Source organism: Caballeronia sp. LZ033 (genome assembly GCF_031451265.1).
In the GTDB taxonomy this organism is placed as follows: domain Bacteria; phylum Pseudomonadota; class Gammaproteobacteria; order Burkholderiales; family Burkholderiaceae; genus Caballeronia.
Window position 1 is genome coordinate 2,121,455 of the sequence record NZ_JARUXQ010000001.1, and the last position, 56,557, is coordinate 2,178,011.

The 56,557-nt window shown below is 66.1% G+C and carries 55 protein-coding genes (2 of these 55 cut by a window edge); 25 read left to right on the top strand and 30 right to left on the bottom strand.

Going from position 1 to position 56,557, the window contains the following annotated elements; genetic code table 11:
• The 9 genes from QCE62_RS09885 to QCE62_RS09925 form a co-directional block, all read left to right on the top strand.
• Positions 1–293, top strand: the 3' portion of a protein-coding gene (locus QCE62_RS09885) for a DUF3619 family protein (protein ID WP_309917123.1). Its footprint begins 160 nt before the window's first position; the window shows 293 of its 453 coding nt (coding positions 161–453); the start codon falls outside the window, past its left edge; its stop codon occupies positions 291–293.
• A gap of 42 nt (positions 294–335) precedes the next feature.
• The gene (locus QCE62_RS09890; protein WP_309917127.1) at positions 336–1,094 is read left to right on the top strand and encodes a DUF3106 domain-containing protein; all 759 of its coding nucleotides are present in this window, start codon (positions 336–338) and stop codon (positions 1,092–1,094) included.
• A 7-nt stretch (positions 1,095–1,101) separates the two neighbouring features.
• Positions 1,102–1,623 (top strand): RDD family protein, encoded by a 522-nt coding sequence (locus QCE62_RS09895; RefSeq protein ID WP_309917130.1) that lies wholly within the window; start codon positions 1,102–1,104, stop codon positions 1,621–1,623.
• A 67-nt stretch (positions 1,624–1,690) separates the two neighbouring features.
• A complete protein-coding gene (locus tag QCE62_RS09900) occupies positions 1,691–2,701 on the top strand; it encodes a UDP-2,3-diacylglucosamine diphosphatase (RefSeq protein WP_309917133.1) in 1,011 nt (336 codons plus the stop codon).
• A 46-nt stretch (positions 2,702–2,747) separates the two neighbouring features.
• A complete protein-coding gene (locus QCE62_RS09905; protein WP_309917137.1) occupies positions 2,748–3,776 on the top strand; it encodes a glycosyltransferase family 1 protein in 1,029 nt (342 codons plus the stop codon).
• Entirely contained in the window at positions 3,773–4,345 is a 573-nt protein-coding gene (locus QCE62_RS09910; RefSeq protein WP_309917141.1) for a diacylglycerol kinase, read from the top strand. The genes QCE62_RS09905 and QCE62_RS09910 overlap by 4 nt, the downstream gene beginning before the upstream one ends.
• Before the next feature lie 139 nt (positions 4,346–4,484).
• A complete protein-coding gene (locus tag QCE62_RS09915) occupies positions 4,485–5,231 on the top strand; it encodes a TetR/AcrR family transcriptional regulator (RefSeq protein WP_309808901.1) in 747 nt (248 codons plus the stop codon).
• The gene (locus tag QCE62_RS09920) at positions 5,228–5,812 is read left to right on the top strand and encodes a TIGR00730 family Rossman fold protein (RefSeq protein ID WP_309808903.1); all 585 of its coding nucleotides are present in this window, start codon (positions 5,228–5,230) and stop codon (positions 5,810–5,812) included. The genes QCE62_RS09915 and QCE62_RS09920 overlap by 4 nt, the downstream gene beginning before the upstream one ends.
• A gap of 28 nt (positions 5,813–5,840) precedes the next feature.
• The gene (locus QCE62_RS09925; protein ID WP_309917143.1) at positions 5,841–6,587 is read left to right on the top strand and encodes an SDR family oxidoreductase; all 747 of its coding nucleotides are present in this window, start codon (positions 5,841–5,843) and stop codon (positions 6,585–6,587) included.
• 10 nt (positions 6,588–6,597) lie between these two features.
• On the opposite strand, the gene QCE62_RS09930 is transcribed toward QCE62_RS09925, so the two are convergent.
• The 7 genes from QCE62_RS09930 to sugE all read right to left on the bottom strand — a co-directional run bounded on the left by QCE62_RS09930 (position 6,598) and on the right by sugE (position 12,322).
• Entirely contained in the window at positions 6,598–7,146 is a 549-nt protein-coding gene (locus tag QCE62_RS09930; protein WP_309919768.1) for a DUF924 family protein, read from the bottom strand.
• Positions 7,147–7,190: 44 nt separating this feature from the next.
• Positions 7,191–7,922 carry an alanyl-tRNA editing protein gene (locus tag QCE62_RS09935; protein ID WP_309917145.1) on the bottom strand — a complete coding sequence of 244 codons (732 nt, stop codon included), beginning with the start codon at positions 7,920–7,922 and terminating at the stop codon, positions 7,191–7,193.
• A gap of 104 nt (positions 7,923–8,026) precedes the next feature.
• Positions 8,027–8,458: a group II truncated hemoglobin gene (locus tag QCE62_RS09940; protein ID WP_309917149.1), complete on the bottom strand. Its 432-nt coding sequence runs from the start codon at positions 8,456–8,458 to the stop codon at positions 8,027–8,029.
• Between the two features lie 21 nt (positions 8,459–8,479).
• Positions 8,480–10,987, bottom strand: coding sequence for an ABC transporter permease (locus QCE62_RS09945; protein ID WP_409017849.1), 2,508 nt, complete (start codon positions 10,985–10,987; stop codon positions 8,480–8,482).
• Positions 10,988–11,079: 92 nt separating this feature from the next.
• Entirely contained in the window at positions 11,080–11,709 is a 630-nt protein-coding gene (locus tag QCE62_RS09950) for a DUF4126 domain-containing protein (RefSeq protein ID WP_309917151.1), read from the bottom strand.
• Complete coding sequence (locus tag QCE62_RS09955; RefSeq protein ID WP_309917154.1) at positions 11,702–11,947, bottom strand: hypothetical protein; 246 nt, start codon at positions 11,945–11,947, stop codon at positions 11,702–11,704. Before QCE62_RS09955 ends, QCE62_RS09950 begins: the two co-directional genes overlap by 8 nt.
• Before the next feature lie 54 nt (positions 11,948–12,001).
• Positions 12,002–12,322 (bottom strand): quaternary ammonium compound efflux SMR transporter SugE, encoded by a 321-nt coding sequence (sugE, locus tag QCE62_RS09960; protein ID WP_309808913.1) that lies wholly within the window; start codon positions 12,320–12,322, stop codon positions 12,002–12,004.
• Positions 12,323–12,590: 268 nt separating this feature from the next.
• Here sugE and QCE62_RS09965 point away from each other — a divergent pair, with 268 nt between their 5' ends.
• A complete protein-coding gene (locus QCE62_RS09965) occupies positions 12,591–14,048 on the top strand; it encodes a cytochrome ubiquinol oxidase subunit I (protein WP_309917157.1) in 1,458 nt (485 codons plus the stop codon).
• Between the two features lie 43 nt (positions 14,049–14,091).
• The gene (cydB, locus tag QCE62_RS09970) at positions 14,092–15,099 is read left to right on the top strand and encodes a cytochrome d ubiquinol oxidase subunit II (RefSeq protein WP_309917160.1); all 1,008 of its coding nucleotides are present in this window, start codon (positions 14,092–14,094) and stop codon (positions 15,097–15,099) included.
• On the opposite strand, the gene QCE62_RS09975 is transcribed toward cydB, so the two are convergent.
• From QCE62_RS09975 to QCE62_RS09985, 3 genes are all read right to left on the bottom strand, one after another.
• A complete protein-coding gene (locus tag QCE62_RS09975) occupies positions 15,100–15,579 on the bottom strand; it encodes a hypothetical protein (RefSeq protein WP_309917163.1) in 480 nt (159 codons plus the stop codon).
• A gap of 39 nt (positions 15,580–15,618) precedes the next feature.
• The gene (locus tag QCE62_RS09980; protein ID WP_309919774.1) at positions 15,619–16,158 is read right to left on the bottom strand and encodes a peroxiredoxin; all 540 of its coding nucleotides are present in this window, start codon (positions 16,156–16,158) and stop codon (positions 15,619–15,621) included.
• Positions 16,159–16,251: 93 nt separating this feature from the next.
• Complete coding sequence (locus tag QCE62_RS09985) at positions 16,252–17,550, bottom strand: EAL domain-containing protein (protein ID WP_309917167.1); 1,299 nt, start codon at positions 17,548–17,550, stop codon at positions 16,252–16,254.
• 455 nt (positions 17,551–18,005) lie between these two features.
• On the opposite strand from QCE62_RS09985, the gene QCE62_RS09990 reads away from it, so the two are divergent.
• Entirely contained in the window at positions 18,006–19,910 is a 1,905-nt protein-coding gene (locus tag QCE62_RS09990; protein WP_309919777.1) for an EAL domain-containing protein, read from the top strand.
• A 145-nt stretch (positions 19,911–20,055) separates the two neighbouring features.
• The gene (locus QCE62_RS09995) at positions 20,056–21,528 is read left to right on the top strand and encodes an HDOD domain-containing protein (protein WP_309808928.1); all 1,473 of its coding nucleotides are present in this window, start codon (positions 20,056–20,058) and stop codon (positions 21,526–21,528) included.
• Between the two features lie 25 nt (positions 21,529–21,553).
• Here QCE62_RS09995 and QCE62_RS10000 read toward each other — a convergent pair whose 3' ends face one another.
• Together QCE62_RS10000 and QCE62_RS10005 are read right to left on the bottom strand one after the other, a co-directional pair.
• On the bottom strand, positions 21,554–21,997 hold the full coding sequence (locus QCE62_RS10000) for a hypothetical protein (protein ID WP_309917169.1): 444 nt from the start codon (positions 21,995–21,997) through the stop codon (positions 21,554–21,556).
• Positions 21,998–22,166: 169 nt separating this feature from the next.
• Complete coding sequence (locus tag QCE62_RS10005) at positions 22,167–23,819, bottom strand: methyl-accepting chemotaxis protein (RefSeq protein ID WP_309917173.1); 1,653 nt, start codon at positions 23,817–23,819, stop codon at positions 22,167–22,169.
• 340 nt (positions 23,820–24,159) lie between these two features.
• Between QCE62_RS10005 and QCE62_RS10010 the strand changes: the two genes are divergently transcribed.
• The gene (locus QCE62_RS10010) at positions 24,160–25,422 is read left to right on the top strand and encodes an MFS transporter (protein ID WP_309917176.1); all 1,263 of its coding nucleotides are present in this window, start codon (positions 24,160–24,162) and stop codon (positions 25,420–25,422) included.
• Between the two features lie 62 nt (positions 25,423–25,484).
• Here QCE62_RS10010 and QCE62_RS10015 read toward each other — a convergent pair whose 3' ends face one another.
• From QCE62_RS10015 to QCE62_RS10035, 5 genes are all read right to left on the bottom strand, one after another.
• Positions 25,485–27,395 (bottom strand): propionate--CoA ligase, encoded by a 1,911-nt coding sequence (locus tag QCE62_RS10015; RefSeq protein WP_309917180.1) that lies wholly within the window; start codon positions 27,393–27,395, stop codon positions 25,485–25,487.
• A gap of 87 nt (positions 27,396–27,482) precedes the next feature.
• Positions 27,483–27,950, bottom strand: a complete 468-nt coding sequence (locus QCE62_RS10020; protein ID WP_309917183.1) for a hypothetical protein — start codon at positions 27,948–27,950, stop codon at positions 27,483–27,485.
• Between the two features lie 14 nt (positions 27,951–27,964).
• On the bottom strand, positions 27,965–28,252 hold the full coding sequence (locus QCE62_RS10025; protein ID WP_309917187.1) for a hypothetical protein: 288 nt from the start codon (positions 28,250–28,252) through the stop codon (positions 27,965–27,967).
• Between the two features lie 136 nt (positions 28,253–28,388).
• Positions 28,389–29,141: a 5'-methylthioadenosine/adenosylhomocysteine nucleosidase gene (locus tag QCE62_RS10030; RefSeq protein ID WP_309917190.1), complete on the bottom strand. Its 753-nt coding sequence runs from the start codon at positions 29,139–29,141 to the stop codon at positions 28,389–28,391.
• The gene (locus tag QCE62_RS10035) at positions 29,138–31,510 is read right to left on the bottom strand and encodes a UvrD-helicase domain-containing protein (RefSeq protein ID WP_309917193.1); all 2,373 of its coding nucleotides are present in this window, start codon (positions 31,508–31,510) and stop codon (positions 29,138–29,140) included. The genes QCE62_RS10030 and QCE62_RS10035 overlap by 4 nt, the downstream gene beginning before the upstream one ends.
• A 173-nt stretch (positions 31,511–31,683) precedes the next feature.
• On the opposite strand from QCE62_RS10035, the gene QCE62_RS10040 reads away from it, so the two are divergent.
• Positions 31,684–34,551, top strand: a complete 2,868-nt coding sequence (locus tag QCE62_RS10040; RefSeq protein WP_309917196.1) for a valine--tRNA ligase — start codon at positions 31,684–31,686, stop codon at positions 34,549–34,551.
• Between the two features lie 73 nt (positions 34,552–34,624).
• The gene (gene galU / locus QCE62_RS10045) at positions 34,625–35,506 is read left to right on the top strand and encodes a UTP--glucose-1-phosphate uridylyltransferase GalU (RefSeq protein ID WP_309917199.1); all 882 of its coding nucleotides are present in this window, start codon (positions 34,625–34,627) and stop codon (positions 35,504–35,506) included.
• Positions 35,507–35,602: 96 nt separating this feature from the next.
• Here the strand turns inward: galU and QCE62_RS10050 are convergent, their stop codons facing one another.
• The gene (locus tag QCE62_RS10050) at positions 35,603–35,830 is read right to left on the bottom strand and encodes a sulfurtransferase TusA family protein (protein ID WP_309808949.1); all 228 of its coding nucleotides are present in this window, start codon (positions 35,828–35,830) and stop codon (positions 35,603–35,605) included.
• 323 nt (positions 35,831–36,153) lie between these two features.
• Between QCE62_RS10050 and QCE62_RS10055 the strand changes: the two genes are divergently transcribed.
• Together QCE62_RS10055 and QCE62_RS10060 are read left to right on the top strand one after the other, a co-directional pair.
• The gene (locus QCE62_RS10055; RefSeq protein ID WP_309917201.1) at positions 36,154–36,534 is read left to right on the top strand and encodes a type II toxin-antitoxin system RelE/ParE family toxin; all 381 of its coding nucleotides are present in this window, start codon (positions 36,154–36,156) and stop codon (positions 36,532–36,534) included.
• Positions 36,531–36,866 (top strand): XRE family transcriptional regulator, encoded by a 336-nt coding sequence (locus tag QCE62_RS10060; protein ID WP_309917204.1) that lies wholly within the window; start codon positions 36,531–36,533, stop codon positions 36,864–36,866. The genes QCE62_RS10055 and QCE62_RS10060 overlap by 4 nt, the downstream gene beginning before the upstream one ends.
• A gap of 14 nt (positions 36,867–36,880) precedes the next feature.
• On the opposite strand, the gene QCE62_RS10065 is transcribed toward QCE62_RS10060, so the two are convergent.
• Genes QCE62_RS10065 through QCE62_RS10075 form a run of 3 tightly spaced genes read right to left on the bottom strand, consistent with a single transcriptional unit; the run spans position 36,881 to position 39,763 of the window.
• The gene (locus QCE62_RS10065; protein WP_309917207.1) at positions 36,881–37,897 is read right to left on the bottom strand and encodes a Gfo/Idh/MocA family oxidoreductase; all 1,017 of its coding nucleotides are present in this window, start codon (positions 37,895–37,897) and stop codon (positions 36,881–36,883) included.
• Entirely contained in the window at positions 37,894–38,898 is a 1,005-nt protein-coding gene (gene iolG / locus QCE62_RS10070) for an inositol 2-dehydrogenase (protein WP_309917210.1), read from the bottom strand. The genes QCE62_RS10065 and iolG overlap by 4 nt, the downstream gene beginning before the upstream one ends.
• Positions 38,888–39,763, bottom strand: coding sequence for a MurR/RpiR family transcriptional regulator (locus tag QCE62_RS10075; protein WP_309917213.1), 876 nt, complete (start codon positions 39,761–39,763; stop codon positions 38,888–38,890). The genes iolG and QCE62_RS10075 overlap by 11 nt, the downstream gene beginning before the upstream one ends.
• 230 nt (positions 39,764–39,993) lie before the next feature.
• Between QCE62_RS10075 and QCE62_RS10080 the strand changes: the two genes are divergently transcribed.
• The 7 genes from QCE62_RS10080 (at position 39,994) to iolB (ending at position 48,790) form a co-directional block, all read left to right on the top strand.
• Positions 39,994–41,046, top strand: coding sequence for a sugar ABC transporter substrate-binding protein (locus QCE62_RS10080; protein ID WP_309808963.1), 1,053 nt, complete (start codon positions 39,994–39,996; stop codon positions 41,044–41,046).
• Positions 41,047–41,210: 164 nt separating this feature from the next.
• Positions 41,211–42,377, top strand: a complete 1,167-nt coding sequence (locus tag QCE62_RS10085) for an ABC transporter permease (RefSeq protein ID WP_309917216.1) — start codon at positions 41,211–41,213, stop codon at positions 42,375–42,377.
• A 10-nt stretch (positions 42,378–42,387) separates the two neighbouring features.
• Positions 42,388–43,176 (top strand): ATP-binding cassette domain-containing protein, encoded by a 789-nt coding sequence (locus tag QCE62_RS10090; protein ID WP_309917219.1) that lies wholly within the window; start codon positions 42,388–42,390, stop codon positions 43,174–43,176.
• A gap of 10 nt (positions 43,177–43,186) precedes the next feature.
• Complete coding sequence (iolC, locus tag QCE62_RS10095; protein ID WP_309917221.1) at positions 43,187–45,178, top strand: bifunctional 5-dehydro-2-deoxygluconokinase/5-dehydro-2-deoxyphosphogluconate aldolase; 1,992 nt, start codon at positions 43,187–43,189, stop codon at positions 45,176–45,178.
• Positions 45,175–47,094: a 3D-(3,5/4)-trihydroxycyclohexane-1,2-dione acylhydrolase (decyclizing) gene (gene iolD, locus QCE62_RS10100; protein ID WP_309917224.1), complete on the top strand. Its 1,920-nt coding sequence runs from the start codon at positions 45,175–45,177 to the stop codon at positions 47,092–47,094. The genes iolC and iolD overlap by 4 nt, the downstream gene beginning before the upstream one ends.
• On the top strand, positions 47,085–47,987 hold the full coding sequence (iolE, locus tag QCE62_RS10105; protein WP_309917226.1) for a myo-inosose-2 dehydratase: 903 nt from the start codon (positions 47,085–47,087) through the stop codon (positions 47,985–47,987). The genes iolD and iolE overlap by 10 nt, the downstream gene beginning before the upstream one ends.
• Positions 47,984–48,790, top strand: a complete 807-nt coding sequence (iolB, locus tag QCE62_RS10110) for a 5-deoxy-glucuronate isomerase (RefSeq protein WP_309917227.1) — start codon at positions 47,984–47,986, stop codon at positions 48,788–48,790. Before iolE ends, iolB begins: the two co-directional genes overlap by 4 nt.
• Before the next feature lie 153 nt (positions 48,791–48,943).
• Here iolB and QCE62_RS35265 read toward each other — a convergent pair whose 3' ends face one another.
• From QCE62_RS35265 to alaS, 9 genes are all read right to left on the bottom strand, one after another.
• Positions 48,944–49,324 (bottom strand): FitA-like ribbon-helix-helix domain-containing protein, encoded by a 381-nt coding sequence (locus QCE62_RS35265; RefSeq protein ID WP_409017816.1) that lies wholly within the window; start codon positions 49,322–49,324, stop codon positions 48,944–48,946.
• Complete coding sequence (locus QCE62_RS10120) at positions 49,230–49,940, bottom strand: ABC transporter ATP-binding protein (RefSeq protein WP_309917233.1); 711 nt, start codon at positions 49,938–49,940, stop codon at positions 49,230–49,232. Before QCE62_RS10120 ends, QCE62_RS35265 begins: the two co-directional genes overlap by 95 nt.
• Positions 49,937–50,677: an ABC transporter ATP-binding protein gene (locus QCE62_RS10125; protein WP_309919780.1), complete on the bottom strand. Its 741-nt coding sequence runs from the start codon at positions 50,675–50,677 to the stop codon at positions 49,937–49,939. Before QCE62_RS10125 ends, QCE62_RS10120 begins: the two co-directional genes overlap by 4 nt.
• Positions 50,678–50,682: 5 nt before the next feature.
• Entirely contained in the window at positions 50,683–51,801 is a 1,119-nt protein-coding gene (locus QCE62_RS10130) for a branched-chain amino acid ABC transporter permease (protein ID WP_309917235.1), read from the bottom strand.
• Positions 51,794–52,675 carry a branched-chain amino acid ABC transporter permease gene (locus QCE62_RS10135; RefSeq protein WP_309919783.1) on the bottom strand — a complete coding sequence of 294 codons (882 nt, stop codon included), beginning with the start codon at positions 52,673–52,675 and terminating at the stop codon, positions 51,794–51,796. The genes QCE62_RS10130 and QCE62_RS10135 overlap by 8 nt, the downstream gene beginning before the upstream one ends.
• A gap of 69 nt (positions 52,676–52,744) precedes the next feature.
• Positions 52,745–53,182, bottom strand: a complete 438-nt coding sequence (locus QCE62_RS10140) for a thioesterase family protein (RefSeq protein WP_309808984.1) — start codon at positions 53,180–53,182, stop codon at positions 52,745–52,747.
• Between the two features lie 97 nt (positions 53,183–53,279).
• Positions 53,280–54,320, bottom strand: a complete 1,041-nt coding sequence (locus tag QCE62_RS10145) for a low specificity L-threonine aldolase (protein WP_309919786.1) — start codon at positions 54,318–54,320, stop codon at positions 53,280–53,282.
• A 157-nt stretch (positions 54,321–54,477) separates the two neighbouring features.
• On the bottom strand, positions 54,478–54,714 hold the full coding sequence (locus QCE62_RS10150; RefSeq protein WP_309917238.1) for a hypothetical protein: 237 nt from the start codon (positions 54,712–54,714) through the stop codon (positions 54,478–54,480).
• A gap of 124 nt (positions 54,715–54,838) precedes the next feature.
• Positions 54,839–56,557 carry the 3' portion of an alanine--tRNA ligase gene (gene alaS / locus QCE62_RS10155; RefSeq protein ID WP_309917241.1) on the bottom strand. It continues 906 nt past the right edge of the window, so the window shows 1,719 of its 2,625 coding nt (coding positions 907–2,625); its start codon lies beyond the right edge, outside the window; its stop codon occupies positions 54,839–54,841.

A 56,557-nucleotide genomic window follows, 5' to 3' on the forward strand; every position in this document is an offset into this window, starting at 1 on the left:
CCATCAGCGCACCCGCGTTCACGCCGGCCTTGGCCGGCGCGGGCGCCACGCTGACCAGCGGCGGCTCCGGCGAGGAACGCCGCACGCGCGGCCTGTTCGCGCGGCTGGGCGGCCTGGGTCTTGCGTGGCCGCTGGCGGCCCTGATCATCGGCATGGCCGGCATCGCGTACTGGGAAGACCAGCAGCGGCGCGCGGAACTGGCCGAGATCGACGCCGCCATGATGAGCGACAGCCTGCCCATCGACGCCTATCTGGACCACGGCTTCAACGCATACCTGACGCGCAATCACTAAGCACTGAACCAGCAGCACTGAACCAAGCGGGGGAATTTTCGGGTGAGTTACAAGCGCGGTCTCGCGATTGTCTTTGGTTGCGCGATTGCGGGACTGGTCGCGTTCGCCGCAACCTATCCGCGCTTCTACTCCGCTACTCCCGCCGCGCCCTCGGCCGCCGCCACGCCGGTAGGCGGTTCGGCCACGTCGCCGGACGGCAGCGCCGCGGCGCCCGCCTCCACCAGCCCGCTTTCCTGGAATCATCTCACCGACGCGCAACGCGTCGCGCTCGCGCCGTTCGCCACGCAGTGGGACTCCTTCTCCGACGAACGCAAGCAGAAGTGGCTCAAGATCGCCTCGCGGTTTCATCGCATGTCGCCGGAGGCGCAGAAGCATCTGCATCAGCGCATGGAAGAATGGGTGCGCCTCACGCCCGACCAGCGCAAGGTCGCACGCGAAAACTACCAGGTGTCGAAATCGGTGCCGCTGGAAAAGCGCGAGAAGGCCTGGGACGCCTACCAGAAGTTGTCCGAGGAGCAGAAGAAGAAGCTGGCGGCGAGCGAGCGCACGCGCCGCGGCAATGTCGTTTCCGCGCCGCCCACCGGCAAGACCGAAGTGAAGGACATCAACCGGATCGTCACCGCGCGCGAACAGGGTCACGCCGGCGCTCATCCGGAAGGCGGTCCGGCGGCGTCAGGCACCGCGGCGGCCGCGTCTGGCGCACTCGCCCAGCCGGCCATTCCGAATGCCGCGAGCATCGCGCCGGCCACGCCCATTCCCGTGTCGCCGCAACAGGCGCCTTCGATGTACAACGGCTCGTGAGCGGCTCGTGAGCGCCCCGCCCGTAAGCCCCGCCGCCGACCCGCTGCGCGCGCCCACGCTGCGCCGGCGGCTCGCCACGATGCTCTACGAGAGCGTCATCCTGTTCGGCGTGGTGTTCATCGCCGGTTATCTGTTCAGCACGCTCACGCAGCAACGCAACGGCCTCACGCATCACAACTGGCTGATGGCGTGGATCGGCATCGTGCTCGCCGCGTATTTCGTGTACTTCTGGACTCACGGCGGCCAGACCCTGCCGATGAAAACCTGGCGCCTCAAGCTCGTCGATACGCGCGGTCAGCCCCTTCGGCCCGGCCGTGCCTTCGCGCGCTACGTGCTCGCTTGGCTCTGGTTCCTGCCGCCGCTCGCGCTGCATCCGCTCTTCTCCCTCGCCGTGCCCCAGACGCTCGCGGTCTTCGCCGCGTGGATCGTCCTGTGGGCCGCCGCCGTGCGCCTCGATCCGGCGCGGCAGTTCCTGCATGACCGGCTCGCCGGCACGCGCATCGTCACAGCCCAGGCTGTTGTCAAGTAATAAGAACTTCTCGTGACTGTCACGGCTCGGTAATGGCCGCATGGCGCAATGCGCATACCGAAACCCGATGCGCGAGCCAATGGCCTACCACTCGTCTGTCCGCCCGGCAATCGAGCCGCCTGTTGAACTGACGTCGTTCCCTCTTCGCTTCGGCAACGGCGAGTTTCGCGCCGGACCCACCCTGCGTTCCGAATCCACCGACTCACCGCCCTCCGCCTCGGCCGGCGCGTCGTCGGGCCATGTCGATCCGCGTCTCGCATCGTCCCGCCACGAGGACGATAGCGACGACTCCACCGACGCGCCCCAGCGCTATCGCACCATCTGGCTGTCGGACATCCATCTCGGCTCCGGCGGCTGCCAGGCGCCTTATCTGCTCGACTTCCTGCGCCATCACGAGTCCGAGTACCTGTACCTGGTCGGCGACATCATCGACGGCTGGCAGTTGCGCAAGGGCTGGTTCTGGCCGCAGGCGCACAACGATGTCGTGCAGAAGATCCTGCGCAAGGCGCGCAAGGGCACCCAGGTCATCTACATTCCCGGCAATCACGACGAAGCCGCGCGCCAGTTCTGCGACCTCGCGTTCGGCGACATCCACGTGCGCGGCGAAGCGTTCCACACGACGCTCGCCGGCAAGCGCCTGTGGATCGTGCACGGCGATCTCTTCGACGGCGTAATCCAGCATGCAAAGTGGCTCGCCTATCTCGGCGACACCGCCTACACGATGATCCTGCTGCTGAACCGCTGGTTCAATCGCGTGCGCACGAAGTTCGGCTTCAATTACTGGTCGCTGTCGCAATACCTGAAGCACCAGGTGAAGAACGCCGTCAACTTCATCTCCCAGTTCGAGAAGGTGATGACCGACGAAGCGCGTCGCCGCGGCTGCGACGGCGTCGTCTGCGGACACATCCACAAGGCCGAGATCCGCGACATCGACGGCGTTCTCTACTGCAACGACGGCGACTGGGTCGAGAGCCTGTCGGCGCTCGTCGAGACTTACGACGGTGAACTGAAGATCGTCTACTGGACCGTCATGCGCTCGCCTTCGCAGCGCGCCACGCGGGCGCGCGCGACGGTCTGAACTCCGCGCCGAAACCTTCAAGCGACACCAACTCAGGGCCGAACCGATGAAAATCATGATCGTTACCGACGCATGGCAGCCGCAGGTCAACGGCGTCGTGCGCACGCTCACGCAGACGACGAAGGAACTCACCGCGCTCGGACATCGCGTGGAGTTGCTCACGCCGCTCGAATTCCGGACGATTCCCTGCCCCACGTACCCTGAAATCCGCCTCTCGCTGATGCCGGGCCGCCGCGTCGCGGAGCGCATCGACGCGTTCGAGCCGGATGCGCTGCACATCGCAACGGAAGGCCCGCTCGGTCTCGCCGCACGCGCTTATGCGAAGCGTCACAAGCTGCCTTTCACGACGGCCTATCACACGCGATTCCCCGAATACGTGAAGGCGCGCTTCGGCATTCCGCTGGCGCTGACGTATCGCTTCCTGCACTGGTTCCACAAGCCGTCGCAGGCGGTCATGGCGCCCACGCCGGTGGTGCGCAGCGACCTCGAACGCTACGGCTTCACGAACGTCGTGCTGTGGACGCGCGGCGTCGATCTCGAGATCTTCCAGCCGATGGACTCGAAGGTCCTCAACACCGCGCGGCCGATCTTCCTGTATGTAGGACGCGTGGCGGTGGAGAAGAACGTCGAGGCGTTCCTCAAGCTCGACCTGCCCGGTTCGAAGTGGGTGGCGGGCGAAGGTCCGGCGCTCGCGGAGCTGAAGTCGAAATACACCAACGTGAACTACCTCGGCGTGCTGTCGCAGCCGGAACTGGCGAAGGTCTACGCCGCCGCCGACGTCTTCGTGTTCCCGAGCCGCACTGACACCTTCGGCCTCGTGCTGCTCGAAGCGATGGCCTGCGGCACGCCGGTCGCGGCCTATCCGGTGACGGGTCCGATCGACGTGCTCGGCACCGAAGGTCCGGGCGCGCTGAACGACGACCTGCGCGAAGCCTGCTTGCAGGCGCTGAAGATCGAGCGCAGCGATGCACGCGCATGGGCCGAGCGCTTCTCGTGGCGCGCGGCGTCGGAACAGTTCGCCTCGCATCTGCGTCATTTCGGACCGCGCGCGACCTCCGAGCAGGCGGCCGCATGACGCGACGCGCGGCGCCGCGGGAACACGCCGAAGCGAACGCGTCCGTACGCGATCCGTTCGACGACGAAATCGACGACGACCGGGACGACACGTCGAACCCGCTCAACGGCGCGAACGGCGCAAATGGCGCAAGTCCACCGACCCGCGAACCCCTGAGCCCCGACGACCTGCCCTTCAATCCGTACAAGGGCAATCGCGGCGTGACGCGCGCGTGGCACGCGATGAAGAACTCGCTGTACGGTTTCCAGGTCGCGATTCGCGAGGAAAGCGCGTTTCGCCAGGAACTGACGCTCGCCGCGATCCTGCTGCCGTGCAGCCTGTTCGTGCCGGTCGCGCCGGTGGAACGCGCGGCGCTGATCGCTTCGGTGCTGCTCGTGCTGATCGTCGAGCTGCTCAATTCGAGCGTCGAGGCGGCCATCGACCGCATCTCGCTCGAACGTCACGAACTCTCGAAGCGCGCGAAGGATCTCGGCAGCGCGGCCGTGATGGTCGCGCTCGGCACTTGCCTGATCACGTGGGGACTGATTCTCTGGCCGCTTGCATCCGCGTGGTTCGCGCGTATCGTGTAACGGAGGGACTGCCGCGCGGCGTACGTCCGGTGTGGCCGAACGGCCGGTTTATAATCGTCCGACATTCTCAGTAACAGCAACGGAAGCCGCGCGCGAATGCTCATTCCGAGCCGCAGGCCCGCTGCCAAGGTCGGACGACATGGAAGCCAAACCACCCCGCCGCACGCGCGAACGGATACTCGAGCTGTCGCTGAAACTGTTCAACGATATCGGCGAGCCGAACGTCACCACGACGACGATCGCCGAGGAGATGGAAATCAGTCCGGGCAACCTGTACTACCATTTCCGCAACAAAGACGACATCATCAACAGCATCTTCGCGCAGTTCGAGCAGCAGATTCAAAAGCGGCTGCGCTTTCCGGACGACCATCGTCCGACCATCGACGAGATGTGGTCGTATCTGCAATACATGGCGGACTTCCTCTGGACGTACCGTTTCCTGTATCGCGATCTCAACGACCTGCTGGCGCGCAACCGCACGCTCGAAACGCACTTCAAGCAGATCATCACGCACAAGGTGCGCTTCGCGAGCCGTCTGTGCGAAGCGCTGGTCGCCGATCAGGAAATGGTCGCGACGCCCGAGGAAATCCAGGTGATCGCGACCAACATGGGCGTCATCGCCACCTACTGGCTGTCGTACCAGTACGTGATGAACCCGCGCAAGTACAACGACCAGGAAGCGATCCGCGCGGAGCTGCATCAGGCGAGCCAGCACATCATCTCGATCATGGCGCCGTATCTGCGCGGCCGCTCGCGCCAGCTGTTCGACGACCTCGTTTCGGGCAAGCTGCCGAAGCGCGAGTTCGCCGACTTCCGCGCGCCGCGCGACGAAACACCCGCGCCGCTCCCTGCGGCGAAGAACGAAACCAAGGATTCCAGGCAATGAAAGCAGTATGTGTCTATTGCGGCTCCGCGAGCGGCGCCCGCCCCGTCTATGCCGAAGCAGCCAAGGCCTTCGGCCGGGCACTCGTGAAGAACGATCTCGCGCTCGTCTATGGCGGCGGACGCGTCGGCCTGATGGGCCTGATCGCGGATGAAGTGCTCGCCGCCGGCGGCCGTGCGGTCGGCGTGATTCCCGAACTGCTGCTCGCGAAGGAAGTGGGCCACACCGACCTGACGGAACTGCACGTCGTGCCCGACATGCACGAGCGCAAGAAGATGATGGCGGATCTCTCGGACGCGTTCGTCGCGATGCCCGGTGGCGTCGGCACCTTCGAGGAGTTCTTCGAGGTCTATACGTGGGCGCAACTCGGTTATCACCAGAAGCCGGTCGGCCTGCTCGACGTGAACGGCTACTACGATCCGCTGATGGCGATGCTGCGTCATACCGTCGAGGAAGGCTTCATGCGCGCGCCCTATCTCGACATCATCCAGGTCGCGGCCGGGCCGGACGAAATGATCGCGAAGCTCGCGGCCTACACGCCGCCCGTGCACGACAAGTGGGCCCAGAAGCGCGACGCCGTCTGAACGTTCCAACTCAAGGGGAAGCCGTCCGATGTCCAAAGTCATCCTGATTACCGGCGGCAGCCGCGGCATCGGCCGCGCGGCGGCGGTGCTCGCCGGCCGGCGCGGCTGGTCCGTCGGCGTGAACTATGCGTCCAACGCCGCTGCTGCCGAAGAGACCGTCGCGGCGGTCATCGCGGCGGGCGGCAAGGCGCTCGCGATTGCGGGCGATGTCAGCGACGAAGCCTCCGTCATCGCCATGTTCGACGCCACCGAGCAAGCCTTCGGCCCGCTCGACGGCGTGGTGAACAACGCGGGCATCGTCGCGCCCGGCTCCGCGCTCGCCGACATGGACGTGGCGCGCATGAAGCGCATCTTCGACATCAACGTGCTCGGCGCGTACCTGTGCGCGCGCGAAGCGGCGCGGCGCCTGTCCACCTCGCGCGGCGGCCGGGGCGGCTCGCTGGTGAATGTGTCGTCGGCGGCGGCAAGGCTCGGCGGACCGAACGAGTATGTCGATTACGCGGGCTCCAAAGGCGCCATCGATACCCTGACGCTCGGGCTCGCGAAGGAACTTGGCCGCGAAGGCGTGCGCGTGAACGCGATCCGCCCCGGTCTCATCGACACCGAGATCCACGCGAGCGGCGGCAAGCCGGATCGTGCGCACGTGCTGGGCGTGCAGACGCCGATCGGACGCGCGGGCACGGCGGAGGAAGTGGGTGAATCGATTGTCTGGCTGCTGTCGGACGAGTCGTCGTACGTGACCGGCGCGATTCTCGATGTCACCGGCGGCCGCTAAGCCGCGGCGTTCAGAAGCCGCCGTGCGCGGCGAGCCAGGCTTCTTCCTCGGGCAGCGTCGCGCGTCCGAGAATGCGGTTGCGATGCGGAAAGCGCCCGAAGCGCGCGATCACGTCCGCATGCCGTTGCGCCGCTTCATGAAAGGACGAGATGCCGGTCTCGTCCATCAGCTGCTTGAAGAGGCGCAGCGCTTCGTGCTGGCTCGGCATCGATTCGTCGTGCTCGAAAGGCATGTAGGCGAACGCGCGGTGCCAGGCGCTCGGCAGCCGCATGTCGTCGCCGTTTGCCACCAAAGTCCGCGCCAGTGACAGCGCGCGGGCATCGCCGGCGAACGCGCGCGGCGTGTTGCGAAAGCAGTTGCGCGAGAACTGGTCGAGCAGCACGATCAGCGCGAGCATCGAAAGCGGCGCGCGCTCCCATTCACGCAGGCCTTCTTCATGCGCACTCGCCAGCAGTGCGCCGAAGCGCTCGGTGAGTTGCGCGTCGAACGCGCGCTTTTTTTTCCACCACAGCTTGCGATCGGTGCCGAACTCGGCCGAACCCGGCGCGCCGAACCACATGTCGAGCACCGACTGCGCGCGCGGATCGATTTCGTCCGCCACGTTCAGGCGAGGTCCAGCACGAGTCGCCGCGTGCGCGCGCTCTTCTTCTCCAGCCTCGCGATACGCAATGCGCCGATCTCGTTCGTGTTGCGCACATGCGTGCCGCCGCACGGCTGCAAGTCCACCTCGTCGATGCGCAGCAGCCGCACGCGGCCGAGGCCCATCGGCGGCTTCACGCTCATCGTGCGCACGAGCTCGGGGCGCGCGGACATTTCGTCGTCGGTGATCCATTCGGTGCGCACATCATGCGCGCCGCCGATCAACGCATTCAGCTTCGCTTCGACCGCTTCCCGCTCGATCGGCTCGACGGTCGCGAGATCGAGGCGCGCGTAGTCGGTCGTGATGCTGCAGCCGTCCACCGGATACGGCAGTACCGCGCAGATCAGATGACTCGCCGTATGCAGGCGCATGCGCCGGTAGCGCTGCGCCCAGTCGATTTCCGCCGTCACCGTGTCGCCGACCTTCAGGCCGGCGAGCGCCGCTTCCTGATCGGGCGCCGGGACGTGGACGGCGTCATCGGGCGTGGCGCCTTCGAACTTCGCCTTGCGGGTATCGGCGACGACGATCGTCGTGCCGTCCGCAAGTGTCAGCGTGCCCGCATCGCCCGCCTGACCGCCGCCGAGCGGATAGAACACAGTTTGATCGAGCTGGATGCCCTGCCCGTCGATGGCGGTGATCCTCGCCTCGCAGTGCGTCAGATATGCGTCCTCGCGGAATAGCGCGCGTGTGCCCATGATCGTGCTTCCTTGCTGTATTCGGGGATGAGACGCCTGAGCGCCTGCGAGCGGACATGATGCAGCACACCCGGCGCAATCGAACCGATACAAAAGCCAGCGATTCAACCGGGACGGTTGCGCATCCAGTCGGCCGTGTCGAAGAACGACGTGAGCAGCCGCTCGCGCAAGCCTTCGTCGAGGCCGATGTCTTCCATCGCCCAGGCCATGCAGCGCAGCCATTGATCGCGCTCGCTCGACGCGATGGCAAACGGCAGATGCCGCGCCCGCAGTCGCGGATGGCCGAAACGGCTGATGTAGTGATCCGGTCCGCCCATCCAGCCGCACAGGAACCAGAAGGTCTTGTTGCGCGAATTGTCGAGCGTCGGCGGATGCAGCGCGCGGATGCCCGCGAACTCGGGTTCGAGGTCCATCAGGTCATAGAAGCGGTCGACGAGCGCACGCAGGCGCTCTTCGCCGCCGATCAGCTCGAACGCGGTCGGCTGCTGGACTTCGTCTTCGGGAGAAGGTGAAGAGGAGGAATTGACTTCGGTCATTGCTTGGGAACCGGTGAAACGCTAGGCATCGCGCAGCGACTGCAACGCGGGACGCGCGAGCACCCGCCGCAGGCTCAGCCAGCCGCTCAGGCCCGCGCAGGCGACGCCCGCGACCACGCCCGCCGGCACGAGCCACGGATTGAAATCGATGTGAAATTCGAACACGCGCGCGGCCAGCACATAGCCGATGCCCTGCGCGCCGAGCGCCGCCATCAGGCCCGACAACGCGCCCACGGCGACGAACTCCGCAATCTGCACCGCGCGCACTTGGCCGTGCGACGCACCGAGCGCGCGCAGCAGCGCCGACTCGCGCACGCGTTCGTCGCGCGTGCCGGCGAGCGCGGCATACAGCACGAGCACACCCGCCGCGAGCGTGAAGATGAACAGGAACTGCACAGCGCCGATCACCTGCGCGAGCGTGCGATGAATCTGCGCGAGGATCGGCGCGACATCGATGGCCGTGACGTTCGGATAGCGCGCGACCAGCCCGTCGATCATCCGCTGTCCGCTCTCGGGCAGATGAAAGCTCGTGATGAAGGTGGCGGGCAGATCCGCGAGCGCTTCGGGCGGCATCAGCACGAAGAAGTTGACCTTGAACGAATTCCAGTCGACCTTGCGCAAGCTCGTCACCGGCGCTTCCACCGGCAGCCCGGCGACGTCGAAACGCAGCATGTCGCCCTCTTTCACGCGAATCGTCTTCGCGATGCCCTCTTCGATCGACACCTGCGGCTTCGCATCCGTGCCGAACCACGTGCCCTGCGTCACGCGGTTGTCGTCGGGCAGCTGGGTGGTATAGGACAGGTTGAATTCGCGATCGACCAGGCGCTTCGCATCGGCCTTGTCGTAGTTGTCGGGATTCACCGGCTTGCCGTTGATCGACACGAGCCGCGCGCGCACCATCGGCGACAGCACGGCGGCCCGCTGGCCGTGCGTGTGCAGGTAGTCGAGCACGCCGGCGCGCTGGTCCGGCTGGATATCGATGAGGAACTGGTTGGGCGCGTCGGGCGGTGTGGCGTCGCGCCAGCCCTTGATGAGATCGTTGCGCGTCATGCCGATCAGCAACAGGCACATCAGCCCGATGCCGAGCGCGGTGATCTGCAGTGCGCTCGAGCCGCTGCGCCGTTCCAGCGACGCCAGCGCGTAGCGCCAGCCCACGCCCGCCCGGCTGCGCTCGCGCCGCACGAAGCGCGCCGCGGCCCAGAGCGCCGCGCGCGCGATCGCGCCGAACACGAGCAAGCCCGCCGCGAAGCCGCCCGCGACGATGCCGCCGAGCTTCCACTCGCCCGCCGCGACGATCAGCAGCGCCGCAAACAGCAGCACGCCGACGCCGTAGGCCGCATGCGCGACCCGCTGCGCATCGCCGAGTTCGCGGCGGATCACGTGGACCGGCGGCACGCGCGTGATCGGCAGCAGTGGCGGCAGCGCGAAGCCGAGCAGCAGCACGAGCCCCATCGCGATGCCTTGCAGCGCGGGCCATGCGCTGGCCTGCGGCAATTCGACATCGACGAGCGAGCCGAGCCAGTTCAGCAGCACGAGATGCCCGCCGAAACCGAGCACGACGCCCGTCACGCTGCCGATCACGCCGATCGCCAGGAATTCGTTCAGGAACAGCAAACGCAGCGTGCGCTGGCTGACGCCGAGACAGCGCATCGCGGCGCAGCCGTCGAGATGGCGGCGCGCGAAACGATGCGCGGCCATCGCGATGGCGACCGCCGCGAGCAGCGCGGTCAGCAGCGACACGAGCGTGAGGAAGTGGCTCGCGCGGTCAATCGTCTGGCGCACCTGCGGCTGCCCGTCCGACAGCGATTCCAGGCCGACGCCGCGCAGCTTGCCGCCGTCCACCTGGTCGCGCGCGAATTTCGCGAACCGTTCGACCTCGTCGTCCGGCCCCGCCACCAGCAGGCGATACGTGACCCGGCTGCCATAGCCGTTCAGGCCGGTGCCCGCGATTTCGTCGGCACGCATCATCAGGCGCGGCGAGAAGTTCACGAACGAGAAGCCGCGATCCAGCTCACGCGTGATGACGCCCGCCACCGTGAAGGTGCGCGTGCCGACCTTGAGCGTGCCGCCGACCTTCGTCTTGAGGGCATCGAGCAGCGCGGGATCGGCCCAGACCGTGCCCGGCGCGGGAATGCCGTGCGCGGGGGCGTCGGGCGCATCGACGGCGGGCGCGATGCGCAGCGCCCCGCGCAACGGATAGCCGTCGGTCACGCCCTTGATCGCCGCGAGCCGCGAGGCAGGCTGCGCCGCTGTCGAGCTGATCATGCTGGGGAAAATCGTGGTGCCCGCCGTCTCCAGTCCGAGCGACTGCGCTTCACTGGCAAATTTCGCATCGACGGGATGATCGGCGCGCACGACGAAATCGGCGGCGATCATCTGGCGGCCGTCGCGGGCCAGCCCCTGGCGCATGCGATCGGCGAGAAAGCCGACGCTCGACAGCGCGGCAACCGCCAGCACCAGCGCAAGCAGCAGCATGGTCAGCTCGCCCGCGCGCCAGTCGCGTGCGGTCATGCGCCATGCCTGGCGCATCAGCGGCACGAGGCCGAGCCGCACGGGAGCGTGCGCCGCGCCGGCCTTGGGTGTGACGTGGGAAGAGTTGGAACCGGGTTTCGCTGCGGAGCTCAATCGTGCTTGCTCCGCAACCGGTCGATACGCGCATAGGTGCCGGGCAGCATGTGCTTGGCCATGCGCGACACGCCGCCGTGCACACCACGCGCGAGCCTCGGCAAGGCCCAGCCCGCGAGCACGAGGAACACCAGCACAAGGATGAGGAACAGCAGCGGCACGAACAGCGCGAGCGTGATGCCCGCGAGCGCGCCGACATCCTCGGTGGTCGAGGCGGCCCAGTTCGACACCGGTTCCGGCGAGAGATTGATGAGCGCGCGGGTGCCCGCCTTGGCGAAATGCGATGCGCCGGCGAGCGTGCCGCCAGCCAGTGCCGCGATGGTCAGCATGGCGGGATCGGCGTGACCGAGCGCGCCGGCCGCAAGCACCGCGCCCGCCGGAATGCGAATGAAGGTGTGGACCGCGTCCCACAGGGAATCGACGGCGGGAATCTTGTCAGCGAGAAATTCGACGACGGTAAGCACCGCCGCGACGCCGATGACCCACGGGGAACTGAGAATGGCGAGGGAATCCGGCAGGTGGACGAGGCCCATGCGCTGGAACATCCCGGCGATGAAGACCGTCAGGTACAGGCGCAGCCCGCTCGCCCATGACAGGCCCGCCGCGAGCGAAAGTGACTCAAGCATTGCCGCCTCCCTTGATGCTGCCTGCCGAGGTTCGCCGCTGGCGGGCGATTGACCGGCTGAAAATTGCGGTCTTTCCGGGGATGATGAAAAAAACGCCGCCTGCCGGATTGAAGCCGTGCGGCCCGATCATGCGATAGCGCAATGGCGCATCGGGCGGCGCACAGAAGACAGGAATCGGACGAAAACCGGTTGACCTCAGACCATTATATCCACGCAAAACCACGCGGTGCAGCAACAACCCAAGCGATCGGCGTTCCCGGTGCGCCGGCGCACGGCCGCGCCGGCCGTATTTTCAATGCCCTGACGAGAGCTTGAGGCCGATCAGCCCCGCGACGATCAGCACGGCGCTCAGCACGCGCGCCGCCGTGAGCGCCTCGCCCATGAACACGATGCCGAACACGAAAGCGCCGACGGCGCCGATACCCGTCCAGACCGCGTAGGCCGTGCCGAGGGGAAGTTGCCGCATGGCCATGGCGAGCAGCACGAAGCTGCCGGTGGCGGTGACGAGGGTGAAGACGGACGGCCACAGCCGGGTGAAGCCTTCGGAGGTCTTGAGGCCGGCGGCCCAGGCGACTTCGAGCAGGCCGGCGATGAACAGCAGAATCCAGGACATGGGGTGACTCCCTTGAAAGCGGGGCCGTCCCCGGTGGAAACGATGCGCAGGCGGTCGTCCGCCCGGCCTTGAAACGAAGCCCGGATTTTACCAAAGTGGTGCATGGCTCGCCGGCGACCGCGCCAGATCGCCCGTCCGGTTGACGCCGCGCCCGACCTCCGTCATCAAAAACGTGTATTAATCACGGAAGCCAGGAACAACCTGCCGGCGCCCGCGCGCGGCGTCGGGTCGCGCCACCCGTCTCAGGAATGCCTCAAAAGGAGCGTTCATGCATGTCGATTCGGTCCTGCTGTCCCGTTTCCAGTTCGCCTGGGTCGTCGCGTTCCACATTCTGCTGCCGGCGTTCACGGTTGGCCTGTCCTGCTTCATCGCCACGCTCGAATTCAACTGGTGGGTGACGAAGCGCGACGTCTACCGCCGCCTGTCGGCGTTCTGGCTCAAGATCTTCGCCGTGTCGTTCGGGATGGGCGTCGTGTCGGGCCTCGTCATGCCGTTCCAGTTCGGCACCAACTGGAGCCGTTTCTCCGACGCCACCGCCAATGTGGTCGGCCCGCTGATGGGCTACGAGGTGCTGACGGCGTTCTTCCTCGAATCGGCGTTTCTCGGCGTCCTGCTGTTCGGCCGCAAGCTGGTGCCGCAATGGGCGCACGTCATGTCGGCGGTGTTCGTCGCGGCGGGCACGGTGATTTCGTCGTTCTGGATTCTCGCCGTGAACAGCTGGATGCAGACGCCGCAAGGCCATCGCATCACGCCCGACGGCCGGTTCGAGGTGGTCAGCTTCTTCGACGTCATCTTCTCGCCCTCGTTTCCGTACCGGCTGAGCCATACCGTGAGCGCGTTCCTCGTGACGACCGGCTTCGTGATTCTCGGCGTCGGCGCGATGTACCTGCGGCAGCGGCGCGCGCTCGAGGAAAGCCGCGTGATGGTGAAGATGTCGCTGATCTTCCTGATCATCATGGTGCCGATCCAGATGGTGCTCGGCGACTCGCACGGCCTCAACACGCTGAAGCACCAGCCCGCCAAGCTCGCCGCGATGGAAGGCCTGTGGGAATCCGGCACGCGCATCCCGGCCAATATCTTCTCGATCCCCGATCAGGATGAGGAGCGCAATCACTTCGAGATCTCGATTCCGGTCCTGGGCAGTCTCTATCTGACGCACGATCCAAACGGCTACGTGCGCGGCCTGAAGGATTTCCCGCGCGAGGACCGGCCGCCCGTCGCGGTGGTGTTCTTCGCGTTTCACATCATGGTGGGCATCGCGCTGCTGATGTTCGCGCTCGTGCTGTGGGGCATCGTGCTGTTCGCGCGCGGCAAGGTGGAGACGAGCACGCGCTGGCTGCGCTGCGCAACCTGGTCGATGCCGGCGGGTTTCATCGCGGTGATCGCCGGCTGGACCACCACCGAAGCGGGCCGCCAGCCGTGGACCGTGTACGGCCTGCTGCGCACCAAAGATTCGGTGACGCCGTCCCTGACCGCCGCCGATGTCGGCCTTTCGTGGCTGCTTTACGTGCTGGCGTATCTGGTGATCTTCGGCGCGGGCTTCTTCCTGCTGCGCCGGCTGGTGCGGGTCGGACCGGCGGAAGTGGCGCATGCGCACGAGAAGGACGAGCTCGACACGAAGACGCGCGCCGCACGGCCGCTCTCGGCGGTGTCGGCGGGTGGGAGCAGCGCGACGCGTCCGGTGCGTGAGGACGATATCGTCCCGCCGGGCCGCGGCCGCTCCTGAAGCGCCGCCGGACGCATCATCAAGAACCGAACCGGAGAACCCGATGCTCGATCTCGTGCCCCTGTGGGCCGCCATTCTCGCGCTGGCGGTATTCATGTACGTGCTGCTCGACGGCTTCGATCTGGGCGTCGGCATCATGTTCCTGCTGCGCCGCGACGGCGAGTCGCGCAACCTGATGATCAACTCCGTCGCGCCGGTCTGGGACTTCAACGAAACCTGGCTGATCCTCGGCGGCGGTGGACTCTTCGCGGTGTTTCCGCTGGCTTTCGCGATCATCGTGCCGGCCGTCTATTTCCCCATTCTGTTCATGCTGCTGGGCCTGATCTTCCGCGGCGTCGCGTTCGAGTTCCGCGAGGTGATCGGCGCGCGCAAGCGGCTGTGGGATGGCGCGTTCGGCGTCGGTTCGCTGGTCGCCACGTTCTCGCAGGGCATCGTGCTCGGCATGTTCATCCAGGGCTTTCCGATCGAAGGCCGGGTCTACGCCGGCACCAGCTGGAACTGGATCGCGCCGTTTCCGCTCCTGACCGGCGTCGGCATGATCTTCGGCTATGCGCTGCAAGGCACGACCTGGCTCGTGCTCAAGACCGAGGGGGAATTGCAGGAGTGGGGACGGCGCATGGCGCGCTATGCGCTGATCGGCGTGATTGCGTTCATCCTGCTCATCAGCCTGTGGACGCCGCTCAAGGATGCGCGCATCGCGGCGCGCTGGTTCGATTTTCCCTACAGCTTCGTGTTCGCGCCGGTGCCGGTGCTGACCGTGCTGCTCGCGTGGACGCTGTGGACGAGTCTCGCGAGGGGCCGCGAAGTCACGCCGTTCCTGTGTTCGATGGGGCTGTTCTTTCTCGCCTTCACCGGCCTCGTGATCAGCCTGTGGCCATTCATCGCGCCGCCGTCGGTGACCTTGTGGGATGCCTCGACGGCGCCGCTCTCGCAGCAGTTCCTGCTGATCGGCACGATGTTCCTGCTGCCGGTGCTGATCATCTACGTGGTCTGGTCCTACTGGGTGTTTCGCGGCAAGGTGCGTGGCGACATGGGCTACCACGCCGAATGATCAGAGCTTCTGCTGGGTCGCCAGCGTAAGCAGCCGCGCCCACTGGTGCGCCTGCGCGCGATCGCGCATCGGCAAGGTCCACTCGCCGTGCTGCGCGTCGCGCACGTCGAGCGCGACCTGCCAGGCGCCGCCGCCCGCCGGCTCCAGCATGCGCGCGCCGCGCAGGTCCGCGAAGATGTAGCTGCCGCGCGCCTCGCCCACGCGCACGTCGCACAGGCGCTTGCCCGCCGCCAGCCGCACGCCGCCCCACTCGGCCTTGAGTTCGTGGGTCCAGTCGCCGTGCTCGCCGCGGCTCAGGTTCGGCGCAATCTCCCGACGGCTCGCGCGCCAGCGCATCAGCCCCGCCGCGATGAGCGCCAGCACGACCACCGCCGCGCCGATGGCCGCACCGAGGCCGAAGTGGGCGTGAATGGCATCGAATGACCAGATCGCGCCGTAGATCAGCAGGCCGACAACGATCAGTCCGACGACGATAGGCATGGCGGCTCCGGTGCGTTCAGATCAGAAAACCGCAGTGCTTCACTGCGCCTTGTGCTTCGCGTTCCAGTCGCGCAGCGCCTGCAGCGTGTTGCTGACGTGCTGGTCCGGCGACAGGCTCGTGTACTCGTAGATGACCTTGCCGTCCGGCGCGATCACGTACGAGACGCGATTGGCCATCGTGCTCTTCATGGGCATCGAGGCGTCGTACGAGCGGATGATCTTCGAATCGGCGTCGGCGGCCACGGGAAACTTGCTGCGGCATTCGCTGACGGAGAACTGCTTGAGCGTGTCGATGTTGTCGTGCGACACGCCGATGACCGTCGCGCCTTCTGCCTTGTATTGATCGACCGCTTCGGCGAACTCGTGCGCCTCGATCGTGCAGCCCTTGGTGAACGCGGCCGGATAGAAGTACAGCACCACCGGGCCTTTCTTCAGCGCGTCAGCGAGCGAGTAGTCGTACACGTTGCCGCCGAGCGAGGCCTGCGCGGTGAAGTTGGGCGCGGCATCGCCGGGCTTGAGCGTCGCGGACGCGGTGAGCGGCTGGAGCGCGGCCGCGCAGGCGATGGCCGCCGCCCACATGCGGGCGCTGCGCGCCGTCCGGTTGAGAGACTTGCTGTTCATGCGCGCTCCTTGCGGTGAATGTCGATGAAATGGGTGCGCCGCGCGCGCCCGTCACGCGTCGCCGGTGTCCTCGTCCAGACGATGCTCGGCGAACCAGGCCGCCGCCTCCACCTGCAGCTTCGCCAGCATGGCAGGCGTGAGCGCATTGAGGCCGGGTTGCGCCAGGCGGCTCGCGTCGATGGCGGGCGCATCGCCCCGCTCCGCCGCCCGCGCGACGCCGAGCAGCGTGCCGAGCGGACCCACGCCCGCGAGGATCGCGGTGCGGATCTCGGCCGCCAGATGGAGCTTATCGAGAATCTCCGCCGGCTGCATGTCGAGCACGACGTGCACCAGCGAAAAGATGCCGGTCATGTAGGCGGCGTCGGCGAGCGCTTCGTCGCCGGGGCGCACCACGCCGGCCGCGAGTTCCAGGAAGCGCGCGCGGGTGCCCACGAGTTGCAGCAGCGGGTCCGAGCGCCACGGCAGCCCGCTGCCGTCCGCATAGAGCAGCAACTGCGCCCAGCGCATCAGCTGGCGGGTGCCGACCGCCGCGATCGCCTCGCGCAGCGACGACACGCGCCGCCCGCGCGTCTGCGCGCTCGAATTGGCGAGGCGCATCAGCTGCACGACGATATCCGGGTTGCGCTTGAGTTCGGTTTCGAGTTCGCGCATGCCGGGTTCGCCGGCGAGCACGGTCATCAGCCGGAGCAGCGCGCCGCGCGCCGGGCTGGCGCGCCGCGCCGACAGCACCTGTGGCCGCGCGAAGAAATACCCCTGGAACAGATCGAAGCCGAGCTTCCTGGCCTGCGAGAAGTCCTCGTGTGTCTCGACCTTCTCGGCCACCAGCTGCTTGCCCTGCAGTTTCACCGCCGCCGCCAGTTCCGGCAGATGCGCGCGATCGGCGGCGAGGAAATCGACCTTGACGATGTCGACCGAGGGCAACGCCTCGAGCAGTTGCTCGTCCAGCCGCACGACGTCGTCGAGCGCAAAGCGGAAGCCCGCCTTGCGCAGCTGCGCGCAGCGCTTGAACAGCACGTCGTCGAAGGTGATGTTTTCGAGCAGCTCCAGCACGAAGCGCTGCGGCTGCATGATGTGCACGATGTCGTCGAACAGCAGTTCGCGGCTCATGTTCACATAGCCCGGATACGGCCCGAGCACCGCCGGCACGCCGATTTCCCCCACCGTACGGGCGACCACGTGGGCGGTGGCCTGCACGTCGTCGTGGACGCGCGCGCGGTTGTCGGGACTGTCGCGGAACAGCAGTTCGTAGGCGACCAGCGCGCCGTCGCCATCGAGAATGGGCTGGCGGCCCACGTAGACGCTCTGGCCTCGCCGGCCCAGTATCGAGCGCCTCAGGAACGAATCAGGCATGTCGGGAACCGCGCTTGAGCGTGCCGGAGCGCGAACCTTGCCGCAGGCGTGTCTGATGGATGCGTGAAGGCCGGTCTGACGATCCGGGCTCGAGCCCGAACCGGCAGCGAAAGGAAGTCGATCATGAGGCGAACGGAAGCTGGGAATTCACAACGCGGCGATGGCTGGCCGTGGGCGGAGTAACCGTTTGCTGCAGAAACCGCGCCACTGTAACCGATAACGCGGACATACATAATATGAAACTTGATATCGACAATCGCTGGACAACTCTTTAGGGCCAGCATGATGTGTGGCATTTGGATGACTTGTTAAAGAAACAGCCACCTGGGCCGATAACTCGCCTGATAAAGCGTGCCGCGCCCGTTCCGGCACACCCCCGGCGGCAGACGCGAGCCCTGCGTGAGCGCGCCGTCCTTGCCGGACACGCGCGCCGCCGCCCGAACCCCATTGAAATCATGCAAGCGAACCGGATCACCGCCTCCCGCCGCGCACCGTGGCGCATCGCGCTCGATGCGCTGTCACGCGCCTGGGGAAGTGCCGCGCGCGAGCGCCAGGAACACGCCGCGCCGGCCGAAGCGCCGCTGGCCCCTGCGGCCATGAACACCGACGCACGTGCCGCCGTACCTGCCACCGCATCAGCCACCGTAGAAGTGCCCCACGCCGCGCCCGTTTCACCGGCGCCCGAAGCCATGCTCGGCGCCGTCGATTTCCTCGCCCAGCTCGACGACGCGTTGCGCTTCCAATATGTGTCGGACGCGAGCATCGAGTTCATCGGTTATCACCGCGACTACCTGAGCATGCTGACCCTGCACGATCTCGTCGCCTCCGAGGAGGCCGACGAACTGCATGCGCTCGTCGCCCGGGCGCGCGCGAGCGGCCGGCTCGAGTCGGCGGTGCTGACGGTGGTCAAGTCGCTGACCTATCCGATCTGCGTCGAGCTGCGGCTCATCTCGACGGCCGGGCGCGGCACGCCGGGCTTCGCGCTGGCCGCCTTCGACGTGTCCCACTGGCGCGAACGCGAGGCCGAGCTCAACCATCGGCTGCATCACGACCCGCTGACCGGACTCGAGAACCTGACCGCGCTGAAGACCGCGATCGGCGCGGCGCAGGCCGAAGCCGAGGCGATGCGCACGCACGCGGGTCTGGTGTTGCTGGACATCGACGACTATCAGCGCATCAACCGCGCCCTCGGCTACGACGCCGGCGACGAACTCCTGCGCGAAACGGCTCGCCGCGTCCAGCACACGGCGAGCCACGGCGAGCGCGTCGCGCGCGTGGCCGGCGACGAATTCGCCGTGCTGCTGCCGCCCGGCACCACGCCCGAACTCGCCGAAGCGCTCGGGCGCCGTCTTCTTACCGCGATCGCGCAGCCGTACCGGCATCGCGGGCAGCATACGCACTTGTCGGCGAGCGTGGGCGTCGCGCTGTATCCGGACCAGACGGGCAAGAACGCGCGCAGCAACGTGCAGACGAGCCTGCTGCGCATGGCCGATCACGCGCTCGCGCAAGCCAAGGAAGCGGGCGGCAACGCGCTCGTGTTCCACACGCTCGACGACAACCCCGCCGACGCCGAACGCCTTAAGCTGGAAGCCGACCTGTACGAAGCCGTGCGCAACGGCGAGTTCTCGCTCTACTTCCAGCCGATCACGAAGATCCTGACCGGCGCGGTGGTGGGCGTGGAGGCGCTGATGCGCTGGAATCATCCGGTGCACGGACTGGTGCCGCCCTCGACCTTCATTCCGCTCGCGGAATCGATCGGCCTGATCAACTATCTGGGCAACTGGGTCCTGAAGGCCGCCTGCATGCAGATCGTGCAGTGGGACGCGATCGGCATCCGGCTCGACTATGTCTCGGTGAACGTGTCGCCGCAGCAGTTCCGCGACAAACGCTTCACGGCGGCCGTGCAGGAGGCGCTGGCGCTCACCGGCATCGACGCCCGGCGGCTCGTGTTCGAAATCACCGAGAGCCTGCTGATGCACGATCCGGAAGAAGCGACGGGCCTGCTGGAGGCGCTGACCGCGGTCGGTATCCGCTTCGCCGTCGACGACTTCGGCACCGGCTATTCGAGCCTCGCCTATTTGCAGCGTTTTCCGCTTTCCAAGCTCAAGATCGACCGCAGCTTTGTCGAGAACATTGTTACCTCGCGCAACAACCGTGCGATCGTCGGCGCCGTGGTCGGGCTCGCGCAATCGCTCGGGCTCGAACTGGTCGCCGAAGGGGTCGAGACGGAAGCGCAGCGCGATCTGCTGGCCGAGCTCGGATGCGATCACATCCAGGGCTGGCTGATCAGCCATGCGCTGCCGTCGGACGAACTGGCCCGCTCTTTCCAGTCGAACTCGCTGGTGTTGTACGAGGCATGAAGCGCGCCCCTTTGTTCGCGTTCCGATTGAGGAACGCGCCGTAACCCCCTAATAACGTGTAAATTTCGTTATCGGGTGCTGGGATTGTAGGTGCTGGACCGCCTCGGGATAGCCGTCGCGTAACGCAGGGTTCTTATTTTTAGCAATGGCACGCACCAAGGCCGAACTATTGGACAAGTTGTGGTCGCGCATGAGCGAGCGCGGGGATTTCCCCATGCTCTCGCAGGCGCTGCGCTCGACCGTGTCCGCCATGAGCGATGACGACCTCGACTTCACGTCCCTCGTGCAAGTCGTGCTGTCGGACGTCGGCCTCACGCAGAAGGTGCTGCGCCTCGCCAATTCCGCGATGTACGTCGCGTTCGGCGGCAACATCACCACCGTCACGCGCGCGCTGATGGTCCTCGGCATGGACGCCGTCGGTCATCTCGTGGTGGGACTGAAGATCGTCGACCACTTTCATCAGAGCGCGCCGCGCCGTATCGACGCCAAGCTGGAACTCAACCGCACCCTGCTGTCCGGCGCGGTCGCGCGCCAGCTCACCGAACACAAGGATTTGCGCTCCGCCGAGGAAGCCGTGGTCTGCACGCTGATGCGGCAGATCGGCAAGCTGCTGGTGGCGTTCTACCTGGAACACGAGTGGGATCAGCTGCGCCGCAAGGCCGCGTCGGAAAACATCCCGGACAGCGCGGCGTGCGCGGCGCTGCTGGGCGTGACCTTCGATGAAATCGGCCTCGAGGCCGCCGACCGCTGGCGCCTGCCGGAGACCATCCGCGAAGGCATGCGCGCCACCGACCCGAACGCGCCCGTCGATGAAACCGTGCCGAAGCACGTGCGCTGGCTGCGCGCCATCTCGAACTATTCCACTGAAGTCGCCGACGCCCTCACCGCGCAGAACGTGGCGTCGGAAGGGCGCGAGTCGGTGGTCTTCGACATCTCCAGCCGCTACGCCGGCGCGCTCAACACCGACGCCGAACTCCTCACCTCGATGAGCCTCGCGCTCGCCAGCGAGGAAGCCAGCGACGGCGTGATCCGCGAGATCTCCGAACTGCAGGCCAACGCCGACGCCATGGCGCGCGCGAAGATTTCGGCGGAGGCGCGCATCGGCGCGAGCATTGAGGATTTACGCGCGCTGCCGACCCGGAATGCGCTGGGGCCGGCGCTCGCGCTGGTCTCCGAATCGATCATGGCGAGCCTGCATCTGTCGCGCACCGTGGTCTTCGTGCGCCAGGCCAACAACGAATTCCATGCGCGGCTCGGGCTCGGCAGCGGCGTCGAGCCGATGTTGCCGGCACTGCGCTTCTCCGCCGACTTCCGGCCCGACGTATTCCATCTCGCCATCAGCAATCCGGTGGGCATCTTCATCGAGAACGCGCACGACGCCCGCATCGACGCGCGCCTGCCGCGCTGGTACAAGGACACGCTCGGCGAAGCGCAGGCGTTCGTGCTGCTGCCGGTGAAGTCGAACGATTCCACCATCGCGCTCATCTATGGCGACTGGACGCATCCGCAGCACGTGCGCAAGATCTCGCCGCCTGAAATGAGCGCGCTGAACGGCCTCACGAAGGAACTGAGCCGCTTCTTCCTCGGCGCCAACTGGAAGGAAGTCGAGCTGATCTGAAGCGGCTTCTCTCTCCGGACGCGCGTTATTCCCTTTTCAGGATCGCCACGGCCTGCTCGCCGTATCGCACGACATAGCCGCCGTGGGCGCGCTGCCAGTCGAGCGCTTCCGCCTCGTTCGCAAACCAGTTCTTCTCGAAGTCGTTGAACGCGCCGGCGTCGAGCCGGTAGCGGTCGATGACCGCATCCGGCTGCGTGTCGATCGCGGCCTTGCACGCGTCCCAGTTCGCGTAGCCCAGTTCGGCGGCAATCAACGCAAGCAGGTGTTTCAGTTGCAGGTCCGCGCGCCGCGCGTGGAGCTGAGCGAGGCCGCCGGCCGGCAGGATGCGCGCCGCGAGCAGGCGGCGCAGCACCGGCATGGACGCGCTCGTGTCGCCGTCGCGGGCGAGGCGCAGCAGGCGTCGCGCGTGTTCGCGCAGGTAATTGCCATGGGATGCGGGGGCAGCGATGGGACAGGATGTAGACCACATGACGTTGTTCCTTTATGGCGCCGTTCTCGCTGCGGCTGAAAAGGTTCGACGTTGCGGTTCGATCCAGGGTGACGGTACGTCGTGGTCAGGTGCGTAGGACTTTCGCGAGAACGGGCGCCCTGCCGCGCCCGTCCGCGATTCTATCGTGCTTTTTGTTCCACCGGCCGCGTCAGGCCAGCTGGAATTTGCCGACCAGCGCCTTGAGCGCGCGCGCCTGGTCGTCGAGCGATTGCGCGGCGGCCGCCGCCTGCTCCACCAGCGCCGCGTTCTGCTGGGTGCCGGCGTCCATCTTCGAGACCGCGTCGCCGATCGACTCGATGCCCGTCTTCTGCTCGGCCGACGCCGCCGAAATCTCGCCCATGATGTCGGTGACGCGGCGCACCGCGCGCACGACCTCTTCCATTGTCGTGCCGGCTTGCTGCGCGTAAGTGGAGCCGTCGGACACGCGCGACACCGACGTGTCGATCAAGCCCTTGATCTCCTTCGCCGCCGACGACGAACGCTGCGCCAGGCTGCGCACCTCGCCCGCGACGACCGCGAAGCCGCGTCCCTGTTCGCCCGCGCGCGCCGCCTCGACGGCTGCGTTCAGCGCGAGGATGTTGGTCTGGAACGCGATGCCCTCGATCACGCCGATGATGTCGCCGATGCTCTTCGCGCTCGCATCGATCCGCTGCATCGTCTCGACGACGCGGTTCACCACCGCGCCGCCCTTCTCCGCGATCTCCGACGCGCTCTGCGCCAGCGTGCTCGCCTGCATGGCGTTGTCGGCGTTCTGACGCACGGTCGAGGTGAGCTGCTCCATGCTGGTCGCGGTCTTTTCCAGCGCGACCGCCTGTTCTTCCGTGCGGCGCGACAGGTCGACGTTGCCGGTCGAGATCTCACTCGATGCCGAAGCGATCGCCTCCGCGCTGGCTGCGATGTCGCCGACGGTCGCCGAGAGGCCGGCCCGCATGTCGGCGAGCGCGTGCAGCATGCTGTCGTCGTCGCGGCGCCGGAGCCTGATTTCGTGGGCCAGGTCGCCCGCCGCGATGCGCCGCGCGATGTCCTTCGCGTAAGCAGGTTCGCCGCCGAGCTGTCCGGCGAGCCGCCGCACGACCCATTCGGAGACGCAGATCGCGAGCGCGCACAGCGCGAGCGTCAGCACGGACACCATCACGAACGACGAATGGAAGATGAACGCGGCGGCATCGATGGTGGCGCGCGCAGCGGCGCCCCGACGCGCGACGAGTTCGTCGACGCGCTTTTCGAGCTTGCCGGTCTCGACCAGCAGCGACACGTCCTGCGTGCCGACCTGCCAGTTCATCTGCGACAGATCGAGCGGCTGTTCCTTCACGAGCTTGACGAAGGTGCGCAGGTTGTTGCTCCAGGTGCCGACGGCGCCGGCGAAGGCCTTCTGCTGCGCGAGTGCGTCGTGGTCGCCGTGATCGACATACTGCGCCAGTTGCGCCTGTTCCCGGCCGATGCCCGCAAGCGCCTGCTCGATTTCCGCGCCGAGGTCGTCGCGCTCCTTCGCGGTGCTGGCAGTGAGCAGCATCTTCTGCGAGCGGCTCGCGCGCAGCAGATAGCCACGCGTTTCCTCGGCGGCGCGGCTCGCGACATAGCCCTGCGTGTAGATCGATTCGGTCGAGCCGTTGAGGCGGCTGATCTGGGTCAGCGCCAGTGCGCCGATGACGAGCGTGCCCGCGAGAACCACGCCGAACGCCAGCCTGAGCGACGCCTTGACGGACAATCCGCGTGGCTGGGCCGTGGCCGTGGAGGATGCGCGCTGGGCGCCCGCCGGAAAGCCCGCGGTCCGTGCGCCGCGTAGCGAAAACAGTTTCATCGATTGAATCCCCGCTGATGGTCTGCGGACGGTGCCGTCGTGTGGCGCGTCCGGTTCTGGTCCCGCCGGTAGTACGGCAGTTGGCCGGCTTTCTTGAGCCGAGCTTCTACGGATAGCGAACAGGCGTTCGCTGCCGCTTCATACGGTTATAGCGTGCCAAAAATGCTTTTTGTCAGCAGAATGATCGATTGCGGTGCATCAAGCTGTCTGATTCGCGACAAAGCTTGGCAGGACAACGCGTCGGGGACAGCCTACACTTGTCAGAAATTCAGTCAGCGCATAAATGGCCGACTTGAAACAACAAAAACAGAGACGATTCCGCTTACCTCAGCCATTCACCATGCAAACCAGCATCGACAAGGGCGCGTTGTCGCCCGCCGGCGCGACGGCCGGCACTTCCGATACCCAGACGGCCAAGCCCGTGGCCGCCGCGCAGCGCACCGTCTATTCGGTACTCGGCGCAATCAGCTTCTCGCATCTGCTGAACGACATGATCCAGTCGCTGATCCTGGCCATCTACCCGATGTTCAAGAGCGAGTTCGCGCTCTCGTTCGGGCAGATCGGCCTCATCACGCTGACCTACCAGATCACCGCGTCGCTGCTGCAGCCGCTCGTCGGGCTTTATACCGACAAGCATCCCAAGCCTTACTCGCTGCCGGTGGGCATGGGCTTCACGCTGGCGGGGCTGCTGCTGATGTCAGTGGCGGGCAGCTTCGGCATGCTGCTGGTGGCGGCGGCGCTGGTCGGCTGCGGCTCGTCGGTGTTCCATCCGGAATCGTCGCGGGTGGCGCGCATGGCCTCGGGCGGCAAGCACGGCCTCGCGCAGTCGCTGTTCCAGGTGGGCGGCAATGCGGGTTCGTCGCTCGGACCGCTGCTTGCCGCGCTCATCATCATTCCGCACGGCCAGCGCAGCATTGCGTGGTTCTCGGCGGCGGCGCTGGTCGCGATGTTCGTGCTGGCCAACATCGGCCGCTGGTACAAGCGTCATCCCGCCACGAAGAAAGGCCGCGCGCAGGTGCAGCACGCCACGCTGCCGCGCAAGACCGTCATCATGGCAATGAGCGTGCTCGTGCTGCTCGTGTTCTCGAAGTACTTCTACCTCGCGAGCATCAACAGCTACTTCACCTTCTATCTGATCAACAAGTTCGGGCTGTCGGTGCAGTCGGCGCAGATCCATCTGTTCGTGTTCCTCGCGGCGGTCGCGGCGGGCACGGTGGTTGGCGGGCCGATCGGCGACAAGGTCGGACGCAAGGCGGTGATCTGGGTGTCGATTCTCGGCGTCGCGCCGTTCACGCTGCTGATGCCCTATGCGAACCTGTTCTGGACCAGCGTGCTGTCGGTGATCATCGGGCTGGTGCTGGCGTCGGCGTTCTCGGCCATCCTGGTGTATGCGACCGAGCTGATTCCCGGCAAGGTCGGCATGGTCGCGGGCCTGTTCTTCGGCTTTGCGTTCGGCATGGGCGGCGTGGGCGCCGCCGTGCTCGGCCAGCTGGCCGATGCGACGAGCATCGAGTTCGTCTACAAGGTCTGCGCGTTCCTGCCGCTGATCGGCGTGCTGACGGTGCTGCTCCCGAAGACGCATGACGAGCATGCGAAGGCTTGATTGACGCGGTTGATGCGTGCTGATGACGGCGGGCGCTTGCGCCCGCCGTTTGCATTGGCGTCTCAGGAGCCCAGCGCCTCCCGCACCTGCGCCAGCGCGCCCGGATCTTCGATGGTCGGCAGTTCGCCCGGATCACGCCCTTCCGCCAGCGCCGCAATCGCGCGGCGCAGCAGCTTGCCCGAGCGCGTCTTCGGCAGCATCGTCACGAAGTGCACACGCGCCGGACGCGCGATCGCGCCCAGTTGCCTATCCACCGCGCGGCACAACTCGGCTTCCATCCCGTCGCGCGCGCCCGGCGCCTCGATGCACGCCGCGTCGCGCAGCACGACGAAAGCCGCCGCCGCCTGTCCCTTGACCGCATCGGCGATGCCGACCACCGCCACCTCCGCGACCGCCGCGTGCGCCGACAGCGCTTCCTCGATCTCCCGCGTTCCCAGCCGATGGCCCGCGACATTGATCACGTCGTCAGTGCGTCCGAGGATCGACACATAGCCGTCTTCGTCCTGCACGCCCCAGTCGAAGGTCGAGTAGACGAGGTGATTCGGCACGCTGTTCCAGTAGGTATCGACGAAACGCTGGTCGTCGCCCCACACGGTCTGCATGCAGCCCGGCGGCAGCGGATAGTCCAGCGTGACCACGCCCTTTTCGCCCGGCGCGCATTCGTCGCCGCTGGTTTCGTTGCGCAGCTTGAGCCCGAAACCCAGCGACGGCACGCCCGGCGAACCGAGCTTCGACGGCAAGGCCTCGATGCCGCGCGGGATCGCGATCATCGGCCAGCCGGTTTCGGTCTGCCAGTAGTTGTCGATGACGGGCTTGTGCAGCGCGTCCTGGATCCAGTGCGCGGTGGGTTCGTCGAGCGGCTCGCCGGCGAGGAACAGCGTGCGCAGGCTCGACAGGTCGTAACGCTCCATCAGCGCCGGGTCCTGCTTCTTGAGCACGCGGATCGCGGTGGGCGCGGTGAACATCAGATTGATGCCGTACTGCTGCACGAGCCGCCACCAGATGCCGCCGTCGGGACGGATGGGCGTGCCTTCGTACATGACGGTCGTACAGCCGGCGATCAGCGGCGCATAGATGATGTAGCTGTGTCCCACCACCCAGCCGATGTCGGAGGCGGTGAACATCGTGTCGCCGGGCTGACCTTCGAAGATGTGCTCCATCGACGCGGCGAGCGCCACCGCATAGCCGCCGACGTCACGCTGCACGCCTTTTGGCCGGCCGGTCGTGCCGGAGGTGTACAGCACGTAGGACGGCTCGTTGGATTCGAGCCATTCGCACGGCACGTGGGCGTCGAAGTAACGCTCGCGCAACGGTTCGTAGGCGACCAGATAGCTCGCTTGCAGACGCTCCGGCGCCAGTTGCCGGTCGATCAGCAGCACCTGCGGCACCTTGAACTGCGCGCGCGAGAGCGCCTCGTCGACGAGCGGCGTGTAGTCGATCACCCGGCCGCCGCGCGCGCCGGCATCCGCCGTGACGATGAGCGCGGGCTCGGCATCGTCGATGCGCGCGGCCAGGTTCGGCGCCGCGAAGCCGCCGAACACGACCGAATGAATCGCGCCGAGACGCGCGCAGGCGAGCATCGCGAAAAGCGCTTCGGGGATCATCGGCAGATAGATCAGCACGCGATCGCCCTTCTTCACGTGCAGGGAACGCATGACGGCCGCCATGCGATTCACTTCGGCATGCAACTCGGCGTAGGTATAGCGGCGCTCGATGCCCGTTTCCGTCGATACGTACACCAGCGCGTCCTGCTCCGCGCGCGAGGCCAGATGGCGGTCGACGGCGTTATGACAGAGATTGGTCCGGCCGCCGACGAACCAGCGCGCGAACGGCGGACGGCTCCGGTCGAGCACCTGCTCGAACGGCGTCTGCCAGTGGATGCGGCGGGCCTGTTCGGCCCAGAAGTCTTCAGGTTGCTCGATCGACCGGCGATACGCTTCTCGGTAACTCGGCATGCGCGTCGTCCTCTGCAAGGCGGCTTTTTGGCTCCTCAGGATAGAGCAGCCGTAAAACCCCTGCTAGACAGGGCGCGCCCTGATCGGTTCCGGGCGCGGCGCGCTTCAGAGCGCCTTGCTGCGCGCGCGCGTCGCGGGGAACGGCGCCGCCGCGGGCGCGGAATGCTTGAGCAGCACGGGCGCGAGTTCGCCCGCCACCCGCAGGCTCGACACGACGACCGTGCGCACGCCGCAGCCTTCGGTCAGCGCGCGCTGCTTTTCGCGGGTCGTCGCGCGCGCCTCGATGCGCGGCTCCACGACGATCAGCCCACGGCAGAAGGTGGCGAGCACCGCGCGATGGGTGCGCATCCACGCGGCGCGCAGGCGGGCGTCGTCGGCGGACTCGCGCTCGTCGTGCTCGACGGCCAGCACGAACGGCGTCGCGAGCGCCAGCAGGCGGCTCATCTGCGCGCTCCACGCGAACGCATAGCCGGTCCGCACAGCGCGCGGCCGCAGCCGCACGAACGGAAAACGGCTGGTGTCGAAGAAACGCTCGTCGAGCACGAGCGACGGAATTTCGACGGATCTCGTCACGGCATCGGCGGCATTCACAGCGGTTTCGGACTCCAGTAGTTCAATGCGGCGATCAGGCTCGGCCAGCGCGAAAGCCGCGGCACTACGCGTCGTTTCGATTGCGCGGCGCGTTTCGGGCGGCGCTCGGAATGGGCTTGCGCCGGGTTTGCGGCGGCTTCGCTCCACGCGCGGCGCGTCGTGTCGAGCACGCGCTCGGCATTCACCGATACGGCGCATGCGTCACTGCGTGTTTCCCGCTCGTCCGTCGCGCAGGCGGGGCTGGCCGCGCCCGCCGCACCGATGGCGGTGAAATCGTTGGTCATGGTCTCGAGACCTCCCGTTTTGTTACCTCAGGTTCTGGGAAGTCATTGTATTGAGAATCATTCTCAACTACAAGCGGGATTTGGCCAATCCGGGAGAAATGCGGGAAAGCCCTGCCCGTCCAGAGCAGGGCAACGTTCAGCGGCTGGCGGGCAGAAAGCGCGCAACGATACCCGACGACCAGGTCGCGGCGATCGCCCTCAGGAACTCGACGAAGGAGGTGGGCGCGGCGGCGTCGGCGGTATCGGAGATGGTGCGCACGACGGCGCACGGCACGTCGTGCTCGAAGCAGACCTGCGCGAGCGCCGCGCCTTCCATTTCGACGGCGAGCGCATCCGGCAACGCGTCGCGCAAGGCAAGCAGCGCGTCATGGCTGGCGATGAAGCGATCGCCGCTGATGATCAGCCCGCGATACACGCGCGGCACAGCGATGCCGAAGCGGTCCGCGAGCGCGGCGCCCTGTTCGGCCACGAACGACGCGGCCGCGACGGCAAGCGCGTTGCCCAACGCGGCATCGGGCTCGAAACGCGCGCGTTCGAGCAGCGGCACTTCATAGCGCGGAAACAGCGGCGAGGCGTCGAGATCGTGTTGCAGCAGCGCATCCGCGACGACGATGTCGCCCACGTTGACATCGCCCCGCACGCCGCCCGCGACGCCCGTGAAGACGATGGCATCGACCTCGAAGACGTGGATCAGCGCGCTGGCCGTCGCGGCCGCCGCCACCTTGCCGATGCGCGCCAGCGTCACGACGACCGGCACGCCATGCGCTTGGCCAATGTGATACTCGCGCCGCCCGAGCGTCACCGTGCGGAAATCGCCGGCCGCCTGCATCCGCGCGATCAGGTCGCCCAGTTCCTGCGGCAGCGCGGCCATGATGCCGAGCCGCTTCATTCGACGGCCTGCAGCTTCGCGACCGCCAGCGCGAGCCATTTCTCGCCGTGGCGCTTGAAGCGCACTTGCGCGCGGGCATCGCCGCCGGCGCCTTCCAGCGCGGTCACGGTGCCTTCGCCGAACTTCGTGTGGAATACGGCCTGACCGACCTTGAAGCCGGCGTCGGCGGCGCGCTGCTCGTTGGCGAACGACGGCAGCGCCGCGCCCGAGGCCTGCTGGTCGCGCGCATACGACGAACCGCCGCGCTCCTGGCCGGGCCGCGCGAACCAGTCGCGGCCCCAGCCGGCGTTGTCGGAGCGGCCGCCCCAGCGCGCGCCCGCCTCGACCTTCGGCGTGAGCCACTTGAGCGTGCCTTCGGGCAGTTCGTCGAAGAAGCGCGAGCGGATGTTGTAGCGGGTCTGGCCATGCAACATGCGGCTCTGCGCGAAGGACAGATACAGCCGCTCCTTGGCGCGCGTGATCGCCACGTACATGAGGCGCCGCTCTTCCTCCAGTCCGTCCGATTCCTGCGCGCTGTTCTCGTGCGGAAACAGCCCTTCTTCCAGCCCGGTGATGAACACCGCCATGAATTCGAGGCCCTTGGCCGCGTGCACGGTCATCAGCTGGACCGCGTCCTGGCCGGCCTGCGCCTGGTTGTCGCCGGCTTCGAGCGAGGCATGCGACAGGAAGCCCGCGAGCGGCGTCATCGTGTCGGGATTCTGCGCGGGGTCGGCGATGCCGGGCGCGTCGAGCACTTCGATCTCGCCGTCTTCGCTCACCGCCGCGATCTCCGGCGCCGCCGTCGCGCCCGGGCGCAGCGGAATGGAACGCGCCGGGGTGTCGAGACCGTAGCCTTCCTCGCTCACGAACGCCGCCGCCGCGTTCACGAGTTCCTGCAAGTTTTCCAGCCGGTCCTGACCTTCGCGCTCGGTCTCGTAGAACGCCGCGAGACCGCTCGCGCGCACCACGTACTCGACCGTTTCCGGCAGGCTCATCTGCTGCGTCTCCGCGCGCATCTTCGCGACCAGCGTCGCGAACGCGCCGAGGCTCGAACCCGCCTTGCCGGTGACGTAGGGCACGGCGGCGGCCATCGAACAGTTATAGAGACGCGCCGCGTCGGCGACCTGCTCGATGGAACGCGCACCGATACCGCGCGTCGGGAAATTGACGACGCGCGCAAACGCGGTGTCGTCGTTCGGGTTGTCGATGAGGCGCAGATACGCGAGCGCGTGCTTCACTTCCTGGCGCTCGAAGAAGCGCAGGCCGCCATACACGCGATACGGAATGCCCGCGTTCACCAGCGTGTGCTCGATGGTCCGCGACTGCGCATTGCTCCGATACAGCACTGCGATCTCGCCGCGCGCCGCGCCCGCATGGATCAACGCCTTGATTTCCTCGACGATCCAGCCCGCTTCCTGCGAATCCGTGGCCGCCTCGTAGACGCGCACCTGCTCGCCGTGTCCCGCGTCGGTCCGCAGGTTCTTGCCGAGCCGGTTGGCGTTGTTGGCGATCAGATAGTTGGCCGCGTCGAGAATATGCCCGTGCGAGCGGTAGTTCTGCTCCAGCTTGATCAGGTTGCGCACGCGGAACTCGCGCTCGAAGTCGTGCATGTTGCCGACATTCGCGCCGCGGAATGCGTAGATGGACTGGTCGTCGTCGCCGACCGCGAAGATCGCGTTGTGCTCGCCCGCCAGCATCTTGAGCCACGCGTACTGGAGCTTGTTCGTGTCCTGGAACTCGTCGACGAGGATATTGCGGAAGCGCGCCTGGTAATGCGCGCGCAGCGGCGGATTGTGCGCCAGCAGCTCGAAACAGCGCAGCAGCAGTTCCGGGAAGTCGACCACGCCCTCGCGCTGGCATTGCTGCTCGTAGGCCTGATAGAGCTCGACGAACTTGCGGTTGAAGTCGTCGGTGGCATCGACGTCCTTCGGCCGCAGCCCCTGTTCCTTCGCATTGTTGATGAAGTACTGAAGATTCTTGGCCGGATACTTCTCGTCGTCGATATTCAGGCCCTTCATCAGCCGCTTGATGGCGGACAGCTGATCAGCGGTGTCGAGGATCTGGAAGGCCTGCGGCAGGCCCGCATCGCGGAAATGCGCGCGCAGCATGCGGTTGCACAGCCCGTGGAACGTGCCGATCCACATGCCGCGCGTGTCGATGGGCAGCAGCGCCGAGAGCCGCGCCATCATTTCTTTCGCGGCCTTGTTCGTGAAGGTGACGGCCAGCACCGTGGGCGGCGACGCATAGCCCTGCTGGATCAGCCACGCGATGCGGGTGATGAGGACGCGCGTCTTGCCGCTGCCGGCGCCCGCGAGAATGAGCGCGGACTCGTCGGGCAGCGTCACGGCGGCGTGCTGTTCGGGATTCAGGTTGGCGAGCAGTTCGGGCATGGAAAAAGGCGGCGCGGAGGGGTCGAGGCAAGCCGGTCATTATAAGACCGCGCTGCCGGCGACGTTCGGGGGCACGGGCGGCGCGCTCGGCCGAATTCGTCCGATGGCCCGTGCCGAACCTTATAATTGGCGATTCTCCGCATCTTTTCACGCATTTTTCGGCAGATTCCACCATGAGCGACAGCACGCTTGCCAAGAGCTTCGAGCCTCAGCAGATCGAATCCCAATGGGGCCCGGAATGGGAACGACGCGGGTACGCCGCCCCCACGTTCAAGGAGGGCGCGAAGAACTTCTCCATCCAGTTGCCGCCGCCGAACGTCACCGGCACGCTGCACATGGGGCACGCGTTCAACCAGACCATCATGGATGGCCTGACGCGCTATCACCGCATGCTCGGCGAAAACACGCTGTGGGTGCCGGGCACCGATCACGCGGGCATCGCCACGCAGATCGTGGTCGAGCGCCAGCTCGACGCCCAGGGCATCTCGCGTCACGACCTCGGCCGCGAGGCGTTTCTCAAGCGCGTGTGGGCGTGGAAGCAGCAGTCGGGCTCGACCATCACGAACCAGGTGCGGCGCCTGGGCGCGTCGATCGACTGGTCGCGCGAATACTTCACGATGGACGACAAGATGTCGGCCGCCGTGCGCGATGTCTTCGTGACGCTCTACAAGCAGGGCCTCATCTATCGCGGCAAGCGCCTGGTGAACTGGGATCCGGTGCTCGGCACCGCTGTCTCGGACCTCGAAGTGGTCAGCGAGGAAGAAAACGGCAACCTCTGGCACATTTCCTATCCGCTGCCGGACGGCTCGGGTCATCTGACGGTCGCCACCACGCGGCCTGAGACCATGCTCGGCGACACCGCCGTGATGGTGCATCCGGATGACGAGCGCTATCAGCATCTGATCGGCAAGACGGTGGTGCTGCCGCTATGCGACCGCGAGATTCCGGTCATCGCCGACGAATATGTGGATCGCGAATTCGGCACCGGCGTGGTGAAGGTCACGCCCGCGCACGATTTCAACGACTACGCCGTGGGCCAGCGCCACACGCTGCCGATGATCGAGATCCTCACGCTCGACGCGAAGATCAACGACAACGCGCCCGCGAAGTATCGCGGCATGGACCGCTTCGACGCCCGCAAGGAAGTGGTGAAGGATCTCGAAGCGCTCGGCCTGCTGGAATCCGTCAAGCCGCACAAGCTGATGGTGCCGCGCGGCGACCGCACCGGCGTGGTGATCGAGCCGATGCTGACCGACCAGTGGTTCGTCGCGATGAGCAAGGCCGCGCCGGAAGGCACGTTCAATCCGGGCAAGTCCATCACCGAGACCTCGCTCGATGTCGTGCGCAGCGGCCAGATCAAGTTCGTTCCGGAGAACTGGACCACCACGTATTACCAGTGGCTCGAGAACATCCAGGACTGGTGCATCTCGCGGCAGTTGTGGTGGGGCCACCAGATTCCGGCGTGGTACGGCGAGAACGGCGAGATCTTCGTTGCGAAGACGGAAGACGAAGCCCGCGCCGAAGCCGACGCGCAAGGCTACACAGGCGCGCTGCGCCGCGACGAGGACGTGCTCGACACGTGGTTCTCGTCGGCGCTGGTGCCGTTCTCGTCGCTCGGCTGGCCGAACGAAACGCCCGAACTGAAGGCGTTCCTGCCCTCCTCCGTGCTCGTGACGGGCTTCGACATCATCTTCTTCTGGGTCGCCAGAATGGTGATGATGACCACGCACTTCACCGGGAAGGTGCCTTTCGACACCGTCTATGTGCATGGCCTGGTGCGCGACGCCGAAGGCCAGAAGATGTCGAAGAGCAAGGGCAACACGCTCGACCCGATCGATATCGTCGACGGCATCGGTCTCGAGGAGCTGGTCGCCAAGCGCACCACGGGCCTCATGAATCCGAAGGCCGCCGCGCAGATCGAGAAGAAGACCCGCAAGGAATTCCCGGAAGGCATTGCGCCATTCGGCACGGACGCGCTGCGCTTCACGATGGCGTCGATGGCCACGCTTGGCCGCAACGTCAACTTCGACCTCGCGCGCTGCGAGGGCTATCGCAATTTCTGCAACAAGCTGTGGAACGCCACGCGTTTCGTGCTGATGAACTGCGAAGGCCACGACTGCGGCTTCGCGAACCCTGGCGCGTGCAAGCCGGGCGATTGCGGCCCCGGCGGCTACACGGATTACTCGCAGGCGGACCGCTGGATCGTCTCGCTCCTGCAGCGCACCGAGGCCGAAGTCGAGAAGGGTTTCGCGGATTACCGTTTCGACAACGTCGCCAGCGCGATTTACAAGTTCGTATGGGACGAATACTGCGACTGGTATCTGGAACTGGCGAAGGTGCAGATCCAGACCGGCACGCCAGAACAGCAGACGGCCACGCGGCGCACCTTGCTGCGCGTGCTGGAGACGGTGCTGCGCCTCGCGCATCCGGTCATTCCGTTCATCACGGAGGCACTGTGGCAGAAGGTGGCACCGCTGACGGACGCCTTCCCGGCAAACGCGCAGGAAGGCGAAGTGTCGATCATGACCCAGCCCTATCCGCGCGCCGAGCAGAAAAAGATCGATGAATCGTCTGAACAGTGGGCAGCCGAACTGAAGAGTGTCATCGATGCGTGTCGTAATCTGCGTGGCGAGATGAATCTGTCGCCGGCCACCAAGGTGCCGCTGCTCGCGCACGGCGACGCGGCGCGCTTGGCTGCGTTTGCGCCGTATGTCGCGGCGCTGGCGCGTCTGTCGGAGGTGAAGATCATCGACGACGAAGCCGCGCTCGACCGCGAGGCGCACGGCGCGCCGGTGGCGATCGTCGGCGGCAGCAAGCTGGTGCTGAAGGTGGAGATCGATGTCGCCGCCGAGCGCGAGCGTCTCGGCAAGGAAGTGGACCGTCTGAGCGCCGAAATCGTCAAATGTAACGCGAAGCTGGGGAATGAAAGCTTTGTTTCAAAAGCGCCGGCGGCTGTCGTGGAACAGGAGCGGAAAAGGCTGGCAGAATACGAAGCCACGGTTGCGAAGCTTCAGGCCCAATTATTGCGGATGGCTGTTTGATTCGGGATCTGGATTTCGGGCCCCTTCAGTTATCTCGACGTTCAAGTGTTTTTAAGAGGATCAGGGTTATCACATGCTAAAAGTTACCAAAGCGGTATTCCCCGTCGCGGGTCTGGGCACGCGGTTTCTTCCCGCGACCAAGGCCAGCCCGAAGGAAATGCTGCCTGTCGTTGACAAGCCGCTGATTCAATATGCGGTCGAGGAAGCGATGGCGGCCGGCATTACCGAAATGATCTTCGTGACGGGCCGCAGCAAGCGTGCCATCGAGGATCACTTCGACAAATCCTATGAGATCGAGGCCGAACTCGAAGCGCGCGGCAAGGCCAAGCTGCTCGAACTCGTGCGCAGCATCAAGCCGAGCCATGTCGATTGCTTCTACGTGCGTCAGGCCGAAGCGCTCGGTCTGGGTCACGCGGTGCTGTGCGCCGAGAAGCTGGTGGGCGACAACCCGTTCGCCGTGATCCTCGCGGACGACTTGCTGTACGGCAAGCCGCCCGTCATGTCGCAGATGATCGAAGTCTTCGACCACTATCACAGCTCGGTGATCGGCGTCGAAGAGATTCCGCCGGAAGACTCGAAGTCGTACGGCATCATCGACGGCAAGGAGTGGGAAGACAACATCTTCAAGCTGTCGGGCATTGTCGAGAAGCCGGAGCCGGCGGTGGCGCCGTCGAACCTGGGCGTGGTCGGCCGCTATGTGCTGAAGCCGCGTGTTTTCGATCACATCCGCGCGCTGAAGCCGGGCGCGGGCGGCGAACTGCAACTGACGGACGCGATTCAATCGCTGCTGTCGGATGAGCAAGTGCTCGCGTACAAGTATCACGGAACGCGTTTCGATTGCGGCAGCAAGCTGGGCTATCTGAAGGCGACCGTCGAATTCGCGCTGCGCCATCCGGAAGTCAAGGCGGAATTCGAAGAGTATCTGCGCAATCGCGCGCCGATTCTCGAAGGCTGAAGCCGCGGTTGAGCGCTTCGCGTGGGTTGAGCGGTTTGTAAATGAAAGGCCCGTCACGGTGTGACGGGCCTTCTGCTTTCTTGCGGTCCTGGCTTTTTAACGCCGCCGCATGAGGAAGACGAACGTCTTGTCCTGCGCCGTTGCCTCGACAATCTCGTTGCCTGTCTGCTTGGCGAACGCGGCGAAATCGCGCTGCGATCCCGGATCGGTGGCCAAAACCTTCAGGATCTGACCGCTCGTCATGTCGGCGAGCGCCTTCTTCGCCCGCAGAATCGGCAACGGACAGTTGAGCCCGCGCGCGTCGACTTCCTTGTGAACTTCCATTGCGATTGAACCTTTGTGTGTGGCTGGGGTGAGTGCGCTCTGATCGAAGGATTTTAACGTAGTGGGCATCCGTCCACCGTGGGCGATCCCGGGCAAAAGCATACCGCCGCCTCCGGCCGCGCCTCCTTCGCCCACCAGCAGGCTGATGGGCAATGCCTGAGGCCTCAACCAACATCGCTGCGCCTTTCGCTCAACCTCTCCCTTCAGGTTGAGATTTGTCTCGTTCATGCCGTACTGAAATCCCGATAAATTCGACTCGGTCATCGGCACATCCCTTCCCTGCTGTCCCGCGTGAGTTGATCACGTCCGACTCGGGTGTCCGCTTGAAAATCGCCCGTTTACGTATAAATTTTTATACAACGCACCAGGAGAAAGCACTCCGCTGGCTTGGTTCGTCATTTCACGACCTGCTTGACTTCCCCGCAGCCGCGCGCCGCGAAGCCGGCTTTCAACTCGGTCGTCTGCAGTTTGGGCTCGACCCGGAGGACTGGAAGCCTTTCGACGCCCTCGGTCCTGGCGCACGCAAGATCCGTATCCGAGACCCGAGCGGAGCGTATTGCGTGATGTCCGTGGCGAAACTCAAGGAGGCGGTCTATGTGCTGCACTGCTTCAAGAAGAAATCGCAGGAGACGTCTCAAAAGGATAAGGAGATTGCGACGGTGCGCTACCGCGCGATTGCTAGCCAGAGGAAAACCTCATCATGAAAAAAGTGGATACGAGCGTTCGGCACGTAACTAAACCCGGCACCAACCTGTTCGCCGAGCTAGGTTTCCCGCCGGACGAAGCACGACACTACCAAGCCGAATCGCTGGCCTTGATCGGTCAGACGCTGGAACTGAAAGAGCAGTTGATGAGCGAACTCGCCTTATGGATCGAAGCTCATCATTTGAAACAGGCTGAAGCCGCAGACATCCTGCACGTCACGCGGCCCCGCGTCTCGGACGTAGTGAACAAGAAATCAAGCAAATTTACGATCGACACACTCATCGAAATGCTGGCGAGAGTGGGCAAACCGGTCAGGCTGGTCATCGGTTAGAAACGAACCCCAGTTCAAACCTCCACCCCCCGCCCCTCCTCGAACGCCCGCCTCAACGCCACCCCGATGCGCGTCGCCTCGCGCGCGTCATCGAGCGTGAGCCCCGTCTGCGTGCCCTCCCGCAACATCCCCACAAACGCCCGCGCTTCGCGCAGAAACGCGTCCTCGAAGCGCTCGAAGAACGTCGGCGTACATGCATTGCGCATGCCGTGCCCATCGGCGATCTCGACGCGGTTCAACCGCGGATTGCGCCCCACCGACAACGCCCCCTTCGTGCCGATCACCTCAGTCTGCGTATCGTGCCCATGCGCCATCGTCCGCGATGCATACAGCACCGCCAGCCGCCCGCCGTCGAACTCGATGGTGCCCACGCCGTTATCGATGTCATTGCACGCCCGCAAGCCCTCATGAATCGCAATCGTGCCGCTCGCATACACGCGCTTCGCCTTCGGATTACCAAGCAGCCAGCGCGCGAGATCGATATCGTGAACACTGCAATCGAGGAACAGCCCGCCCGACGTCGGCGCAAACCGCACGAAGAAACCATCAGGATCGTTCATGTCGCAGGTCTGCGAACGCACCATGAACGGCCGTCCGATCGCACCGTGCGCCACCTGATCGAACGCATCGCGATAGCTCGCATCGAAGCGCCGCACGAAGCCGATCATCACGTGCAGATGCGGATGACGCGCATGTTCCTCGATCACCGCGTCGCATTCCGCGAGGTCCAGCGACAGCGGCTTCTCACAGAACACATGCTTGCCCGCGCGCAACGCGGCGATGATCTGCGTCGCATGCAGCGAGGTCGGCGTGACGAGCCACACCGCATCGATATCCGGGCTGGCGAGCAACGCATCGTAGTCCGCATGCAGCGCCGTCTCGGGCAGCCGCTGCCGCGCCCACGCGCGCTCTTCCTCCACCGGGCTGCACGCGGCGACGAGCCGCGCCCCCGGCACATGCCACGCGAGATTGTCCGCATGGCGGCGGCCCAGCCGTCCCAACCCCACGATTCCGCAACGCACGGCGCTCATGTGGCCTGCTCCCCAAGCCTGACGATGCGCTTCTCACGCCAGGACAGCGTGGCGGCTTCGGCGAGTTCGAGCGCCTTCAGCCCGTCGGCGACGGTCGTGCGCACCGGCTTGCCATGATTGATCGCATCGAAGAAATGGGCGATCTCGGCCGCATACGCCGCGCGATAGCGCTCCAGAAAGAACGCCTCGGGTTTGTCGTTCGATACCGCGGCCGCCGTGTACGCCGTGACTTCAGTCGGCCGCACATTGCCCGCCTGCAGCATGCCCAGACTGCCGAGCAATTCGAAGCGCTGATCGTAGCCATACGCCGCGCGCCGCGCCGTGTTGATCTGACACAAGCGGCCACGCTTCGTACGGATCGTGACGGCGGTCGAATCGATGTCGCCGGCCTCGGCGATGGCCGGATCCGAGAGACAACTGCCGGTGGCATGCAGCGTGTCGGCTTCGTCGTCGAGAATCCAGCGGAAGATATCGAAGTCGTGAATCAGCATGTCCTTGAAGATGCCGCCCGAATGCGCGATGTATTCCACAGGCGGCGCACCCGGATCGCGGCTCGTCACGATCAGCATCTCGGGCTCGCCAATCTCGCCGGCATCGATGCGCGCCTTCAATGCCGAGAAGGTCGGATCGAAGCGCCGCTGGAAGCCGATCATGCAGACCACGCCGGCCTGCTGCACGGCGTCGGCGCACGCGCGCGCACGGTCGACCGTCAGATCCACCGGCTTCTCGCAGAACACATGCTTGCGTTGCGCCGCCGAGGCGAGGATCAGGTCGGCATGCGTATCCGTGCTCGAACAGATGACCGTCGCGCCGACCGATGCATCGCCCATCGCGCCGTCGATATCGGCGGCCATCGCGCCGTGCTCCTTCGCGAGCGCGGCGGCCGCCTCGCGATTCACATCGACGACATACTTCAACCGCACGCCCGGCTGCCGCGCCAGATTCGCCGCGTGAATCCTGCCGATGCGCCCTGCCCCGAACACCGCCACGTCAATCGTCATAGCCGCTTGTCTCCTTGGATTCCTCGACGTTCAATTCGAGCCGGTACGCGAGCGCGATGAACAACGCCTGGCACAGGCAAATGGTGCTCGTGAGCGAACGGAACGCAAACGCGCTGCCTTCCTTCACGAACAGACTCGCGCTCGCGTGACGCGCGAGCGGCGAAAGCTGGCTGTCGGTGATGACGAGTGTCTTCGCGCCGTGATGCTGCGCGGCGCGCACGCAATACTGCGTTTCCTTGCCGTAGGGCGCGAAACTGATCGCGATCACCACGTCACTCTTCTTCACGCTGCGGACCTGTTCGCGGAACATGCCGCCCAGTCCTGAAATGAGATGCACGCGCTTGCGCGTGTGCTGCAACGCATACACGATGTAGCTCGCCACCGCGAACGACCGGCGCACGCCGATCACATAGATGTTCTCCGCCTGCGACAGCATCTCGACAGCGGCTTCGAACTGCGCGTCATCGAGGCCGGCTTCGAGCTCGGACAGGCCGGTGCGGCTCGCCGCGATGAACTCGCGCGCCACCGACACGCCCGAAGCCTCGCCGGCTTTCTCGTCGATCAGCTTGCGGATGCGCTCCTGATAGCTCTGCGGCGATTCACCGCCCGCATAAGCCTGCCGGAACACGGCCTGCAAATCCGAAAAGCCTGAGAAGCCGAAGCGCTGCGCAAAACGCACCACGGCGGAGGCATGCACGCCGCAGGCGGCCGCGATGTCGCTGGTGCGGTCCATCATCACGCTGCTGCGATGCTGCTCGATATACGTCGCCACGCTCTTCAACTGACGCGGCAGCGAATCGTAGGCGTCGGTGATCCGTTGCATCAGTTCCTCGACGCCCTGCACTTCGTTGCTGGTCTCTTCCATGTCCACGCTCGTGTTGTGCGCGCCGGATGCCGCGCGCCGTGCAACCGATTATAGGAACGACGGAAGCAAATTGGAATGTATTTTCCATTTGAATCGCGGGTGAAATATCTATTGCAGACGCCTGGAAACTGACCTACTCTTGGTCCTGAACGCGACGTTCGGGTGGTCAGAGCCCGGCGCCGCGTTCGCCAAAACATCACACCAGACAACAACCGAGATAGGTGGAGACAATGACCTTTTGCAACGGTCGGGCCGCGCTGCGCGCGCTGGCGGCTGCTGCTGCGTTGTGCAGCGCGGCGTGGATGTCGGCAAGTCCTGCTCAGGCAGCGCCTGACGCGAAGTTCGTGTTGATCAGTCACGCGCCGGACTCGGATTCCTGGTGGAACGTCATCAAGAATGCGATCAAGCAGGCGGATGAGGACTTCAACGTACAGACCGATTACCGCAATCCGCCGAACGGCGACATCGCGGACATGTCGCGGCTGATCGAGCAGGCGGCGGCGCGCAACTACGACGGCGTCATCACCACCATCGCGGACTTCGACGTGCTGAAGAGCGCAATCAGCAAGGTCACGGCGAAGAAGATTCCGCTCGTGACGATCAACTCCGGCACGGAAGAACAGAGCGCGCAACTGGGCGCGATCATGCATATTGGCCAGCCGGAATATGTGGCGGGCAACGAGGCCGGCAAGAAGGCGAAGGCCGCGGGCGTGAAGTCGTTCCTGTGCGTGAACCACATCGCCACCAATACGGTTTCCTTCGATCGCTGCAAGGGCTTCGCGGATGCACTGGGCATCGACTACAAGGCCTCGACCATCGACTCGGGCCAGGACCCGACCGAAATCCAGTCGAAAGTCTCCGCCTATCTGCGCAACCATCCGGACACGCAGGCGATCCTGACGCTCGGACCGACGCCCGCCTCGGCCACGCTCAAGGCCGTCACGCAAATGGGCCTGCAAAACAAGATCTACTTCGTGACCTTCGACTTCTCGGATGACATCGCGAAGGGCATCAAGGACGGCACCATCAAGTTCGCGATCGACCAGCAGCCCTACTTGCAGGGCTACATTCCGGTCGCGGTGCTCGCGGTGGTTCACAAGGAGCACACCACCGATCCGGCGAAGATCCGTCAGATCCTCGAAGCCAATCCGAAATTCAAGGCACGCCTCGAAACCTACGGTTTGCAGCCCTCGTATGGCCCGAAGAATATCCGCTCGGGCCCGGGCTTCATCACCAAGGAGAATCTCGACAAGGTCGTGAAGTACGCCGGTCAATATCGTTGACCGTCACTTGACCTGTTTCGGGCAGCCGTCCTGGACTGCCCGCTTTTATCCGCTCGACCCGTCTCCCCCGCCACCCTTCATGGACGCGGCTGGAGACGCGCAACTCGCCACAGGATCGAAGTCAGTCTCGACGTCAGCGTCGTTGTCAGCATCAAGGAGCCATCATGGGCGTAGCCGGCAAGCATTACCCTCCCCACGCGAACCCGCATCAGGACACCGTCGACACACCTGACACGGTCAAGCCGTCGGACGAACGCGTGCGCCGCCAGTCGTGGTTCGGCCATCTGCTCAACCGCCCGGAATTCGCCGCCATCTCCGGCACCGTGCTCGTGTTCCTCGTGTTCGGCTTCGGCGCGGGTTCCTCCGGCATGTTCAACCTCGACGGCGTGATGAACTGGTCGCAGGTCGCCGCCTATCTTGGGCTGCTCGCCGTGGGCGCGTGTCTGCTGATGATCGCCGGCGAGTTCGACCTGTCCATCGGCTCGATGATCGGCTTCGCCGGCATGATGGTCGCGCTGCCCGCCGTGTATCTGCACTGGCCGCTGTCGCTTGCGATCCTGTTCGCGTTCGTCACGTCGATGCTGCTCGGCGCGCTGAACGGCTATCTCGTGATGAAGACGCGCCTGCCGTCGTTCATCGTCACGCTCGCGTTCCTGTTCATCCTGCGCGGCCTCACGCTCGCGCTCTCGATCATGTTCGCGGACCGCACCATCATCTCCGGCGTCGGCGATCTCGCCCAGAGCGATCCCGTCGCCAACACGCTGTTCCATGGCGTCGCGCTGCACGGCGTGTTCACGTGGCTTGCGCACATGGGCGTCGGCAAGCTGCTCGACAGCGGCGAACCGCTCGTGCCCGGCATTCCGAAGGTCATCATCTGGTGGTTCGCGCTCGCGGCAGTCTGCGCGTTCGTGCTCGCCAAGACCCGCTACGGCAACTGGATCTTCGCCGTCGGCGGCGATTCAAATGCCGCGAAGAATGTCGGCGTACCGGTGCGGCGCGTGAAAATCTCGCTGTTCGTGCTCACCGCGTTCTGCTCGTGCCTGTTCGCGGTGCTGCAAGTGTGCGACATCGGCTCGGCCGCGGCGGATCGCGGCCTGCAGAAAGAGTTCGAAGCGATCATCGCAGCCGTGATCGGCGGCACGCTGCTGACGGGCGGTTACGGCTCGGTGGTCGGCGCCTGTTTCGGCGCGCTGATCTTCGGCGTCGTGCAGATCGGCATCACCTACACGAACGTGAGCTCCGACTGGTTCCGCGTGTTCCTCGGCGTGATGTTGCTGCTCGCCGTGCTCTTCAACCACTACGTGCGCCGCCGCGTGTCGCAGGCCCAATGAGGAGGACATCATGAATGACGACAACATCCTCGCGCTCGAAAACGTCAGCAAGTACTTCGGCAAGGTGATCGCGCTGAACGGCGTCACCTTGCGGCTCAGGCGCGGCGAAGTGCACTGCCTGCTGGGCGACAACGGCGCCGGCAAGTCCACGCTCATCAAGACGCTGGCGGGCGTGCACGCGCCCTCGTCGGGCGACTATCTCGTCGACGGCAAGCCGGTCCGCTTCGAGTCGCCGAAGGACGCGCTGGATCTCGGCATTGCCACCGTGTACCAGGATCTCGCGCTGGTGCCGCTGCTGAGCGTGGCGCGCAATTTCTTCATGGGCCGCGAGCCGCAGAAAAAGCGCTTCGGCGTCTTCACGGTGATGGATCTCGATCTCGCCGCCGAGACCTCGCGCGCCAAGCTGGCCGAGATGGGCATCAACGTGCGCGATCCGCATCAGCCGATCGGCACGATGTCCGGCGGCGAAAAGCAATGCCTCGCGATTGCCCGCGCGATCCACTTCGGCGCGCGCGTGCTGATTCTCGACGAACCGACCGCTGCGCTCGGCGTGAAGCAGAGCTTCAACGTGCTGAAGCTGATCCACAAGGCGCGCGAGAAAGGCATCTCGGTGATCTTCATCACGCACAACGTGCACCACGCCTATCCGATCGGCGACTCGTTCACGCTGCTCAATCGCGGCCGCTCGATGGGCACCTTCACGAAGGACACCATCAGCAAGAACGAAGTGCTCGACATGATGGCGGGCGGCGCCGAAATGCAGCAGATGATGAGCGAACTCGAAGGCGCGACGATCTGAGGACCCTGGCATGACCACACTCTCCCCCTCTCGTTTTGCTGCGGACCGCGAGCGCGACATCGTGTGCCTCGGGCGGCTCGCCGTCGATCTGTACGCGCAGCAGGTCGGCGCGCGGCTCGAAGACGTTTCGAGCTTCGCGAAGTATCTCGGCGGCTCGTCGGCGAACATTGCGTTCGGCTGCGCGCGGCTCGGTCTCTCGTCGTCGATGCTCGCGCGTGTCGGCAACGATCACATGGGCCGCTTCCTCACCGAAACGCTCGCGCGCGAAGGCTGCGACGTCAGCCATGTGCGCGTGGATCCGGAGCGGCTGACCGCACTCGTGCTGCTCGGACTCGAAGACCGCGACACCTTTCCGCTGGTGTTCTATCGCGAGAACTGCGCGGACATGGCCGTCGACGAAGCGGATTTCGATGAAGCCTATATCGCGTCATCGAAGGCGCTGCTCATCACCGGCACGCACTTCTCGACCGAACAGGTGAACCGCACGAGCCGGCGCGCGCTGGAAGTTGCGCGGCGTCACCAGGTGCGCACGGTGCTCGACATCGACTACCGGCCCGTGCTGTGGGGACTCACCGGCAAGGCCGATGGCGAGACGCGCTTCGTCGCCAACGAAGACGTCACCGCGCACCTGCAACGCATTTTGCCGCTGATCGATCTCGTGATCGGCACGGAAGAAGAGTTCCGCATCGCGGGCGGCAAGGACCGCCTGACCGATGCGCTCGCGATGGTGCGCAAGGTCACCGGCGCGACACTCGTCGTGAAGCGCGGGCCGCTCGGCTGCTCGATCATCGAAGGCGAAGTGCCCGCTTCCATCGACGACGCCGCGGTGCACGGCGGCGTCGAAGTGGAGGTGCTGAACGTGCTCGGCGCGGGCGATGCGTTTGCGTCGGGCTTTCTCTCGGGATGGCTGCGCGACGCGCCGCTCGAAGCCTGTGCGCGCGCGGCGAATGCATGCGGCGCGCTGGTGGTGTCGCGGCACGGCTGCGCGCCCGCAATGCCCACGCCCGCCGAGCTCGACTACTTTCTAGCAACCGCGCAAGAGGATCCGGTTCGCATGCGCCGGCCGGATCGCGATGCGACGCTGGCGCGCCTGCATCGCGTGAGCCCGCGGCGCAAACCATGGGACGAAGTGCTCGGCTTTGCCTTCGATCATCGCAACCAGTTCTTCGATCTCGCACAGCAGACCGGCGGGAGCGAGACGCGCATCGCGACGCTGAAGAACCTGTTTGTCGAGGCCGTTGCCCAGACCGAAAAGGAGCATGGACTCGAAGGCCGGATCGGCGTGCTGATCGACGACCGCTACGGCCAGGATGCGTTGAACGCCGCGACGGGCCGTGGCTGGTGGATCGGACGTCCGGTCGAGTTGCCGGGCTCGCTGCCGCTGGTGTTCGACCATGGCCGCTCGATCGGCACGACGCTCGTGCAGTGGCCGCGCGAACAGGTCGCGAAGTGCCTCGTGCAGTATCACCCCGATCATCCGCACGAACTGCGGCTCGAACAGGAAGCGCAAGTGCGCGCGCTCTACGACGCCGTGCAGGACAGCGGCCATGAGCTGCTGCTGGAAGTGATCGTGCCGAAGAACGGGCCGCCCGTCGCGGACGACACGGTGGTTCGCGCGTTGAAGCGCTTCTACAACCTGGGCATCTACCCCGAATGGTGGAAGCTCGAAGCGATGAACCCGCAGCAATGGCAAGCCGTCGATGCACTGATCGCCGAGCGCGATCCGTATTGCCGCGGTGTCGTGCTGCTCGGTTTGTCGGCGGGCGTCGAGCAGTTGCGCGACGCCTTCAGGGCCGCGGCGGACTCGGCGACCTGCCGGGGCTTCACGGTCGGTCGAACCATCTTTCATGAACCGAGCCGCGCGTGGCTCTCGGAGCAAATCAGCGACGACGAACTGATCACGCGTGTGCGGCATACCTTCGAAACGCTGATCGCGGCGTGGCGCGAGACGCGCGATTCGTCCGCGGCGTCCCTCCACACCCGACAGGAGCAGATCGCATGAACCAGCGAGCCACGCAACCGGAGACCGAGCTGTCGTCCACGGTTCGACTGACCGCCGCGCAGGCGGTCGTGCGCTATCTCGCGGCGCTGCGCACGGAGCATGGCGAGCCGCTGTTCGGCGGCGTGTTCGCGATCTTCGGGCACGGCAATGTCGCGGGGCTCGGCGAGGCGCTGTATCGACATCGCGACGAACTGCCGACCTATCGCGCGCACAACGAGCAGGCGATGGCGCACAGCGCAATCGCCTATGCCAAGGCGCACATGCGCCGCCGCATGATGGCGGTGACGACGTCCATCGGTCCGGGCGCGACCAATCTCGTCACCGCGGCGGCGCTCGCGCACGTGAACCGCCTGCCGGTGTTGCTGCTGCCGGGCGATATCTTCGTGTCGCGCGCGCCGGACCCGGTGCTTCAGCAACTCGAAGACAGCCACGACGGCGGCGTTTCCGCCAACGATGCGCTGAAAGCCGTGTCGCGTTACTTCGATCGCATCGTGCATCCGGCGCAACTGCTGAGCGCCCTGCCGCGCGCGATCCGCGTGCTCACCGACGCGGCGCAATGCGGCCCGGTGACGCTCGCGCTGCCGCAGGACGTGCAGGCGATGGCCTTCGATTACCCTGCTTCGTTCTTTGCGCCGCGTGTCGTCGAGTTTCATGCGCCGGCGCCGCTGCCGCGCGAGATCGAACGCGCCGCCGCGCTGCTGCGCGACGCGCGCGAACCGTTGATCGTGACCGGCGGCGGCGTGCTGTACGGTCTGGCGGCGGAGACGCTGCGCGCGTTCGCGCACCGCCACGGCGTGCCCGTGGCGGAGACCCAGGCCGGCAAGGGCGCGCTGGCGTGGGACGATGCGTTGAATGTCGGCGGCATCGGCGTGACGGGCGGCTCGGCCGCGAACGAACTGGCGCACGCGGGCGATTGCGTGCTGGCGGTCGGCACGCGGCTGCAGGATTTCACGACGGGTTCGAACACGCTCTTCAAGCAGGCGCGCCTGGTCGCCATCAACGCCAATCCGTTCGATGCGCTGAAGCAGGACGCCGTCGCCGTGCAGGCGGACGCGCGGCTCGCGCTGGAAGCCTTGTCGGCGGCGCTCGGCGACTGGCGCGCGGCGCCGCAATGGACCACGCGTGCGCATCGTCTCGCCGAGGACTGGCGCGCGACCGTCGCCCACGTGACGAACACGCCGCCCGACGCCGGCCAGTTGCCGCGCGAGGCCGATGTGATCGGCGCGGTGCAGCGCTCGGACGAGGCCTCGCCCACGGGCGATATCGTCGTGTGCGCGGCCGGCACGCTGCCCGCCGACTTGCAGAAACTGTGGCGCACGGGTGCGCCGGGCGGCTATCACGTCGAATACGGCTATTCGTGCATGGGCTACGAGATCGCCGGCGGCCTCGGCGTGAAGCTGGCGCGACCGGAGCGCGAGGTGATCGTGATCGTCGGCGACGGCAGCTATCTGATGATGAACAGCGAGCTCGCGACGTCCGTGATGCTCGGGGCCAAGCTGATCGTCGTGCTGCTCGACAACCGCGGCTTCGGCTGCATCAACCGGCTGCAACAGGCATGCGGCGGCGCGCCGTTCAACAATCTCATCGACGACTGCAGGCAAGGCGCGCTCGGTGCGCCCACGATCGACTTCGCGATGCATGCACGGTCGCTCGGCGCGCTGTCGGAACATGTCGCGAACATCGATGAACTACAGGCCGCGATGCAGCGCGCACGCGCCGCGGACCGCAGCTATCTGATCTCCATCGACACCGATCCCGCGCGGCCGACCGAAGAAGGCGGCTGGTGGTGGGAAGTCGCGGTGCCGGAAGTATCGGAACGCGCGGCGGTGGTCGTGGCCCGGGAAGCCTACGAGCGCGCGCTCAATGCGCGCGCCGGCGATGTACCCAAAAACGGTGAGGATCCGACATGTCCTTGAACGTACGTATCGGCGTCAATCCGCTGTCGTGGATGAACGACGACCTGCCTTCGCTCGGCGGGGAGACGCCTCTGTCTGTCGCGCTCGCGGAAGGCCAGCAGATCGGCTATGCGGGCTTCGAGCTCGGCAACAAGTTTCCGCGCGAACCGCAAGCCTTGAAGACGCTGCTCGCCCAGTACGATCTCGCGCTCGTGTCCGGCTGGTATTCGGGGCGGCTCGCGGCGCGCGGCGTCGAGGAAGAGATCGAAGCGGTGGGTCCGCATCTCGATCTGCTGGCGCAGAACGGCGCGACGGTGATGGTGTACGGCGAGGTCGCCGACTCGATCCAGGGCGCGCCACGGCCGCTGTATCAACGCCCGCGTTTCTTCTCCGATGCCCGCTGGAACGAATACGCCGAGCGGCTCGACCGCTTCGCCGCATACACGCTCTCGCGCGGCGTGCGTGTCGCCTATCATCATCACATGGGCGCATATGTGGAAACGCCCGCCGACGTCGACCGCCTGATGGCGCTCACGAGCGATGCGGTGGGCCTGCTGTTCGATGCCGGCCACATCACCTTCGCAGGCGGCGATGCGCTGACGGAACTGAAGAAGCACATCGGGCGCGTGTGCCATGTGCATTGCAAGGACGTGCGTCCGGAGATCGTGAAGCTCGCGCGCAACCGCAACTGGAGTTTTCTGGATGCGGTCATCAACGGCGCGTTCACCGTGCCCGGCGATGGTGCGGTGGACTATCCGGCCATCATCGCGTGTCTGGCGGCGCATGATTACGCGGGCTGGCTGGTGGTCGAGGCGGAACAGGATCCGGTGATCGCGCCGAGTTACGCCTATGCGGAACGGGGCTATCGCACGTTGCGCTCGCTTGTCGACGGAATCTGCAAGGAGGCGGCATGAGCTTGCTGGTGAAGGCTTCGCGCGACGGCCAGACGATCGCGCGCGTGACGCCCGCTTCGGCGGGATGGAAGCATGTGGGCTTCGCGGCGTATCGCGTGAGCGCGGGCGACGTGCTGCATGTGTACGACGCAGACCGCGAGAGCTGCATCGTGGTGCTGACGGGCACGGTGAGTATCGAGGCGGGCGACGAGCACTGGCAGTCGATCGGCACGCGCGACAGCGTGTTCGAGGACGCGGCGCCGCATGCCGTGTACGTGCCGCCCAAGCTGGCGGCCATCGTGCGGGCGGAGCGCGATGCGGAGATCGGCGTGGCGAGCGCGCCGGCCAAGGGCGAATATCCGCCGCGGCTGATCGAGCCGGCGCAGATGAAGCGCTCGACGCGCGGCAAGGGCGCCAATACGCGCCATGTGTGCGACATCCTTCCGCAGACCGAGCCGGCGGAGTCGCTGCTGGTGGTCGAGGTGCGCACGCCGGGCGGACATGCGTCGAGCTATCCGCCGCACAAGCATGACCGGGACGCCGTGCCGGACGAGAGCGCGCTGGAGGAGACGTATTACCATCGGCTGGATCCGCCGCAAGGGTTTGCGTTCCAGCGCGTTTATACCGACGAGCGCGATCTCGACGAGACGATGGCCGTCGAGAATCATGATGTGGTGATGGTGCCGCGTGGGTATCATCCGGTCGTCGTACCGTATGGCTATGACAATTACTACCTGAACGTCATGGCCGGCGACAAGCGGACCTGGCACTTCAAGAACGATCCGAAGCATGAGTGGATCGTGGAGCGGGATAGCAAGGCCTAGGAAGCGGCGCAGGTGATGCCGCATGCCGTGGCATCCCTGCGGTTCATGTCTTCCGGGGTTGATGATCTCGATGCCGCAAGCGAGAAAGTCGTTGACGTTGCGCGTGGCAAGCATAGTCCCGCGAGAACGCACGACGGCGGCGATCACAAACGATCATTCATCAAGACCCAACGGCCCGCGAATGGGCTCACGTTTGGGCAGTTTGAGTTCAATGCCACCGAGGGGCTCGATGCGGCCGCGGATCGAATCAACCAGATTCCTGCCGATGCCGGGGCCAATAAAAAGCGCCGCACGCAATATTTCACGCGCCTCGTCTTCCATCGAACGGCCGTGCCGGGCTGCTTGCATACGCAGACGCGTTTCGAGTCGCTCGTCGATATTCTGAATGCTCATGGCCACCACGTCGGCGTCCTCGTAACTGTGATGTGAGTCTTCGCATCTAGACAACAGGGCCGCTGATCGAGAGCCACTGCTGAACGATCTCAGTGCGCTGCATGAGCGTTTCCATCGGCCCTTCGAATTGCACCACCCCATGTCCCATCACCGCGACGCGCGCATCGAGCGTCCGCGCGATGCTCAAGCGCTCTTCGATCAGCAGCATCCCCACCCCGCGAGCGCGCAGCAGCTTCAGGCACTCCGCCACCTGCGCAAGCACCCGCGGCGCGAGCCCTTCCCCGGGTTCGTCGATCACCACGAGTGACGGATCGCCCGCCAGCGTGCGGGCGAGCGCGAGCATCTGCTGTTCGCCTCCTGACAGCGCACCGGCCTTGACCTTCGCGCGTTCGCTCAGCACGGGAAACAGGCGGTACGCATCGTTCTGCGTGAAGCGCGTGCCGCGTCTCTCACCGAGCAGCAGGTTCTCGTGCACCGTCAGCGCGGGAAACACGTCGCGGGTCTCCGCCACGTAGCCGATGCCCAGCCGCGCAATCCGATGCGGCCGCATGCCGACCAGCGACACCGCCCCATAACGCATCTCGCCCGCGCACTGCACGAGACCCATGATGGCCTTCGCCAGCGTCGAGCGCCCCGAGCCGTTGCGGCCGACGAGCGCGACCACCTCGCCCGCCCCGATGCACAGATTCACGCCATGCAGCACCTGCGCCGCGCCATACCACGCGCGCAGGTTCTCGATGCGCAACGCGGCGCTCATGGAATCACTCCGCCGAGATAGGCCGCCTGCACATCCGCATGGACGCGTATTTCGGCAGGCGTGCCGGTCGCGATCACGCGCCCGCGCACGAGCACCGAGATGCGGTCCGCGAGTCCGAACACCGCCTCCATGTCGTGCTCGATGACGAGCAGCGTGCGGCCTTCCGTGATCGCCCGGATCAACGCAAGCGCCCGCGCGGCTTCCGCGCGATTCATGCCGGCGGTAGGCTCGTCGAGCAGGATGAGCGGCGCATCGGTGGCGAGCGCGATGCCGAGATCGAGCGCGCGCTGCTCCGCGTAGGCGAGGCGCGCGGCGGGCTCATCGGCGCGGTTGGCGAGGCCGATTGCATCGAGCATCGCGCGGGCGCGGTCCTCGACCTGCCGCGACGGCCACCAGCGGTCGATCAGGCGTGACCCCGCCGCGCCCAACGCCGCGCAGCGCAGGTTGTCGAGCACCGACAGGCCGCCGAACACGCTGGTCGTCTGAAAACTGCGTGCGAGACGGCGCGCCACGCGCGGCGGCGAGCGGCCCGCGATGTCCACGCCCTGCGCCACGATGCGCCCGCCATCCGGACGCACGCGGCCCGAGATGAGATCGAAGAGCGTCGACTTGCCCGCTCCGTTCGGGCCGATCAACGCATGCCGCTCGCCTTGCGCGACGTGCAGATCGACCCCGCGCAGCACGTGGGTCGCCCCGAAGCGCTTGCTGACATCGTGCAGCTCGAGCGCGGGGTTCATGGTGTTCATGGCGCGAGGCGCACGCGGCGCGCCAGCCAGAATCCGAGCGCCGCGCAGGGCAACGCCACGACCCACGCACCGGCGGGCAACGTGAGTGCGCCGGTCTGGCGCGCATAGAGCGTCTCGACGACCGCGACCGTCGCAACACCCCACGCCAGCGCGCTGAGGCCGCCGAGACACAACGTGCGCGCGTCGCGCCGCAACAGTCCGGCGACACCTTGCGGCGCCGCGACGACGACCCATACGAAGAAGAGTCCGAGGTACATCGGCCAGGCGGCGGTCAGGTTCGCCACGGCGACGCTCATGAGAGTCAGCAGCACCGCGCCCACGATCGGCCCGAAGAACGTCCCTGTTCCGCCGATCACGGTAGCGACGAGCACACTGGTCGAGCGCGCAAGACCGACACTTTCCGCCGACACGAGTTCGACGTTGATCAGCCCCATCACGCCCGCGACGCCCGCAAAAAACGCCGACACGACCAGCATCGTGAAGCGCACGCGCGCCGGCGCGAAGCCGATTGCGGCGGCGCGCACGGGGTTGTCGCGCACGGCGTTGGCGAGGCGGCACAGCGGCGTGCGCGAGAAGGCGTACACCGCGAGCACGCACACCGCGCACCATCCCGCGATCAGCGCATACGCCTCGCGCGGCGGCCCGAAGGTCCAGCCGAACAGCGGCTGGCCGCTCGCCCGGTCGATGGTCACGCCGCCCTCCCCGCCGAACCATCCCGGCACGAGCCAGACGCAGGCCGCGACCAGTTCGCCGATGCCGAGCGTGATCATCGCGAACGGCGTGCCGGCACGTTGCGTCGAGATGAGGCCGACGACCGCCGCGACGCCCATCGCGACGAAGCCGCCCACCAATGGCAACAGCGTGAGCGACACACCCGCGCGATTGAACACATGCGCCGCGGCGAACGCGCCGAGCCCGGCATACACCGCGTGCCCGAAGGACAGCAAGCCGGTTTCTCCGAGCAGCAGGTTATAGGACAGCGCGAAGACGATCAGCGTCGCGGTCTGCGCGAGATATGCGAGCAGCCATGACTGAGGGAAGAACATCGGCGGCAATGCGAGCGCCGCGAGCAACGCGATGAAGGCCAACATCGCGGGCGTGATGGACTTACGCATCCCGGGTGCGCTCGCCGAAGAGTCCGCTTGGCCGCGCGGCCAGCATCGCGACGAGCAGCAGGTACGGCAGCACCGGCGCGAGTTGCGTCACCGTCAGCGCACCCCACGCAGGCGGCAAGGTCACGCCGAACACGGCCGCGATACTGCCCGCCGATGCGCTCGCGCTCACCGCGAAGGTCTGCGCACAGCCGATCAGCAGCGACGCGACCAGCGCGCCATACAAGGAACCAAGCCCGCCGATGACCACGACGACGAACACGATCGGGCCCATGGCATCGGCCATGCCGGGTTCGATGACGGCCAGCGGCGCGCCGATCACGCCGCCCAGCGCGGCGAGCGCGGTGCCGGCGGCGAATACGAGGGTGAAGACGCGCGGCACGTCGTGGCCGAGCGTTTCGACGGCGGCGGAATGCGTCAGTGCCGCGCGCACGACGAGACCCACGCGCGACGTGCGCAGCACGAGCCACAGCGCCCCCAGCATGACGATGGCGACCGCCATCATGAACACGCGATAGCGCGCGAACGACGCGCCATACAGCGTGAACAGCGGACCGTCCAGCACGTCGGGAATGGCTGCGGGCAACGGCCCGAGCCCCCAGACGAGCTTGACGCCCTCGCCGATCAGCAGCGCAGCACCAAAGGTCAGCAGCAGTTCGGCGAGCGCGCCGCGCGCATGCACGCGGCGCAGCAGCAGGCGCTCGAACAGCGCACCCGCCAGTCCGACGAGCACCGGCGCCGCAATCAGCGCCAGCCAGAAATTGCCGGCAGCCGCGAGCGTCTGCCCGACATAGGCGCCGAGCATATAGAAGCTCGCATGCGCGAAGTTGAGCACGCCGAGCATCGAGAAAATCAGCGTAAGCCCGGCGGACAGCATGAACAACAGCAAGCCCGTGCTCACGCCGTTGAGCAGATTCACGCTGAACCACTGGAGCAAGGCGCGGCCTCAGCGAGCGAGCAGCGGCTTCAGCGCAGCGACGAGCGGCGCGGGCAGCGCCACGGGCCGGCGCGTCACGCGATCGACGTACACATGCACGAAATGCCCTTGCGCGGCGGCTTCGTCCGCACCCTGCGCGAAGATGGCCACTTCGTAGCGCACGCTCGTCGTGCCGAGTTTCTCCACGCGCAGGCCCGCCTCGATCGGCTCCGGAAACACCACGGGCGCAAAGAAGTTGCAGCGCGTCTCCACCACGAGCCCGATGGTCTCGCCCTCGCTGTAGTCGAGCACGCCGTGACGCAGCAGATACTCGTTCACGACGGTATCGAAATAGCTGTAGTAGACGACGTTGTTGATGTGCCCATACACGTCGTTATCCGACCAGCGCGTGCTGATCGACAGGAAATGCGCATAGTCCGCGCGAGTGGTTCGGACAGGTTTGGTCATCGTGGCATGCGCGTCGGGACGCGGGACGGTCGGCGTGGCGCCATGTTAGGAGCGGCCCGCCGGACGTGTCAATCCGGCGCGGCAAAGCGGTTCGAGGCTAGCTTGCAGCGCCCAGGCACAGCGCGCGGACCTCATCGGTGAAACGATCGACCGTCTCTTCACGCGTATCCCACGCGCACATCAGGCGGCATCCACCCGAACCGATGAACTGATAGAAGCGCCAACCCTTCGCGCGCAACGCCGTGGCAACCTGCGCCGGCAATTCGGCGAAGACCGCGTTGGCTTCGGGTTCGAACATCAGCTTCACGCTTGGAAGGTCGGCGAGACGCGCGGCCATCCGCTGCGCCATCGCGTTGGCGTGACGCGCATTGCGCAGCCAGACGTCGTCGTCGAGCAGGCCGAGCCACGGCGCGGAAATGAAGCGCATCTTCGAGGCGAGCTGTCCCGCCTGCTTCAGGCGATACGCGAAATCGGCAGCGAGCGCGCGGTCGAAGAACACCACCGCTTCCCCCACCGGCAGGCCGTTCTTCGTGCCGCCGAAGCACAGCACGTCGACGCCCGCGCGCCACGTGATCTCCGAGGGATGCACATTCAGGCTTGCCACCGCATTCGCGAAGCGCGCGCCGTCCATGTGGACCTTCAGGTGCCGCCGCTTGGCGATCGCCGCAATCGCGCGGATCTCCTCGACGGTGTAGACGGTGCCGACTTCCGTCGCCTGCGTCAGCGCGACGACCTTCGGCTTCGGATAGTGGATGTCGGCGCGGCGCGTGACGATCTCCTCGATCGCATCGGGCGTGAGCTTGCCGTTCGCGCCCTGCGCCGTGAGCAGCTTCGAGCCGCCGGAGAAGAACTCCGGGCCGCCGCATTCGTCGGTTTCGATATGTGCAAGTTCGTGGCAGATCACCGAGTGATACGACTGGCACAGCGACGCCAGCGCGAGCGAATTCGCTGCCGTGCCGTTGAAGACGAAGAACACTTCGCAGTCGGTCTGGAACAGGTCGCGGATGCGGTCGCAGACCTGCGTGGTCCAGGAATCGTCGCCATAGGCGGGTTCGTGACCGCTGTTGTTGGCCTGGATGAGCGCCTGGAGCGCTTCGGGGCAGATGCCCGCGTAATTGTCCGAGGCGAAATGCTGAATCGTGTCCGTGGGCGCTGTCATGGGAAGCGAAGGGCCGTGATCGTGATGAACGGGCGCGCGAAAACTCGGCGCCCGGCGATCCGGCCATTCTAGCGGCTTGGCGCGGCGGCGCGTCCGATGCGTCAGACGCGCCGCCCGAAGCCCTGCGGCAAGAGACTTACTTGCTGTTCGGCGCGCTGGCCGCGTTGGCTTCCTGCGCCTTCTTTTCCTTCTTGCTGGCCTCATGATGGCCAATGGCGCAACCACCCACGGCGCCCGCCGTGCCGTGCTTGCCGGCGACATGCCCCGCCACGCCGCCCACCGCCGCGCCTTCGATACAGCCCTTTGCCTGAGCGGCACCGGCGGCAGCCAGCATGGCCGAAGCCAGAACGATCGATGCGAATGTGCGATTCATCGTGTGTCTCCCTTGGGTTGTTGTGAACCCTGGAGGTATTGCACACGATGTGCCTGACAGGCTGTAGTAAAAAACGGCCCGATCCGAAGGGATCGAGCCGTTCCTTGCGAGTGCCGGAAAACGCTCAGAGCTGCTGCTGCACCCATCCCGTTACGCCGGCGAGCGCGGCCGGCAGCTTGGCCGGCTCGGTGCCGCCTGCCTGGGCCATGTCGGGACGGCCACCGCCCTTGCCGCCAACCTGCTGCGCGACGAAGTTGACGAGTTCGCCCGCCTTGACCTTCTTCGACGCATCCGGCGTCACGCCTGCGATCAGGCTGACCTTGCCGCCGTCCACCGAAGCCAGCACGATCGCCGCATGCTTGAGCTTGTCCTTCAGCTTGTCGACGGTTTCGCGCAGCGTCTTCACGTCGGCGCCTTCGAGCTGCGCCGCGAGCACCTGCACGCCCGCCACGTCGACCGCCTGCGACACCAGTTCGTCGCCCTGGCTCGCCGCCAGCTTCGACTTCAGCGCGGCCAGTTCCTTTTCCAGCGTCTTCACGTGCTCCTGCACCTGCGCGATGCGCTGCGTCAGTTCCGCCGGCTGCGCCTTCAGCACGCTGGCCGCCGCGTTGATGCGCTGGTCGAGTTCCTGCACGTAGCGCACGGCGTTGTCGCCGGTGATCGCTTCCACGCGGCGAATGCCCGCCGCCACGCCGCCTTCCACCACGACCTTGAAGAAGCCGATGTCGCCGGTACGCTGCACGTGCGTGCCGCCGCAGAGTTCGCGCGAGAAGCCGAGGTCGAGCACGCGCACCGTGTCGCCGTACTTTTCTCCGAACAGCGCCATCGCGCCGCCCTTCACCGCGTCTTCATAGCCCATCACGCGCACCACGCCCGGCGCGTTCGCGATGATTTCGTTGTTGACGATCTGCTCGACGCGACGGATTTCGTCGTCCGTCATCGGCGCGTTGTGCGCGAAGTCGAAGCGCGTCTTGTCGGCATCGACGAGCGAGCCCTTCTGCTGCACGTGGCCGCCCAGCACGTCGCGCAACGCCTTGTGCATCAGGTGGGTGGCCGAGTGGTTGCGCGCGGTGCGGGCGCGGCGGATGGCGTCGATCTCCGCCTTCACGACGTCGCCTACCTTCAGCGTGCCCTGCTCCACCGTGCCGTGATGGCCGACGACATCCGCCTGCACCTTCAGCGTGTCCACAACGGCAAAGCGCACGCTGGCGTTCGCCAGCACGCCCTGGTCGCCGACCTGGCCGCCGGACTCCGCATAGAACGGCGTGTGATCCAGCACCACGACCGCCTGCTGGCCAGGCTGCGCCTCGTTCACGGTCACGCCGTCCACATACAGCGCGAGCACCTTCGCGTCGTCGAAGATTTCCTTCTCGTAGCCGTGGAACGTGGATTTCGCGCCCGAGTATTCGAGGCCCGCCGCCAGCTTGAACTTGCCCGCCGCGCGCGCCTGGTCGCGCTGGCGCGCCATGGCGTCGTCGAATGCGGGTTCGTCCACCGTCACGCCGCGCTCGCGGCACACGTCCGCCGTCAGGTCGAGCGGGAAGCCGTAGGTATCGTGCAGCTTGAACGCGAGTTCGCCGCCCAGCTGCTTCACGCCGTTCTTGTCCAGTTCGGCGAGCTCGCCTTCGAGGATCGACATGCCGTTCTCGATGGTCTCGAAGAAACGCTCTTCCTCCTGGCGCAGGACGTCGGTGACGCGCTGCTGCGCGTCCGCGAGTTCCGGATAGGCCGCGCCCATTTCCGCGACCAGGTCCGCCACCAGCTTGTGGAAGAACGCGCCCTTGCGACCGAGCTTGTAGCCATGGCGGATCGCGCGGCGCACGATCCGGCGCAGCACGTAGCC

Coding starts and splice junctions, on each gene's coding strand:
- QCE62_RS09900 (WP_309917133.1), top strand. CDS start 1,691: ATGCGCGAGCCAATGGCCTACCACTCGTCTGTCCGCCCGGCAATCGAG.
- QCE62_RS09905 (WP_309917137.1), top strand. CDS start 2,748: ATGAAAATCATGATCGTTACCGACGCATGGCAGCCGCAGGTCAACGGC.
- QCE62_RS09910 (WP_309917141.1), top strand. CDS start 3,773: ATGACGCGACGCGCGGCGCCGCGGGAACACGCCGAAGCGAACGCGTCC.
- QCE62_RS09915 (WP_309808901.1), top strand. CDS start 4,485: ATGGAAGCCAAACCACCCCGCCGCACGCGCGAACGGATACTCGAGCTG.
- QCE62_RS09920 (WP_309808903.1), top strand. CDS start 5,228: ATGAAAGCAGTATGTGTCTATTGCGGCTCCGCGAGCGGCGCCCGCCCC.
- QCE62_RS09925 (WP_309917143.1), top strand. CDS start 5,841: ATGTCCAAAGTCATCCTGATTACCGGCGGCAGCCGCGGCATCGGCCGC.
- QCE62_RS09930 (WP_309919768.1), bottom strand. CDS start 7,146: ATGTGGTTCGGCGCGCCGGGTTCGGCCGAGTTCGGCACCGATCGCAAG.
- QCE62_RS09935 (WP_309917145.1), bottom strand. CDS start 7,922: ATGGGCACACGCGCGCTATTCCGCGAGGACGCATATCTGACGCACTGC.
- QCE62_RS09940 (WP_309917149.1), bottom strand. CDS start 8,458: ATGACCGAAGTCAATTCCTCCTCTTCACCTTCTCCCGAAGACGAAGTC.
- QCE62_RS09945 (WP_409017849.1), bottom strand. CDS start 10,987: ATGCGCCAGGCATGGCGCATGACCGCACGCGACTGGCGCGCGGGCGAG.
- QCE62_RS09950 (WP_309917151.1), bottom strand. CDS start 11,709: ATGCTTGAGTCACTTTCGCTCGCGGCGGGCCTGTCATGGGCGAGCGGG.
- sugE (WP_309808913.1), bottom strand. CDS start 12,322: ATGTCCTGGATTCTGCTGTTCATCGCCGGCCTGCTCGAAGTCGCCTGG.
- QCE62_RS09965 (WP_309917157.1), top strand. CDS start 12,591: ATGCATGTCGATTCGGTCCTGCTGTCCCGTTTCCAGTTCGCCTGGGTC.
- cydB (WP_309917160.1), top strand. CDS start 14,092: ATGCTCGATCTCGTGCCCCTGTGGGCCGCCATTCTCGCGCTGGCGGTA.
- QCE62_RS09975 (WP_309917163.1), bottom strand. CDS start 15,579: ATGCCTATCGTCGTCGGACTGATCGTTGTCGGCCTGCTGATCTACGGC.
- QCE62_RS09980 (WP_309919774.1), bottom strand. CDS start 16,158: ATGTGGGCGGCGGCCATCGCCTGCGCGGCCGCGCTCCAGCCGCTCACC.
- QCE62_RS09985 (WP_309917167.1), bottom strand. CDS start 17,550: ATGCCTGATTCGTTCCTGAGGCGCTCGATACTGGGCCGGCGAGGCCAG.
- QCE62_RS09990 (WP_309919777.1), top strand. CDS start 18,006: ATGCAAGCGAACCGGATCACCGCCTCCCGCCGCGCACCGTGGCGCATC.
- QCE62_RS09995 (WP_309808928.1), top strand. CDS start 20,056: ATGGCACGCACCAAGGCCGAACTATTGGACAAGTTGTGGTCGCGCATG.
- QCE62_RS10000 (WP_309917169.1), bottom strand. CDS start 21,997: ATGTGGTCTACATCCTGTCCCATCGCTGCCCCCGCATCCCATGGCAAT.
- QCE62_RS10005 (WP_309917173.1), bottom strand. CDS start 23,819: ATGAAACTGTTTTCGCTACGCGGCGCACGGACCGCGGGCTTTCCGGCG.
- QCE62_RS10010 (WP_309917176.1), top strand. CDS start 24,160: ATGCAAACCAGCATCGACAAGGGCGCGTTGTCGCCCGCCGGCGCGACG.
- QCE62_RS10025 (WP_309917187.1), bottom strand. CDS start 28,252: ATGACCAACGATTTCACCGCCATCGGTGCGGCGGGCGCGGCCAGCCCC.
- QCE62_RS10030 (WP_309917190.1), bottom strand. CDS start 29,141: ATGAAGCGGCTCGGCATCATGGCCGCGCTGCCGCAGGAACTGGGCGAC.
- QCE62_RS10035 (WP_309917193.1), bottom strand. CDS start 31,510: ATGCCCGAACTGCTCGCCAACCTGAATCCCGAACAGCACGCCGCCGTG.
- QCE62_RS10040 (WP_309917196.1), top strand. CDS start 31,684: ATGAGCGACAGCACGCTTGCCAAGAGCTTCGAGCCTCAGCAGATCGAA.
- galU (WP_309917199.1), top strand. CDS start 34,625: ATGCTAAAAGTTACCAAAGCGGTATTCCCCGTCGCGGGTCTGGGCACG.
- QCE62_RS10050 (WP_309808949.1), bottom strand. CDS start 35,830: ATGGAAGTTCACAAGGAAGTCGACGCGCGCGGGCTCAACTGTCCGTTG.
- QCE62_RS10060 (WP_309917204.1), top strand. CDS start 36,531: ATGAAAAAAGTGGATACGAGCGTTCGGCACGTAACTAAACCCGGCACC.
- QCE62_RS10065 (WP_309917207.1), bottom strand. CDS start 37,897: ATGAGCGCCGTGCGTTGCGGAATCGTGGGGTTGGGACGGCTGGGCCGC.
- iolG (WP_309917210.1), bottom strand. CDS start 38,898: ATGACGATTGACGTGGCGGTGTTCGGGGCAGGGCGCATCGGCAGGATT.
- QCE62_RS10075 (WP_309917213.1), bottom strand. CDS start 39,763: ATGGAAGAGACCAGCAACGAAGTGCAGGGCGTCGAGGAACTGATGCAA.
- QCE62_RS10080 (WP_309808963.1), top strand. CDS start 39,994: ATGACCTTTTGCAACGGTCGGGCCGCGCTGCGCGCGCTGGCGGCTGCT.
- QCE62_RS10085 (WP_309917216.1), top strand. CDS start 41,211: ATGGGCGTAGCCGGCAAGCATTACCCTCCCCACGCGAACCCGCATCAG.
- QCE62_RS10090 (WP_309917219.1), top strand. CDS start 42,388: ATGAATGACGACAACATCCTCGCGCTCGAAAACGTCAGCAAGTACTTC.
- iolC (WP_309917221.1), top strand. CDS start 43,187: ATGACCACACTCTCCCCCTCTCGTTTTGCTGCGGACCGCGAGCGCGAC.
- iolD (WP_309917224.1), top strand. CDS start 45,175: ATGAACCAGCGAGCCACGCAACCGGAGACCGAGCTGTCGTCCACGGTT.
- iolE (WP_309917226.1), top strand. CDS start 47,085: ATGTCCTTGAACGTACGTATCGGCGTCAATCCGCTGTCGTGGATGAAC.
- iolB (WP_309917227.1), top strand. CDS start 47,984: ATGAGCTTGCTGGTGAAGGCTTCGCGCGACGGCCAGACGATCGCGCGC.
- QCE62_RS35265 (WP_409017816.1), bottom strand. CDS start 49,324: ATGGGGTGGTGCAATTCGAAGGGCCGATGGAAACGCTCATGCAGCGCA.
- QCE62_RS10120 (WP_309917233.1), bottom strand. CDS start 49,940: ATGAGCGCCGCGTTGCGCATCGAGAACCTGCGCGCGTGGTATGGCGCG.
- QCE62_RS10125 (WP_309919780.1), bottom strand. CDS start 50,677: ATGAACCCCGCGCTCGAGCTGCACGATGTCAGCAAGCGCTTCGGGGCG.
- QCE62_RS10130 (WP_309917235.1), bottom strand. CDS start 51,801: ATGCGTAAGTCCATCACGCCCGCGATGTTGGCCTTCATCGCGTTGCTC.
- QCE62_RS10135 (WP_309919783.1), bottom strand. CDS start 52,675: ATGCTGTCCGCCGGGCTTACGCTGATTTTCTCGATGCTCGGCGTGCTC.
- QCE62_RS10140 (WP_309808984.1), bottom strand. CDS start 53,182: ATGACCAAACCTGTCCGAACCACTCGCGCGGACTATGCGCATTTCCTG.
- QCE62_RS10150 (WP_309917238.1), bottom strand. CDS start 54,714: ATGAATCGCACATTCGCATCGATCGTTCTGGCTTCGGCCATGCTGGCT.